Source organism: Yersinia sp. 1252 StPb PI, assembly GCF_048593885.1.
In the GTDB taxonomy this organism is placed as follows: domain Bacteria; phylum Pseudomonadota; class Gammaproteobacteria; order Enterobacterales; family Enterobacteriaceae; genus Yersinia; species Yersinia enterocolitica_E.
Genome location: NZ_JAZGQE010000022.1, coordinates 1 through 41865 on the forward strand (window position 1 = coordinate 1; position 41865 = coordinate 41865).

Sequence of the window (41865 nt, forward strand, 5' to 3'; positions counted from 1 at the left end):
AATCGATATATTCCTTATAATATCGCCTTGCAACAAGATTCGCCGATTAGTACCCACAAACCAAGAGATATAGCCTATTAATTCATGGCCGCGTTATTTTCAATCAAGAAGATTAATTATCGAGCCACTGGTGCAATTTTTATTTTTCCGTCAAGCATCGGAACACTGCGAGGATATTAAGATAAGTTCCAATCGGGAATTATTACCCACTGAGGGAAATCTATCATAATAATGAGAGAAAGAGAGTGATTGAGTAGACATTCTTTCGCACCAGAATAATTTTTCTGACACAGATTATCCCTCACAGCCCTTTACGCGTCCACCAACCTTGAAGGTAAAATACTTGAATATCTGGGTATACATATCGATGGACATATCACAGACCTTGTCACGATCAACATCAGGAGTAGCTTGTTTTTCAGACACCTGTAAATCATTTCATGCACGAATCCGCTCTGTCGCCAGTTCGGATTAATATACTGGTAATAAATAATGCTCCCAACCCCAATTAGAATAATACCCGTAGAATAGCATCCATATTATTACGTTTATTTCTGTTACGTAATGTCGTTGCGATATCTGACAAAACCACACCAATACCTGGATATCATAACCTCCATCTAATTCACCGCTAGATCCTTTATACGATAAATATTAAAGTAATGAAACTATACTACTTACACGTATATTAAAATTCACAATATGCAGTAGCTACTCTAGCGAACGTACTAATTTACAGTGAATACTTAACCATTAGGCTGGTAGGTCATCTCGTAAAAATAAGCGCTAAACGGCAACTCATACCAAACTTGAGTACTCTCCAAAAGCGAAGGGAGGATTTTTGGCTCGCAGCGTGAATAGTCTTCTGTAGGATATTGGCGCTGACAGTATCCCCGAGGGCTATCGATAAAATCCATCTTAGGAGTGCGTTTAAGCACTAAAACTTTCCCTTCACTGTTCCCCATTTGAGGTTCAATAAAAAAGAAGCTGAGCTGAGATATGAGCGCCGTAATGCTAATAGCCACCACGACTATCCACAGATAAATAGAACGCATACAGAATTCCTGCAATGAGTAAACACGATTACTCTATCAGCTAACCTATAATGAACGCCAAAAATAATAGCAGTGGTTGTCCATCGCAGGAGAAAAAGCACTTTTATATTCAAATATTGCAGCCACAGCTCACTGGATCCCTGGGTTTATCAATGTCCGTGATTTTCGTGTGCAGCGGTAACCCCTCATCACGCCAGCCGGTGACACCTCCTATCATCTCTTTAACCGCATAGCCAAGTTTGCTCAAATTAACGGCGGCGCGGTGAACACCATTGCAGTGGGGACCAGCACAGTAAATCACAAATAATGTCGCTGGCGGATAGAGTGAAAGCAAAGTGGCATCCATTAATCGATGAGGAATATTGATAGCTCCCGGTAGGTGTAGCGTGGCAAACGCCGCCTCACTACGCACATCCACCAACACAAAATCTACATTACCTTGCTGCTGGCTGGTATAGACATCTGAGCAATCAGTTTCAAATGCTAAACGCTGGGCAAAGTACTGTAATGCGCGTTCTGCACAAGCCGGTGGGATCTGACTGACTAAACTGCTCATATGATTTCTCCATTCAATATTATGAAGCATCACTTTATGAAATGGCATTAGCCGATTACAGTGGCAGAAATGACAATAAACCACTGAGATACGCCAATGAATATTTCAACTGCATTAATATCTGCCAACAGACCAACGGAGGAGCCGGGATTAGTGGTGACGCTGGCTTACGACGGATTGTGCCTATTTGAGTTTGGTATTGCGCAGGAAATATTTGGTTTAGCTCGCCCTGAATTTGATTTTCCCTGGTACCGGCACCAAGTGGTAGGTGTAGATCAACACATCACTACGGCCAATGGCAGCCTACATATTCAAGTTGATACCGATTTGTCCCTACTGGAACAGGCTAAAACCATTGTGATACCCGGTTGGCGCAGCCCTGACGCTCTCCCTCCAACAGCACTTACCGAGGCTTTGCAGCAAGCAGTCGCACGTGGTGCACGCATTATATCCATCTGTTCTGGCGTTTTTGTACTGGCGGCTGCGGGGTTATTACAGGGGAAAAGCGCCACAACTCACTGGCGCTATACCGATTATCTGGCACAACACTATCCTGACATTCATGTCGATGCCAATGTGTTGTATGTAGATGAGGGGCAAATTATCACCTCTGCGGGTAGCAGTGCCGGTATTGATGCCTGCTTACATCTGATTACCCGTGATTTTGGGGCTAAAATCGCCAATCAGGTAGCACAGCGGTTAGTCATGGCTCCCCAGCGACGGGGCGGGCAACAGCAATTTATTCCGCTGCCGCTTGCCAAAGAAACGCATCGGGATATGGCAAAAATGATGCAGCAAGTGCGCGGGCAACTGGCCCAAAATTGGAGTGTCAGCCAGATGGCCGCCGAATTGGCACTCAGTGACAGGACATTTTTACGGCATTTTTCTGCCGCCACGGGCCAATCACCCAAAATATGGTTACAGCACGAGAGAATGCACAAAGCGAAAGAATTACTAGAAAGGGATCAGATGAGTATTGCGAGGATTGCCGAATATTGCGGATTTCAGACCATTGAAGGTTTTAGAAATGCATTTCGCCAAAAAGTAGGGATCACCCCTGCGGTGTATCGGCGGCAGTTTAAATATAACTAAGGGGATATTCCAGAGTAATGAATCAATATCGACGATTGTAGACAACAAAAAACCCCGCCGTGGCGAGGTTTTTAGGTTGTTGGTTAATCTTATTTAAGAGATAAGAATAATATTATTGAGGATATTATTGTCTGCTCCGGCTTAGGCCATCATCGCTATCGCAACTTTCCAACAATACTTTTTACCAACAATGCGTTTACCAAAAAAAATCTGACCTGAGCCAGATTTAATTACAGCTAAACGTGATAGATAGCAGTGTAAATTACAGTGCTACTACGTTTACAGCTGAAGGGCCTTTCTGGCCTTGCTCGATGCTGAACTCTACGTTCTGGCCTTCATCAAGAGTTTTGTAATCAGTGCCCTGGATTGCAGAGAAATGTACGAATACATCTTTGCTACCGTCAGCAGGAGAAATAAAACCAAAACCTTTACCAGCGTCAAACCATTTTACTAAACCAGTCATTTTATTAGACATAGAGATATTTCCTTCATTATTTGTGCCAAAACGTGGCAATTGTGGTCTGCTGATCAAGAGTTACTTATGGGGGCACTAAAGAAGGAAATTCGTCGGAGAAGTGATGTCTAAAAAATATCGCTTTAACTAGGAACTGCTTTACTTAAATGGCTTACATAAATAGGTCTGTGCTACAAACCGATGAAGCTATTAACGCATGCTGAGATATTAATAGCAAGGCTTATTTATTTTGAGTATTAAATGAATGATAAAAACAAATCGTGCATAAATTATGATATACCCTAAATAATTCAAGTTGCAGGAAGGCGGCAACGAAATGACCCCACGGAGTTGAGATAACGCAATGACTTGGGTGACAAATCTGTCAGGAGCAGATTTGAACGCTGCTTGCAGCGGCCTCGCAGAGGCGAGGCCTATGGACGGGCCGAGTAGTGATGGCAGCCAACGCACATGCAGTTTGAAGTATGACGGATATAAAACCAACTGTCCTACATCGTCCGGTGGCATCCTGTGCCGGGATAGAAAGACAGATTCTAGCGGGTGAGGTTATGCTCAGACTTCGTTATAATGCCAATGAAAATCGGAAGCCGTCATAAAGGAAAAGCAATGACAATGCGTGAGCTTGAAGTACAGTTTCTTAATGCAATGAGTGAGTTGCAGTCAACTTTTGAGAAACAGCATCAGACATGGCAGGCAAGCTACAATGCATTGCAACATGAACTGGAGCAGTCAAAAGCACGGGAAACAGCATTGCGTGCTAAAAATGATATGTTGCTTAGAAAACTTAATACTGCCAATACCTTACCAGAACAACATTCATTAGTTAGGCAGATTAAAGTGTTAGGTGCACATCTTGATGCTCTGGCGAAAGATGCTGCCGCTTTCAATCATCATCTGAATAATCAGCAAAAAAATAGCGATAATTTCAGTGGCGATAACCCTTAAACACTTCGTTGACTTTATCTACTCAGGCGATTTAACAGCCAGATAATTTTACGTTGTCAATTACACCTTTTATGGCGCAAAGAAACATTCAATGACGTGGATAATTATTGCTGTTTTGATCGTGGTTTTTATTGTCGGCTACCGTGTGTTGACATCAGATACCCGTAAAGCGGTGGATACACTGGCCAATTTACTGAAGATAAAACCGATTTACATTGAATCCATGTTGCAAGAGATGGGGCAACGTCAGACACAAATGTTTATCCGCTCCACCAGCAATGGCTATGCCGAGGATGTGAGAAAGGCGGCTTATCTGGTCTTTATTTACCAAACCTTTATCAAAGACTCTTCCGATGAAAATGTGATGCAATGGCGCAATACGCTGATTCGCTCACATATATCCCCAATGCTAACGGCCGAACATACCGAAGCGGCTTTGTTCTATTTCGCAGAACTGGATTTAGATGCCTTTGAATTGGCGCAATTCCGCCGACAATATAATATGCAGTTTAATCAGGAAGCTGACGCCGTATTGCATTGATTCTGGCGCTACGGCGCGGTGACATTTATTGTGCCAAGGCGAGCTGGTTTTACGGGTACATACTGTTTAGATAGCGCAATAACATTTCTCTTGAGCTAAAACCGTGGGCAATACCGTAGCGGTCATCAGCTTCACCGGCCAGATAGAGCGGAAACTCCACATACTTATCACTGATACGAATAGTTGCCGTGGGTGTGGCAAACAACAAGCTTTTATCTTTATGCGCTGGGTGAATAACCAATGCTGTCCTGCCCATTCGGGCTTCACGGTTAACATAAACGTAATGCTCCGCTTTACGATAACCGTAAGCCTGATCAACCGTATAATCCCGATCAAAACCGGCATTCTCCAGGACCTTAGCCACTTCATCTGGCCGTAAATACATTTATTTCCCCTCTTTTTGACTACTATTGAGCGACCTTACCGTAATAAATAAGGGAAACCACGTATTTATTGGCTCAAAACGACTATTTCGGAATAGTCTACACACCATTTTCATCTCATCAGCGTTGTTTCTACTCGACTGGCACGTTAATAATCCGTTGCTGGCGTGGTAGCGTCGCACGCCAAAACCGCCACAAAAAGAGGCTGACTGAGTTACGGATAATAAAATCTTATTCAGCCCCCAGTGAGGGCTTGTTTTCACGCCATTGCGATGGGGTAGTGCCCTTAACTCGCATAAACTCGCGATTAAAATTTGATTTAGTCTGGAACCCCGCCTCTAGCATAATATCGATCACTGGCAACTCCGTACGCATCAATAGCATCGCGGCATGATCGACCCGCAACTGATTAACGTATTGCGAAACATTTTGCCCCGTTTGCTGATTAATGGCCTGCGACACTTTGCGCGGGGCAACGCCAACTTTGCGCGCCAACGTTGATAAGTTGAGTTGACTCTCCAGATACAGATTATTTTTCTTTAAGGTCAATAAGATGACAGAGAAAAGCGCCTCCAGCGATTCAGCTAATGGCTTATCATCCGTTACCGCCAACTCAGCCGGCAGCGCAGCAATCGGCTCTTCACGATGTGCGCTGGTCGCCAGGGTGTAGCACATTGTTAACGTAATCAAAAGGTTGCTGAAGCTGGCTATTAACCCAGCCTGATTTCCGGCAAAAAATGCATAGTCAGCACTGATAATGATATCGCCCACCCCCGACCCAATCAGCAAGATAGCCATCAGAAGCCATAACCGGTAGCTAAGCCAAATTTTTTCCACAGAGATCTGTTGCAAACGATCCTCACCAGGGCGCAAGTAAACCAGCACCGCAAGGCCATAAGACAAATAACTGATAATGACCATTGCATCGAGCCACTGTGGCGCGATCCAGAGACAAATTGCCGTACCGATAGGGCCTAAAGCATGTATCCCAGACGGCCAAATACCCGCCCTCCTCTCCCCGGTTGTACGAAGGAGTGCTAAATAGGTCAGCGGGGGGATAGTCATAGCGACGATAGGTTGTAAGCCATTAAACAGGGCAAGATGATAGCCATAGCGCAAGCCAATCAACCCGCTTTGTAATGCACAAACCAGCAATAGCAGCAGTAAGAATCCTCTCTGCTTACCGGATTTAATCAAATGATAAAACAAACCAATACATAAAATTGATAACAGAAAAGAGACGGGGATCAGTGGCATAACCCTTGCCTTAACAAGTGGATATCGTGAATAACGATTTTGTAGTGTAGACAGCCAGATAAGCGAAAACAAGCAGGTCCAGGGACTGGATCATGATCGAGGTCGCGGCTAAATGCCCTTCCCTCTAAGCTGACAAAGAACTCAATCAGTCAGGATATTAAATCATGAAAAATGCTGTGCTGTGCTTCTGTTTTTTGCTGTTTTTCCCGATGGTCAGTTATGGCTGGCAAACAGCGGTTACTCACATTTCATTCAATGACACTCAACGCCAGCGCCAACTTGATAGCTTAATTTATTATCCAACAGCGAAACAGGGAACAACGGCCCTACTGGGTGATAGTGCCGTCTTCAACGGTATCTCGGTTTTACCTGATGCCCCCCTTGCCACAGGCCAATTTCCATTGATTGTCCTCAGCCACGGCAGTGGTGGCAACAATACCAGTATGGCGTGGTTGGCAGATAAGCTGGTGCAGCAAGGTATGGTGGTAGTCGCAGCCAATCACCCAGGCAGTACCACTGGTAACTCTATACCGGCCAAATCAGCACAGCTATGGTTACAAACTGAAGATATCTCTTTTATTATTAGCACATTACTGTCTGATTCGCGCTGGAAGTCGGTACTGGATAATCAGCCTATTGGGGTAATTGGCCATTCGAAAGGGGGTTATAGTGCTATTGCGGCATTGGGTGCAACGCTTTCATTTCCACGTTTCATTGCCGGCTGCCAACAGCAGCCCGAACAAGCCAACTGCCAGTTTTATACCCGTGCGGAGGTAAAATTAAAGGCACTTCCAGTGCGGAAAATTGAAGGAAATTATGCTGATAAACGTTTACGTTTTGCGGTCGCTTTAGATCCCGGCATGGTGCCTTTTTATCAAAACAGTAGTCTGTTTCATTTAACAGCCCCACTGCTTCTGATTAATGCTCACTATTTTATCTCACCGAATATGGCACTAAATCTGGGCGGGAGTGAGTGGATAAAGCGGCTTAATCCGCCAAGTATAACCACAATAACCTTAGCCCACAGCGGACATTTCGATTTTCTGCCAACATGTAAACCGACAGCCCGCGCAGTTCTGGCTCAGGAAGGCGAAGACTTTATCTGTGCGACGTCAGTGACGGAAAGAGAAAAGTTACATCAGCAAACGGTTCAACAGATTGTTGAGTTCCTGCATCAACAACATATTTTGCACTGATATTTCAATATAATAATGGTGACGCACAAGCCATCCAAACTGTACGAGGCTAAATAAAGGTGTCGGTAAGAAACAGCACACAGGCAAGTGATACACCACATAGGGTCATCACACTGAAAATCAGCTCGAACAGATAACGATTGATCATGATGGTTAGCCTATAAAAAAAGACACCCGGCGTTAACCGGGTGTCTGGAATTGGCTAGACTGTGCGGTACGGAGTGCCCGCATTCCGGCATAATTATGCTGCTGGCGCTGTTGCTGATTTTTTAACCGCTTTATGGTGTTTTTTAGCGGCTTGGGCTTTCTGAGCTGGCTGAGCTGGCGCTTTTTTCACGTGTTTTTTAGCGGCCTGTGCTTTTTGAGCAGGTGCTTTTTTCACATGTTTTTTAGCAGACTGTGCTTTTTGTTCTGTGGTTTGTTTGGTTGCTTTATGTTTTTTATGGTGAGTTGCTTTAGCTGGTGCTGCATTTTCTGCGGCAGGCGCAGCAGTAGTGCTGGTTGCAGCTGGTGCTGCTGTAGCGGCCGCAGTAGTTTCAGCAGCGAAAGCAACAGAAGACAGACCCATGGTTGCAGCAACGATCAGCGCTAATACTTTTTTCATTTTAAAATCCTCAGAGTTTGTTTCGCTAAGCCCCCGGTGGGGCCGTTGAAAGAATCATAGAGGAATCAATTTTTCCTTTCCGTGAGTCATTGGTTTCGCTAAGTAACCAAATGTACAAAGTAATAGTGATTATTATTTACGCCATACATTATGAATCACGCTATTTAAAAGCAGCCCTGTTCGGGAGGCATGGTGGTTAATTATCCCCTCGCCTTCGGATTAGTCCTGAAGCGCATGTCACATCGACGTGATGGACTATGCTTAATGTTCATCAGGCAAAACGGAGAGTCAAATGTTCAAGAAATCAGAAAAAATTGAAAGAGATCTCAATCAGGACGTGACCCTTCTGGCAGATACTCTTGACGATGTATTGCGTTCATCAGGTGAGAAAACCAAAGAGGAACTGACCAAAGTGCGCCACAATGCCGAAGGTGTATTACGTGATGCGCGAGCGCGTTTCAACGGTTCGACCAGCCTAAAACAGCATGCCCGAGATGTTGCAGGTAACGCAGATGACTACATCCGCGACAAACCATGGCAAGGTGTCGGTATTGGTGCTGCGGTCGGTATCGTACTGGGTGTGCTGTTAGCACGCCGTTAAAAATAATCGGATAGCCGATAAACCGCCGGTATTTTATCCCCCTCATTGCTGTGTCTACTTATAGGGATGACGATATCTGGCAGTTTGGTTAATCGGTGGCCCCAGTGATAATAGATGCACTGCGGGCCAATTCTCTTACCCGGTAAATAGCGGTTATTAACCAGACGTAGGGTTATTAAGAGACATAGAAGTAATAACTTTGGCCAATAGGGCCACCAGCCGATCAGTTTCTGCCACAGAAGTGAGATTAGTAAATCCCATCAACAATCCATTTCCACCGGTTGCCTGGCTCGTTTCTGCCAACGCCCAATCTGATAGCGCCTGAACCGCTAACCCTTGCTGCCGCGCCCGTATTGCTACGGCATAATCAGCAAAACCCTTATCCAATCGCGCCAGTAATTGTATCCCTCCAGCTTGCTGTTCAACCTCAACAACGCCTGCCAACTGCCGCCTCAGACTTGTCGATAGCATCTCACGCCGTTCGGCATATAAATGACGCATACGTTTCAGATGGCGATAAAAATGCCCCTGATTGATAAACTCCGCCACACTGGCCTGTATCAGTGGTGGGCTGGTACAAATGCGTAACTGGCATCGCTGATTAAATAGTGCCACCCGTTGTGCTGGAACGACCAGATAAGCCAGCCTCAGTGCCGGAAACATCACTTTGCTGAAGGTACCGGCATAGAGCACCCGCCCCTGCCGGTCCAACGTTTTCAGCGGTGGCAGTGGCCGCCCTTGATACCGGAACTCACTGTCATAGTCATCTTCAATAATCCATGCATGCTGCTGATCGGCCCAATCCAACAGGGCAATACGTCGTGCCAGACTGAGCGCCACCCCTAACGGGCTTTGATGGGCTGGGGTGACGATGGCAAAACGTGCCTGGGGGCAGTCGTTAATTGCCGCACCGACATCCATTCCGTCCTGATCAACTGCGACCGGATGCGGAATAAGCCCAGCTTCGCGAATCAGTTGCCGTGTCACAGGATAGCCTGGATCCTCCAACCAGCCACGATCGCCCGGTTGCAGTAAGGTACTGATCACCAGATCCAGCAATGACTGATAGCCTGAGCAAATAAAAACTTGTTCAGGCTGGCAACTCACCCCGCGTGATAACTGTAAGTAATGTGCTATTGCTTCGCGCAATAACCCAAGCCCGGTAGCGGGGGGATGTCCAAGGGATGATGCGGTGAGATTATGTAACTGTTTGGCCATGATTCGCCCCCATTGCGCTCGGGGGAAAGCGTCCAGCGCCGGTAATCCTAGCTCGAAGGGCCGCGCCACCGGACTAACCGTTGAGACTTTATTCACCACAACAGGTTGCGCACTCTGAGTTAATGGCAGCAAAGGGGCATCACGTAACTGAGCTGAAACGTAAGTCCCACTCTGCCCACGACTTTGCAAATACCCCTCGGCAATTAATTGACCATAGGCATTTTCCACCGTACCTCGTGCCACCCCCACTTCACTGGCTAGCACCCGAATCGAGGGTAACCGCGAGTCAGGCAGCAATACCCCTTGCACGATGGCATCTTTAATACGCTGATAAAGCTGACGGTAGACCGGCTCGTTTTGTCGGCTATCCAGGCTCAGAAGATGTGAAAAAACCCTCATCATGACCCACTAAAATAAGTAATTTATGGCTCTATAGTATAGGTCATCACCGCGCTAGAGTAGCGCCATACTCTACGGTACCTCACAGGAACATATCATGGTTGCACAACGTCTTTATTTTTCCGAACTTTCACCTACAACCTATAAAGCACTGGTTAATGCGTCTCTCTCATTAGATAAGAGTTCGTTACCCAAAGCATTGATAGAAATGATTTTTATGCGGGTATCACAAATCAACGGCTGTGCATTCTGCTTGAATATGCACGGTAAATTCTTGCGTGAGAACGGTTTTGATAATGCCAAAATGGATGTGATAGCTGGCTGGCGTCTCAGTAATGCATTTACTGAAGCAGAAAGAGCAGCATTAGACTGGGCAGAAGCGGTGACTTACATCACCACCAGTGGCACACCTGATAATATCTTCGACGCCTTAAAAGTACATTTTACCGATGCTGAAATTTCCGATTTAACTTTTGCTATCAGTATCATGAATGCCTTTAACCGCTTAGCCGTCAGCCTGCGCCAGTAAATCATCTTGCCCGCAACAACTCCGCAATAGAAATATTTTTATCCTCCTTATTATTACTAAATCTACCGCCAGCCCCGTGCTGGCGGCCCTGTCGCTGAACAATGCATGAATTCTCAATAAATAACTACATGTAGTGTGGTTGAATTAAATAAACACTAGATATAGTATTTATTTTATCACCTACGGAAATGAAACCGCAGTTGATTATCAGAGGCAGGTCGTCGCGGCACCTTAACAACCTGACTAATCCGCCTTTCCTCATTACAAAAGGTAAATGCGAATCATGAGTATTATTATTTACAGTAAACCTGATTGTGTCCAGTGCAATGCCACTTACCGAGCATTCGACAAACAAGGAATAGCCTATCAGGTCATTGATTTAACAGCAGATTTACAAGCATTAAATCATGTGAAATCTCTTGGTTATCAACAGGTGCCAGTGATTGTTGCCGGCAATGAACATTGGTCCGGCTTCCGCCCTGACAAAATTAACGCACTGGTTCAGGCCGTCAGTGCCTGATGGGGGGACAAGATGAATCCGCTGGTCTATTTTTCCAGCTCGTCGGAGAACACTCACCGTTTTGTCGGGAAGCTGGAACTCCCGGCAATACGTATCCCTATTGCCGGTGCCCGGAAAACACCGCAGATCGAGCAGCCCTATATTTTGTTAGTACCCAGTTATGGTGGTGGCAGCCCGATAGGAGCAGTACCGATTCAGGTGATCCGTTTTCTAAATGATCCACACAACCGTTCATTGATTCGCGGCGTTATTGCTGCGGGTAACACTAATTTTGGCGACGCCTATTGTCTGGCAGGGAAAATCATCTCCCAAAAATGTCAGGTTCCTTATCTGTATCGTTTTGAACTACTGGGTACAGCAGAAGATGTGGCTAACGTGCGCAAGGGAGTAACTGAATTTTGGCAACGACAGAACTGAATATCACTGATCCATCCAGTAGCGAGCTTGACTATCACTCACTGAATGCGATGCTAAACCTCTATGATGCTGATGGACGTATCCAGTTTGACAAAGACCGGTTGGCGGCACGTCAATATTTCTTGCAACACGTCAATCAAAACACCGTGTTCTTCCACAATTTGCAAGAAAAACTCGATTATCTGGTCGAAGAAGGATATTACGAGAAAGAGGTGCTGGCTCAGTACGATTTCAGCTTTATCAAAAGCTTATTCCAGCAGGCCTATAGCAAAAAATTTCGTTTTCCCACTTTCCTTGGCGCCTTTAAATATTACACCAGCTATACCCTGAAAACCTTTGATGGCAAACGTTATCTGGAACGCTACGAAGACCGTGTTTGCATGGTGGCGCTAACACTGGCAGCAGGTGACCCGACACTGGCGCAAGAACTGGTAGAAGAGATAATCTCTGGTCGATTCCAACCGGCCACCCCGACATTCCTCAATTGTGGTAAAAAACAGCGTGGTGAGCTTGTCTCCTGCTTCTTGTTACGCATTGAAGATAATATGGAATCAATTGGCCGCTCTATTAACTCAGCGCTGCAATTGTCTAAACGTGGTGGCGGGGTCGCTTTCCTACTAAGTAATATTCGTGAAGTCGGTGCGCCAATCAAACGGATTGAAAACCAATCCTCCGGCGTCATCCCTATCATGAAAATGCTGGAAGATGCCTTTTCTTATGCTAACCAGTTGGGCGCACGGCAAGGTGCGGGGGCGGTATATCTCCATGCCCATCACCCCGATATTTTACGTTTTCTGGATACCAAACGCGAAAACGCCGATGAAAAAGTTCGTATAAAAACCCTCTCATTGGGTGTGGTTATCCCGGATATTACCTTTGAGCTGGCGAAGAATAACGAAGAAATGTACCTGTTCTCTCCTTACGATGTAGAACAGGTTTACGGTTTACCGATGTCAGAAATCAGCATCAGCGAAAAATACCGCGAGATGGTCAATGACAAGCGCATCCATAAAAGCAAAATCAAGGCACGCGAGTTCTTCCAGATTCTAGCCGAGATCCAGTTTGAATCCGGCTATCCCTACATGATGTTTGAGGACACGGTTAATCGCGCCAATCCGATTAAAGGTCGAATCAATATGAGTAACCTGTGCTCAGAAATTTTGCAGGTTAATTCACCAACCGAATACAACGACGATCTTAGCTATCGCCATATCGGTAAAGATATCTCTTGTAACCTTGGTTCGATGAATATCGCGCATACCATGGATTCACCAGACTTTGGCAAATCGATTGAAACCGCTATTCGTGGGCTGACTGCCGTCTCCGATATGAGCAATATCCGCTCAGTACCCTCTATCGAGAAAGGTAATCAAGAATCCCATGCCATTGGCCTGGGGCAGATGAATCTGCACGGTTATCTGGCCCGCGAGCATATTTTCTACGGCTCTGAAGAGGCGCTCGATTTTACTAATATCTACTTTTATAGCGTGGTATATCACGCCATCCGCGCCTCGAACCAACTGGCAATAGAACGAGGCCACCACTTTAAAGGCTTTGATCAGTCAGATTATGCCTCGGGCACTTATTTCACAAAATATGTCGAGCAGAGCTGGCTGCCTAAAACCGCCAAAGTACAGGCACTATTTGCTCAGGCCGCTATTGTACTGCCCGATCAGCAAGATTGGGCCGCGTTACGCCAGTCAGTGATGGAACACGGTATTTATAACCAGAACTTGCAGGCGGTGCCGCCTACCGGTTCTATTTCCTATATCAATCATTCGACATCGAGCATTCACCCGATTGTCTCACCGATTGAGATTCGCAAAGAAGGCAAGATTGGCCGAGTCTATTATCCCGCACCTTACATGACTAACGATAACCTTGAATATTATCAGGATGCTTACCAGATAGGGCCGGAGAAAATCATTGATACCTACGCTGAGGCAACACAGCATGTCGATCAAGGGCTATCACTGACCCTGTTCTTCCGTGATACCGCCAGTACCCGCGATATTAATAAAGCGCAAATTTATGCCTGGAAGAAAGGGATTAAGACCATTTATTACATCCGGCTGCGTCAGATGGCGCTCGAAGGCACTGAAGTCGAAGGTTGTGTTTCTTGCTCGCTGTAATTCGCGGCACTGAATGAATAAAAATGGTTGATAAGGAAAATGATATGAACGCAGTAAAACCGATAACACACGTCAGTGCCATTAACTGGAATAAGATTGAAGACGATAAAGACCTGGAAGTATGGAACCGCCTGACAGCTAATTTCTGGTTGCCGGAAAAAGTCCCACTATCAAATGACATTCCCTCTTGGGCAACGCTGACACCTAATGAACAACAGCTTACGATTCGGGTTTTTACCGGCCTGACACTGCTGGATACTATTCAGAATACATTGGGTGCGCCGGCTCTGATTAAAGATGCCATTACCCCCCATGAGGAAGCGGTATTCTCGAATATCAGCTTTATGGAAGCGGTCCATGCTCGCTCTTATAGCTCTATTTTTTCTACTCTTTGCATGACATCTGATGTGGACGATGCCTATCGCTGGAGTGAAGAGAATGGCCCACTACAAAATAAAGCCAATATTATCTTACAGCACTATCATAATGATGACCCACTGAAGAAAAAGATAGCCAGTGTATTTCTGGAATCATTTTTATTCTATTCCGGTTTCTATTTACCGATGTATTGGTCCAGCCGGGCAAAATTAACCAACACTGCCGATCTTATTCGATTAATCATCCGTGACGAGGCAGTACATGGTTATTATATCGGCTACAAATTTCAGAAAGGGTTGGAGAAAGTCGACAATAGTCGCCGCCAGGAAATAAAGAACTTTGCCTTCGATCTGCTGCAAGACTTATATGACAATGAGGTGCGCTACACCGAGGACCTGTATGATAAGGTTGGCTGGACCGAAGATGTCAAAAAGTTCCTTCATTATAATGCCAATAAAGCATTAATGAATTTAGGTTATGAAGCCTTATTCCCCGCCAGTCAAGCAGCAGTCAGTCCGGCCATTCTGGCGGCATTATCACCAAATGCAGACGAGAATCACGATTTCTTCTCCGGTTCTGGTTCCTCTTATGTGATTGGCAAGGCAGTCAACACCGAAGACGAAGATTGGGATTTTTAAGCGTTCCCTATCGGTGCCCCACCCTCACTTTTATGGCATAAAAATGAGGCGATCCACATCCACTGGCAGCCGCAGCAAGGCTGCCCTCTATTGGGTGATGATTTAATGCCTCAGTCACCTTGTAAACTCACCACCACATATCCGCTATATTTACCTACGCAATGAACAGAACCACAACTAAAAACTGAAATTATTACCTGACTACTAATTTAGGCGCAGGCCAGTATATCAGGGGGATTCAGCATGTCTCTTGTGACGATAAAAATGTCATATCAGCATGATGACGGATGCTCAAACCGAAGGCTGACCACAAGAAAAATCGAGGGAATATAATCAATAACAGTATACTCAATAGAATGAATATATATGGACAATATTCACGCTATTAACTGGCTAATTATAGCCCACTCAGCATATCAATATTAAGCAAGATGTGAACATCAAAAAACCACAATATTAACGTATATAAATTAACAGATTAAAAAGATATATACTGAGATAAGGACTATTGCAATTCAGATTATAAGAACATTGAGGGTTGTCTCAGATTCTCATTGTGTTAGGGTATATGGCGCTCTATTTTTTCATCAGGATAACATTGATCGAATAAACATAATTCAAAATTGACAGAGGAATACACCAGCTGCATGGCAATTAAACTCGAAGTAAAGAATCTATATAAAATATTTGGTGAGCATCCAGAACGGGCTTTTAAGCTGCTTGAATCAGGTAAGAATAAAGAGCAGATATTTGCCAAAACGGGTTTGTCCGTTGGCGTTAAAGATGCCAATCTGGCCATTGAAGAAGGCGAGATATTCGTCATCATGGGGTTATCCGGTTCTGGTAAATCCACCCTGGTACGCCTTCTCAATCGTCTGATAGAACCCACCCGTGGAGAAGTACTGATCGATGGCGAAGATATTGCCAAAATATCTGATAGTGCCCTGCGCACCGTACGCCGTAATAAGATCAGTATGGTCTTTCAGTCCTTTGCATTAATGCCCCATTTGAATGTTCTCGATAACACCGCATTCGGTATGGAGCTGGCTGGCGTCCCTTTGCAGGAACGTCACGACAAAGCGCTGGAAGCACTGCGTCAGGTGAGTCTGGAAAGCTACGCCCACTCCTACCCCGATGAACTTTCCGGCGGGATGCGTCAGCGCGTCGGTTTAGCCCGGGCGATGGCCAATAACCCTGACATCTTATTAATGGATGAGGCCTTTTCAGCGCTAGACCCCTTAATACGTACAGAAATGCAAGATGAGCTGGTCAAATTACAGGCCAAACATCAAAGGACCATTGTCTTTATCTCTCATGATTTGGATGAAGCCATGCGCATTGGTGATCGTATCGCCATTATGCAGGGCGGCGAAGTAGTACAGGTCGGCACCCCGGATGAAATACTGAATAATCCGGCTAATGACTATGTGCGCACCTTCTTCCGTGGCGTCGATATCAGCCACGTCTTTAGTGCCAAGGATATCGCGCGCCGTCGCCCGGTATCATTAATTCGTAAAACCCCGGGTTTCGGCCCTCGTTCAGCGTTAAAACTGCTTCAAGATGAAGACCGCGATTATGGCTATGTGCTGGAGCGCGGGCAGAAGTTTATTGGCGTGGTATCGATAGATTCACTGAAAAAAGCCTTGGCGGAGAGCCAGTCGCTGGATAGTGCCTTACTGGCCGATCCAGCGCCGGTTCCCGCAGATATGCCCCTCAGTGAGTTGATTTCACTGGTTGCCCAGGCCCCGTGTGCGGTCCCTGTGGTCGGTGAAGACAACAGTTATATCGGTATTATTTCCAAAGCCATGCTGTTGCAGGCTTTAGATAAGGAGACGCCAAATGAGTGATCCAATTCAAAGCAGTACCCCCGTAGACAGTAATCCTTGGGCGACGGATGCGGCAGCTTCAGCAGCACCGGCGGCAACAGATACCGCCCCTCAGACACTGTCAGCCGCTGTTGACCCGTGGGGAGCGAGCATGGCAGAGGGTAGCCATGCCGCCAGCAGTACCAGCCATGAGGTTGCTTCTCAGGCCGTTCAGAGCACTGCGACACAAAGTACCGATTGGTTGAATAGTACTCCGGCCGCTGCTCCCGAGCATTTCAGTCTGATGGATCCGTTTCATAACACTTGGGTGCCACTGGATTCCTGGGTCACCCACGGTATCGACTGGGTTGTGCTGAATTTTCGCCCCCTGTTCCAGGGTATTCGTGTGCCGGTTGATTTTATTCTCAGTGGCTTTCAGCACCTGCTACTGGGCATGCCAGCACCGATCGCCATTCTGGTTTTCGCGCTGATCGCCTGGCAGTTCTCCACCTTAGGAATGGGCGTAGCAACCCTGATATCACTGGTTGCTATTGGCGCTATCGGTGCGTGGTCACAAGCAATGGTGACACTGGCGCTGGTTCTGACTTCGCTGTTCTTCTGTATTCTTATCGGGCTACCGATGGGGATATGGCTGGCACGCAGTAATAATGCCGCACGTATAATTCGGCCGTTACTGGATGCCATGCAGACTACACCAGCATTCGTTTATCTGGTACCCATCGTCATGCTGTTCGGTATCGGTAACGTCCCCGGCGTGGTCGTGACCATCATCTTTGCGCTGCCACCCATTGTTCGTCTGACCATTTTGGGCATCAAACAGGTACCAGAAGATCTTATCGAAGCCGCTGAATCCTTTGGTGCCAATCCACGCCAATTACTGTTCAAAGTGCAGTTACCGCTGGCGATGCCAACCATCATGGCAGGCGTGAACCAAACCCTGATGCTGGCACTGTCGATGGTAGTCATCGCCTCGATGATTGCTGTAGGGGGCTTAGGTCAAATGGTACTGCGCGGTATTGGCCGCCTTGATATGGGGCTGGCCGCAGTCGGTGGTGTCGGTATTGTGATTCTGGCGATCATCCTTGACCGCCTGACCCAATCATTAGGCCGCGATCGCCGTACCAAAGGCATTGGCCTCTGGTATACAGCCGGCCCGATTGGGCTTATCACCAAACCCTTTAGAAATACTAAGTAATTTCAAATTATTACGCTCAAATTTAAGCGTAATTGTCGCAGGCAGTTTGGACATGGACAGCGCGCAATCACCGCAACGTACATACAGTACGTAAGGATGATGAGCACTGTCCTCGTTCAAAATGGCAAGTAAAATAGCTTAAAAAGGAACAACTATGCGTTCGACAGGAATCTGGGCCTTGGCCCTCACCACACTGATCAGCACTCAGTTATCCGCCGCAGAATTACCGGGCAAAGGCATCACTGTCCAGCCGCTGCAAAGTACCATTTCGGAAGAGACCTTCCAGACCTCTCTGGTCAATAAAGCCTTGGAAAAACTCGGTTACGATGTCCAACCGACCAAAGAGGTAGATTACAACGTCGCGTATTCAACTATCGGCGCAGGTGATGCCACCTATCTGGCGGTAAATTGGGAACCACTGCATAACGACCAATATAATGCTGCCGGTGGCGATGCCAAATTTTATCGTCAGGGTAACTATATTGAAGGATTGGCACAGGGTTATCTGATCGATAAAAAAACCGCTGATAAATACCACATTACCAATATTGAGCAGCTAAAAGATCCGAAAATCGCCAAATTGTTTGATGCTAATAACGATGGTAAAGCCGACCTAACCGGCTGTAACCCAGGTTGGGGCTGTGAAGCACCGATAAATCATCAGATCAAAGCTTATGGTCTGAGCGATACCGTTATCCATAATCAGGGTAACTATGCCGCGATGATTGCCGATACGATTACACGTTACAAAGAAGGCAAACCAATCCTGTATTACACCTGGACACCTTATTGGGTCAGTGATGTATTGGTGCCGGGCCGTGACGTAGTATGGTTGCAGGTTCCCTTCTCTTCCCTGCCAGATAAAACTATCGACACCAAGCTGTCTAACGGTGCGAACTACGGCTTCCCACCGAGTGTGATGCATATCGTGGCTAACAAAAAATGGGCTGAAGCTAACCCGGCCGCCGCTAAGCTGTTCTCTATCATGAAATTATCGATTAATGATGTGAATGCTCAGAACATGCGGATGCACGCGGGTGAATCGTCAGATGCCGATATTGAACGTCATGTGAATGGTTGGATTCAGGCCCATCAGGCCACCTTTGATGGTTGGGTAAAAACAGCGGCGCAAGCAGGTAATGCGAAAGCTACGCAGTAAATTCTAAATGGGTTTATTGATGTGTTACCCAAGGGGGGAGTTCTATTATTTTGCCCCCCAGCGGCTTCAAGTACCAAGGGTATAGATACAACGAAGCCCCGAGTTAGCAATAACTCAGGGCTTCTGAATGTTGGCGGTGCGGACGGGACTCGAACCCGCGACCCCCGGCGTGACAGGCCGGTATTCTAACCGACTGAACTACCGCACCACGCTGCTGTTCCGGTTAAGAACGAGACGGATATTACGTATGGAATGCAATCTCGTCAATACTTTTTCCAGCAAAATAAGCCGGTTGCGCAGTTTTTCATCTGGAAATCATTTTATTCTGCATTTGCACTATCTTCCGATTCAAGCGGCATCCGCCACAAACAACTGCCGCCCTTCTTCATCACCAAATCCAGACGCGATTCATGGGCTGACAACTCCTCTTCAGCCGCATAAATTACTTTCAACGCAGATGCTGGCCGGGTAATACGCTGGATATTTTCAGAAGAATCATTCTGCGACTGATCACCTTCCATAGAGAAAGACAGAGACGTCTGACCGCCGGTCATCGCCAGATACACTTCTGCCAGAATTTCGGCATCGAGTAATGCGCCGTGCAACGTTCGCTTGGTATTATCTATCAGATAGCGATCACATAACGCATCAAGGTTATTACGCTTGCCGGGGAACAGGCGGCGCGCCAATAACAGGCTATCGGTGATGGTACAGAAGGTTTCCGTTTTCGGAATATCTTGCTGCAACATACGGAACTCGTAATCCATAAAGCCGATATCAAACACCGCATTATGAATGACCAGTTCAGCACCACGGATAAACGCGAGAAACTCCGGTGTAATATCAGCAAATGTGGGTTTATCAGCCAGAAACTCATCACTGATACCATGGACACCGTAGGCCTCTGGGTCGACCAGACGGTCCGGTTTCACATACACATGGAAGTTTCTGCCGGTCAGACGGCGGTTGATCACTTCAACAGCACCGATCTCAATAATCCGATGGCCTTCATAATGAACGCCCAGCTTATTCATACCAGTGGTTTCAGTATCCAGAACAATCTGTCTGGTCGGGGTAACTTGCATATTGCCAGTGCTCATAGCGCTCGTTTATGTCAGACTTAACGTTTAAACAGATAGGAAGAGTCTACCAGAGATGACTAAACAGGTAGAAATTTTCACCGACGGATCTTGCCTTGGCAATCCTGGCCCCGGTGGTTATGGCGCAATTATGCGTTACAAACAACATGAAAAGACCTTTAGTGCTGGCTATCGTTTGACAACCAACAACCGTATGGAGTTGATGGCTGCTATCGTCGCCTTGGAGGCATTGACATCACCTTGCCACGTGACGCTCAGCACTGACAGCCAATACGTGCGTCAGGGCATCACACAGTGGATCCACAACTGGAAAAAGCGCGGGTGGAAAACCACAGACCGCAAACCGGTACGTAACGTAGATTTATGGCAACGGCTGGATCTGGCAATCCAAGGCCATACCGTACAATGGGAATGGGTTAAAGGCCATGCTGGCCATCCTGAAAATGAGCGCTGCGATGAACTGGCACGCCTTGCGGCCAATTCACCGACACAAGACGATATTGGTTATATCCCCAACTAACTCTTCTTACCTGACGTTGCCACGGTATTAGTGGCTTTCACACACCGAATCAAGGTTGGTCGCGATAACTTTTGGTTGCGCCAACCGCACGGCTAAACCAAGGCTTACGTGCACCAAACTTCATCGGATTAAATGTTAAAGGTATGGTGCGCTTACGGGCCACAATCAGGCTGACACACCCCAGCGCATGTAGATGGGTGCTGATAAAGCGCCCACCTTCTTTATGCCAGGGTAAAACGTGAAAGCACGACATATGCATAACTTCATAATTCAGCAAACTCAGCCAATCCAGCAAACGCATCTGAGTAAACATTCGGCTAATATAAGGCTGGCGCTGGCGTAATATTGGCACCAGCTTGCCGGCACCCAGCACACTCATCGGATTGAAGTTACTGATAATCAACCAGCCGTCATCAATAAGCACCCTATCTGCCTCACGCAAAATACGATGTGGATCAGTGGCATAGGCTAAAGAATGAGATAACAGACAGGCATCCACTGACTTTTCAGCAAAAGGTAACTGGTATGGGCTGGCCAGCACCTGCATATTAGTACCTTGTTCCCCCACATTAACCTGATGGGAGATAGCACATTTATCGCTGGCGATTTCCGCACTCAACTGGCCTATTTTCAACAGATGAAAACCAAATAGCTTCGGCCACCAAGGTTGTAATTGCTGTTCAAGCGCCGCACGGTAATACTCTCCCCAAGGTAACTCCGCCCAAGATGCGGGCGCATCGATCTGTTGGTGTGTTTGCGCTGGTTTCATGTTTCTACCCAATAGATTTCAAGGTGCAGGAAGGTGGCAAGTAAGTGAACCCCGATAAGCTAATCCCCGTAAGTGATGCGGATGAACGGGAGCCGCCAATACACCTGCGATTTGAAAGATGACGGGTATATTATCTTCTTTCACACTCAAGCGGTTGCCAACAAAAAAGAGGTATCCAATGAATCTTATCAGTATTCCGGCATTTCAAGACAATTACATTTGGTTATTGGCAAACCCACAAAAACACTGCGTTATTGTTGATCCGGGTGAATCAGCGCCGGTGCTGTCTGCACTGGCACAAGGCCAATACACTCCTCAGGCCATCCTGCTCACCCATCACCACAACGATCACGTCGGTGGTGTGGCACAATTACACCGCCATTTTCCTAATATTCCCGTCTATGGTCCGCAGGAAACAGCAAATAAAGGTGCGACAGTTATCGTAAATGGGGGTGATCACCTGACAATTGATGGTCAAAACTACACCATTATTGCCGTCCCTGGCCATACCCTTGGGCACATTGCATACTACAGCGAACCTTATCTTTTCTGCGGCGACACACTTTTTTCTGCCGGCTGCGGCAGACTATTTGAAGGCACACCAGAGCAAATGTATGCGTCAATTCAACGACTGGCGCAGCTTCCCGCTGAAACCTTAATTTGCAGCGCGCATGAATATACTCTCGCAAATCTTAAGTTTGCTCGTTTCATTTTGCCCGCAGATCAAGATATTGCTACATATCAACAACAAATCATGCAATTACGGGCAAAAAACCTACCTAGTTTGCCGGTAAAATTGCAATTAGAGCGTAAAATTAATGTTTTTTTACGTTGTGATGACATTGATTTACAAAGGAAAATAGGCGTTATCTCGCCACCAGACTCACTTGCTTCAGTTTTTTCCGAATTACGCGCCCAGAAAGACCGCTTCTGAGCTTTTAGTTGTGTTTTTTGTCGAAGCAAAGTATGATTGGTCGTCTTTTAAGCAACTGACATTGACACACACATGAAGACCAAAGCGATATTTCTCGCCTCAGTCTTGCTTGTTGGGTGCCAGACGTCCAAGCAGGACGTACAGGTTCCCGTACAGCATGCGCAGAGTTTGTCTTCAGCAGGTCAAGAGAGTGAAGCAGGAGAGTACACAAATAGCGTCCGAGAGGGCAGCGCGCGATGGCTTGATAGTGAAAGTGGCCTCGCGCAGCAAGATTTGTGGAACTTCATTAGCGACGAGCTGAAGATGAAGGTTCCGGAAAATTCCCGGATCCGTGAACAAAAGCAAAAATACTTAAGAAATAAGAGCTATCTCCACGATGTAACATTACGGGCAGAGCCGTACATGTACCTGATAGTCGAGCAGATTAAGAAACGTAAAATGCCGATGGAACTGGTACTGCTACCCATAGTGGAGAGCGCTTTTGACCCACACGCGACATCATCCGCCAACGCCGCAGGGCTATGGCAGATAGTGCCGAGTACAGGTCGAAACTATGGCTTGAAACAAAACCAATGGTATGACGGCCGCAGAGATGTGGTTGCTTCTACCAAAGCAGCGCTTGATATGATGGAGCGCCTGAACAAAATGTTTGACGGTGACTGGTTGTTAACAGTCGCTGCTTATAACAGTGGTGAAGGCAGAGTCATGCAAGCGGTGAAAGCTAATAAGGCAAAGGGTAAACCGACCAATTTTTGGGCATTGTCGCTTCCACGTGAAACGTCAATTTATGTTCCAAAAATGCTGGCCTTGGGTGATTTAATCAAGAACAGCAAAAAGTACGGTATAAACTTGCCAGAACCCGACAAAGACCGTGCATTAGCACGTGTTGATGTAGGTCAGCAGATACAGCTAACTCAGGCGGCTGAGATGGCGGGGATGTCACTTACTAAGTTGAAATCCTTTAATTCTGGGTATAAGCGCAATGTAACGGCACCTGATGGACATGGTCCTCGTTATATTATGTTGCCAAAGGCCCATGCTGAGCAGCTTAAAGATTCATTGGCAGATACTGATATTGCCGCCGTTCAACCAACCAAGTTGGCACAGAACAGCTCAAAATCAGCATCAGGTTCGCAGTATAAAGTTCGCTCCGGTGATACCTTATCTACGATTGCCAAGCGGTTGAATATCAAGACCAGCGATTTGCAGAGTTGGAACAACTTACGTGCCAAGAGCACCTTAAAAGTTGGGCAAACCCTGCAACTGGCAAGCAATACAACGACCAGCAACAGCATCACCTATCAGGTTCGTAAAGGTGATTCTTTTGCCAGTATTGCCAAGCGTCACGGTGTAAACACCGACGATGTGATGCGATGGAATTCGGTAGTCAGCAAGGCTAATAGTTTACAACCAGGCTTGAAATTGACGTTGTTCGTTAACGGCAAATCGACCCCGGATACGTAGAGTCAGAATCGCGATTAAAGCTGTTAAAAAGCACCCTTCGGGGTGCTTTTTTTATGGCTGAAATTCAACCAGCAGTGGATTGTGATCAGAGGCTCGAGTCACTAATACCGATGCATCTGCCAGAGTAAGACCCCGATAAAAGACAAAATCAAGCGGTCGGCCAAACGCACGGCTACGGTTATCAGCCCGGAATTCAACTTCAGCTAACCCCACCACTTGGGCAAAGCACTGTAAAGCATTAACCCGCTGTCGGCTCCAGGCATTAAAATCCCCCGCCAGAATCACCGGGCCACGATGCATCGCGATTTGTTCCCCAATGGGCTCGAGTTGTTTACTGTAAACATCAACACCAAGACTGAAATTCACCGCGTGAATATTCACCACCATCAATAAACGGCCGTCATGGATTGGGTAAACAGTAATTAAGGCCGATTTAGACAACCGCAGTAACGGCTCTCTCTCACGCAGGGGGCAACAGTAGACCGGATGGGTGGCTGCAAGCGTCATCACACCTGAAGGGTGCTGAGGCAGTGCAAAGGCAGGAACCTGATCGGCCGCCTGATAGTGAGACGTAGCAAACCGCACCAGCTCAGGTGTTGTTTGTGCTTCTTGCAGTAACATCAGTTGAGTATCACGCCCGAACTCTTTGAGCACCGAGAGCCATTGCGCCCGCTGCTGCTTAAAGATATTCCACACCATCACCCGCAAAAATTCAGATGTCGGCAATGGCGCGCCTGGCGGTAACCCCAGCCCCAGTTGCTTAGCAGAACCTGGGAAGATTTGTTCAACCGGTTGACCTGCAACATATCGCATGGCATATGTTCGTTTCGGCACTTTGATGGCCTATTCCTTATTCGAAATCACTCTGGCTCGAGAGGTAACAACAGCCGGTAGTTCACTGATTATACGCCCAGATGCTGCTGTCAGTAATTTCTTTTAGCCACGATATTATTCTGATGTTGGGATACACAAGCAGAGATTCAATCTATGTGATTCATAATGCACTAATAAGCCTGCTATTAACAAAGAAGCCCACAATCGCGGGCTTCAATAGATACTGGCAGGGATTTAGCTGACAGCAACTTGCCGTGGGTGCTTCTTATCCAGCTTGCCACTCAGTGTCACCAGTAATAGCGCACCAATAACAATCACGCCACCGATCCAAGGGGTCTGAGCCAACCCAACCCGGATAACTGTCTGCCCACCAATAATCGATCCTAACGCGATTCCGACATTAAACGCCGCGATATTCAGGCCCGAAGCAACGTCAACGGCATGTGGCGTATATTCTTGCGCTTTCTGCACTACATAAACTTGTAAACCGGGGACGTTACCAAAGGCAAAAATCCCCATGACCAGCAACGTAATTAATGCCGCAATACTGTGGTTGGCACTGAATTGGAAAACAAACAGTAAGACAGCAAGTGCGGTAAAAATAAAACTCAAAGCAGGTACTGCACCATGGCGGTCTGCGAGTTTACCGCCCCAGATATTGCCGATAGCGACCGATACCCCATACGCCAGTAAGATCCAACTCACTGCGGCAGGTGAGAATCCTGCCAGCTCTTGCATCACTGGCGCGAGGAAAGTAAACATGGTGAAGAAACCACCGTATCCCAAGGCGGTAATGGCATAAATCAGCAGTAAACGTGGGTGGGTGAGCACCTGTAGTTGCTGCTTTATACTGGCTGAAGCCTTATTGGGAATATTACTGGGAACCAAAATGGCGCTGGCAATAATGGCAATGACCCCAATCAGTGACACCGCAAGGAAAGTCTCCCGCCAGCCAAAATGCTGGCCGATAAATGTCCCGAGCGGAACCCCAGTCACCAGTGCCACCGTTAAACCACCAAACATAATAGCAATCGCCGACGCCGCTTTCTCCTTTGGCACCAAACTGGTAGCAATAGTCGAACCAATCGAGAAGAACACACCGTGGGCCAGACCGGTGAGTAAACGAGCAACAACCAGAGTCTCATAACCAGGTGATTGCCAGGCTAATAAGTTTCCCAGGGTGAACAAGACCATCAAGCCAATCAATAGCATTTTACGCGGTATGCGCCCGGTTAATGCGGTTAACACTGGAGCACCAATAGCAACGCCCAATGCATAGATTGAAACTAATAAACCGGCGGATGGCACAGAAACTGCCAGTTGTTCTGCGATGGTCGGAACCAGCCCGACAATCACAAATTCAGTGGTACCAATAGCGAATGCACTGATGGTCAGTGCCCATAATGCAAGCGGCATAATTACTCCAGAAATACGGGTCAATTTGATAGCGGCTATTATGTACCTATGGTTAAATGACAAAAATGCTCAAAATATCAAAATATTTTTGCTGGAGTGGCAACAATGAAAGCGCATTCAGATGAACTGATTACTTTTGTTACCGTAGTGGAATGTGGCAGTTTTAGCCGTGCGGCAGAGCAACTCGATCAAGCTAATTCAGTCGTCAGCCGGACAGTAAAAAAACTCGAAAGCAAGCTAGGGGTGACGCTGTTAAATCGCACAACCCGGCAAATCAGCCTGACACAAGAAGGCGAGCACTACTTTCGGCGAGTGCAAAATATTCTGCGGGAAATGGCCACTGCGGAAAACGAGATACTCGATAATCAGTTAAATCCCAAAGGATTGCTGCGTATCGATGCTTCTACTCCAGTGGTGTTGCACATTCTGGCTCCGCTGATGGCGGAGTTTCGTCAGCGTTATCCGTTGGTGACATTATCACTGGTTTCGTCAGAAACCTTTATTAACCTAATTGAAAGAAAGGTTGATATTGCTATTCGGGTCGGCACGTTACAGGACTCAACCTTACGTGCCAGAAAGCTGATGACCAGTTACCGCCATATTTTGGCCTCACCGGCCTACCTAAAGCAACATGGCACCCCACAAACGGTGGCTGATTTACAGCATCATTTATGTCTGGGGTTCAATGATTTACCGGTGTTAAATCGTTGGCCGCTCGCAGGTGCTGATGGGCAACTTTATGAAATAAATTCAGATTTAACGTCAAATAATGGGGAGACGCAACGCCGCCTTTGCCTTGAGGGAAATGGCATTGCTTGCTTATCGGATTTCATGATCAGAGGCGATCTACAACGCGGGGACTTAGTGCCGCTACTGGTAGAACAGACTCTACCCGTCGTTATGCCGATTAATGCGGTGTATTACAGTGATCAGGCCGTCAGTAACCGGCTGCGTTGTTTTATTGATTTTATCAATGAACGTCTGGCACAAATGTTCCCAGCAAAATAAAAAACCACCCAACATAGGGTGGTTCAGATAATGGTTTAAAGCGTGATCAATCCCATGCAGGTGCCAGGCCTTCAGGGCTGACTAACCTCTCACCACGATCCAACGACGCTATCAGTGCCATATCTTCGGCACTCAAGCGCAATTCCTGCGCTAACATGTTACTGGCCAGATTAGCGGCTTTGGTCGATGACGGGATCACGCTATAGCCCAGTTGCATCGCCCAGCTTAAAATCACCTGAGCGGGAGTGGCACCATGTTGCTCCGCAATCGTTTTAATCACGGGCTCTTCTAGCGCTTTACCATAAGCCAGCGTCATATAAGAAGTGATCGCTATGCCATTTTCTTTCGCAAATTCAACGACCTTACCGTTCTGTAATAAGGGTGACAGTTCGATTTGGTTGGTAGCAATTGCCTCGGCCCCCACCGCCGCAATGGCCTGTTTCATTAAATCGATGGTGAAGTTAGAAATACCAATCTGCCGGGTTAAGCCCAGCTCTTTGGCTTTCACTAATTCAGCCATAAATTCAGCGACGGGTACTTCATCGTTTGGCGAAGGCCAGTGAATCAATGTTAAATCCACATAGTCTGTTCTCAGCTTCTGCAAGCTCTCTTGCAGGCTAGGGATGAGCTTGCCCTGCGCTAAGTTAGCAATCCAAATCTTAGTGGTGATAAATAGCTCATCACGCTGGATGCCGCTTTGCGCAATAGCTTGGCCAACAGCTGCTTCATTTTCATATATTTGTGCGGTATCGATAACACGATAGCCCGCGGTTAATGCCTGACTCACTGAATCAATAACAACTTGATCTTGAAGACGAAAAGTTCCCAGGCCGAATGCAGGTACGCTCATAGTAATTCCTCATTTTGAATTTTTATCGTGCTTAGACATGTTTAAAATTGGCTGATTACCGGGGGCCATTTACCCGAGCCACCCGGTAAAAATCTGAACTGATTATGCCCAGAGTTTTATTGCCAAAAAATGCCATATTCAACACAATACTTTTGATAAAAAATCAACAATGAGGAAAGCAATGGCGGTTACGGCCAGCGACGGATCACCAATGAGGTGTTAATGCCGCCAAACGCGAAGTTATTTGTCTGGAAGAATTCGGTATCAATATAACGCCCCTCGCCCATCAGGTAATCCAGGTCACCACAGGCAGGATCAGGGTCAGTTAGATTAATGGTTGGTGCGAAACGCCCGGCCCGCATCATCTCCAGACTCATCCAGGCTTCAAGAGCACCGCAAGCCCCTAGGGTATGACCAAAATAACTTTTCAAAGAGGAAATGGGGGTCCGGTTACCAAAAACAGCCGCCGTAGCCTGGCTTTCTGCAATATCGCCACGTTCAGTCGCGGTACCATGAGCACTGATATAGCCAATATCAGCGGCAGCCAGGCCCGAGCTTAGTAACGCCTTTTCAATGCAGATTTGCATGGTCTCTTTTTGTGGTTGAGTAATATGGCTAGCATCGCAATTAGTATAAAAACCAATGATTTCACCGTAAATAGTGGCACCACGTGCTTTGGCGTGCTCCAGTTCTTCCAGAATCAACGTGCCAGCCCCTTCACCAATAACCAAGCCATCACGTTGGCGATCAAATGGCCTTGGTGATAATTTTGGTGAATCATTTAGCTGGCTAGTAGCAAACAAGGTATCAAATACCGCCGCCTCGGAAGGACACAGTTCCTCTGCACCACCAGCAACCATCACTTTCTGGTAGCCATGACGGATTGCTTCATAGGCATAACCAATTGCCTGACTACCTGACGTACAAGCACTTGAGGTAGGAATAACCCGCCCGCGCAACCCAAAAAACAGCCCAGTATTCACCGCCGCTGTATGCGGCATCATTTGCACATAGGTGGTGCCGGTAATATTGTTGGTGTGTTTTTCGGTTAACATTGTGGCAAATTCACTCACCGGCTTAGTGCTACCGGTAGAAGAGCCATAGGCAATCCCTGTATCCCCATTGGTAAGTACATCTTCCCCCATCAGACCCGCTTGCTCTAGCGCCAGCTCAGTGGCTCTGGTGGCCAATAAGGATACCCGCCCCATCGAGCGGATGCGTTTACGGGTGTAATGTGCGGGCACCACAAAATCATCAATCGGCGCACCTAAATGGGTATTCAACCCCTGATATTCTTCCCACTGCGGCAGGTATTGCACCGCATTTTGACCGGCATAAATACGTGCTGAAATATCCGCCCAGTTATTGCCAAAGGCAGTGACCCCACTCATGCCGGTAATCACAACTCTATTGATGGCAACCATCCTGCTGCTCATACCATTCCTCCATTAATTGAAATCACCTGACGCGTGACATAACCGGCGATATCTGACATCAGGTAACTGGCTAAACCAGCCACCTCTTCAGCCTCTCCCATCCGTTTAAGTGGGATCATCCGCATGGCTTCTTGCAGCGCGATAGGCTCCATATTGATCATGCCAGTATCAATCAACCCAGGTGCAATACAATTCACGGTAATTTTGCGTTTAGCCAACTCCAGCGCCAGAGCCTTACAAGCCCCGATAATCCCCGCTTTAGCCGCACTGTAATTCACCTGACCACGATTCCCCATCACACCGGAGACCGAAGAAAGCGCAATAATGCGCCCGCCGTTACGTAAACCGATCATCGGCATTACGCAGGGGTGCAACACATTATAGAAACTGTCCAGATTGGTATGAATGACGCCATCCCAATCCTCTTGCGTCAATGCTGGGAATGCACCATCACGCGTGATACCAGCATTGTTCACCACACCGTAGTAAGCACCATGAGTGGCTATATCCTGCTCGAGTACCTCTTTACACTGCGGCCTGTCGCTGATATCAAAACAGATCAAGCGCCCTTCACCACCCGCCTCAATAATCTGAGCCAGTGTCGCTTCACCGCCAGTAAGATCTTGGTGATAATGAACAACCACTAAAAAACCATCCGCAGCCAGACGGTGTGCGATGGCCCGCCCGATCCCTTTGCTGGCCCCGGTGACTAAAACAGAACGCTTCATGCGCCTTTCCCCAATGTGAGTTTTTTTATTTCTTCGGCATCTGGCTGATAAGTATTTAGCCGACCACGAGCAACCTGCTTTCCAGCCATGTTGATACTGCACTCGAAACTGCCAATTTTTTCATCTTGCAGGATTAACTGGACACAAACCTGAAGTTCGCTACCCGCAGGAAATGCCGGTAATTCACAGCTGATAGCTCGCCCACCAAGTAGCATCCCTATCGTGGGAGGTATCGCTTGCGCCAAGCCATGCCAGCCACGCCACACGCCGATAGTTTGTGCCATTAATTCGATAGCAAACCAGTTGGGGAGGCAGCCCTGAGCATCGAGGAACGGCGCAAGCACCCCATGCTTACTCAAGGTGACCCTGCATTCAGCCCCGTCCTCCCCTACCCAATGGACGTTATCCAGCATCACCATTGGTGATTGATGTGGGAGGTAATGTTCAGCGGAATACGCCATCAGCCGGCTCCTAATATCACACACGCATTGTTGCCACCAAAAGCGAATGAGTTCGACAAAATAACCGGGGTTTTAAGTACTTCCGGCTTGGTGACCAAATTAATCTCGGCCAAAGTAGTATCCCAAGAAGCATGAGAAAAATCTTGTACTGGTAAGGGTAGAGTCCGGCTCAATATCAGCCAACTGAGTGCCGCCTCTGTGGCCCCAGCGGCCCCCAGCGTATGCCCGGTAAGATGTTTAGTTGAACTACAAGGTGTCTGATGACCAAAAACCCTATTCACGACCTGCGCTTCTATCTGATCATTTAACCGCGTCGCCGTGCCATGCAGATTGATGTAGCCCACATCAGCGGGCTGCAACTCTGCCTGACGTAATGCCATCCTGATAGCCTGTTCCGCCCCATGCCCTTCAGGATGGGGGGCGGACATATGCCAGGCATCGGAGGACTCCCCAACCCCGAGTAACGCTACAGGTGAAGGTTCACGTGATAATAAAATCAACGCCGCTGCCTCACCCACGTTGATCCCTTGGCGCTCGGCGGCAAAAGGGGTACAACGCTCAGCTGAAAGTGACTCCAGGCTATGAAAACCATTGATGGGCATACGACATAAACTGTCAGCGCCACCGACTATCGCCGCATCGACTATTCCAGACTCGATCAAACGCTTACCGCTGATAATCGCCCGTACACTGGAAGAACAAGCCGTAGACACGGTATAACTCGGGCCATTCAGCCCCAAATAACGCGAGAGGAAGATGCCAGGATCGCCTAACTCCTGCTGTTGATAGTGATACCCTGGCGGAAACTGCCCGGCGACGTCACCAGAACCAGGCTGATATTCTCTAACCGCCCGTTCCCCCTCAAAAATACCTGAGGTGCTGGTTCCCATAATCACAGCAACCCGTGATACACCATAGCGAAGAATGCATGCGGAAACCTCAGGTTGAATCTGCGACAATGCCGCCAACAACAGGCGATTATTCCGGCTATTGTGCTGCGAAAGTGGCTCGGGCAAAGTAGGCAATTCAGTATTCACGGCCCCCAGCCAAATCGGGGAATCACCCAAGAGCCACCCTTGCTGGGGGGCCATGCCTGGGGCTAACCCGGCACTAAGGCTCGCACTCACTTCAGACAATGAGCTGCCTAACGCATTAACCATGCCAACAGCAGAGAAATAGACCATCGCTGTTACTCCTCCACATTTTGGATAGTAATACGGTAGTGAAAGACAAATTGCTCAATAGTGATAGGCTTACGGGTGTTACCTGATAGCTGGTAGCGAATCTCTGTCACTATTTGGTTTTTGTCATCATAGAGTCTGCGTGTATCCCCTTCATCCACCAGCCGCCAATTTTCGGGTAATAACGGACGCCATGATGTGATGGGCCAATAACTCAGCATAATATCGGCAAGAACCTGATTTGCTGGAGGTAATCCAACAATTTTCATGGTTTGCTCTAAATGAATACCTTGCAGGTCATAGGAAACCTTGAACAAGCGGATCCCAAGCGGCGACAGCCCCACCAAGGTTAAGCGCTGCCCATCAGCCTGAAGCAACACTAATAATGACTGCTGCTTCCCCTGCGCTGTTGCGGTCAGTAATTGCTGCTGATTGATAGGTTGTGCCAAAGTCGGTGGCGGCAAAGCGACCCGCACTCCGGGCTTAAGCCAGGCTTTAGGCTGTGTTTGGTCCGGCGAACTGGCACACCCTACAATCAATAAGGCTAAAACGAGTAACACCCCACAGCGTTTATAATTCACCCCGGCTCTCCTTTTGGCTTGGGCAGCGCCAGAGGCGCTAATAAGAAGGCTGTAAACACACCACTGCTCAGCACAATGCCAAAGCTACTGATGGCTTGGGTGTGGCTAAATACCAGCATGCCGAAAGTCAGTTGCGTGGTGAACACCGCCATAAAAATAGCAAACATTGACGTGCTAGGCGTCCCTCGGGGATTGGTAAAGAACAGGGTATAATTGATGCCAATCCCCAGAACCAATATTAATGCCAGCAACGAGAAGAGATTTAACGAGTGGCCGGTAAGAGAAAGTACCGCCAGCCCCATCCCCAATGAAAGTATCGTCGGTGCCACACAATAGAGGCCGCGACGCAGACCCAGGCGCCAGCAATAGACTACAGCTATAGCAACCACTGCAATGAGTAACAACCATGATAGATAGGCACGGTAAAGAGAAAACAGCGCATTGAACTCTGTTTTCCTGTCAACCCAAGTTACTCCTGGCACGGACTCCGCTAACTGTTGCAGTGCCGCCGGATTACTGACACCACTTACCGGCACCAACATCGCCGTGCGCCCATCAGGCAATGAGAGCCAAAGCAATCGCCAGCCCTCACTGACCACCGAGCCAAGCCATTGCTCCGGGGTCACCCATGTCTTCTGGTTGCCTTGTGCTGGCAAGTCTGGCAGAGAAACGCTAATACCCGCCTGTTGCAATTGGTGGATAATAGTTGGCGCGGTTTGCTCAAGTAATGCCAGATTTTGTTGCTGCCGCAATAATGATGGCAACGGCAACACACGATAACTTTCAATCCATCCAGCCTTTTTCGCCTGTGATAGCTGTGGTGAGAATTGCTCCAGACGTTGCAATGCCTGCTCAGCATTATCACCATACACAACGAACCATTTCTGGTCGCTGTGCTGGCCGGTAAGTGCCGCAATGCGCTGTTCCTGTTGCTGGAACTCACGCGGCATCGCCTGCAATTCACTGATATCGTCATTAATTTTTAATGTGGCTAACCCACTGATAGTCAAAATAGCAATCAGGGCCGGCAAGCCTAAACGTAACATTCGGTTGTTTTGCCAACTCTCTAGCCACAGATAAATAAGCTTTAGGCGCGGAACCGGGCGCACCGGCAACCGTTTAGCCAATATCGGATACCAACACATCACCGTGATACAGGCGGCGGTTAGCCCTGCGGCGGCAAAAACAGCCAATTGCTGCAACCCAGGGAAAGGCGCAATAAGCAGAATCAGATAGGCAATTACGGTGGTGAGTAGCGCCATTGACAGGGCTGGGAAAAGTTTTGCCAGGCTCTCCAATGGCGTCGTTTGACCACCGTGTGCCATGCGGTCTGTCAGGTAATAAAGCGTGTAATCCGCTGAAATACCAATGATACTGGCACTCAATACCAGCGTCATAACATGGACTTCGCCAAAAACCAGTAACGTGGCAACCGCCCCAGCCAATGCCCCAATAGTTATTGATAAAAGGCATAAGGCGAGTGGCAATAGCGATTTAAACATTATCAATATCAGCAGGAATACACCGGCGACGGAGATCAAACCAATGGTCGAGATATCACTTTCAGCCTGCTGACTCGCGTAATTACTGTAAAAAAGCGTGCCGCGTTCCAAGACTTCAGTACCGGGCCAACGCTGCTGAAGCTGCTGCTTTAATTCAGCCAATGACTCAACGGTGCTACGGGCACTGGCCATATCATAAGATGAAGCGCGTAATTCACCGTGAATCAAATACCATGGGCGGCCCTGGCTATCTTTCGCCACCAGCCAGCCCTTACTGATACCTAATGCCCCACTGTTTTGTTGTTGCGCTAACTGAGAGCCACGAACCAGCAGTAAAGGATCATACTGCAACTCTTTACCACTCACGCCAGCAAATGCCGAATACGCCTGCCCCAATATCCACTGAGCCTGCGCCGCTCCACCATGGCTTAATCGCAGACGGGTAGCCTCATCCAACAATACATTACGATGCTGAAAGAAAAAGGCGCCCCACTCCTGTAAACGTTGAGCAGTCATCTCACCACTGACCTGATGCAGCGCAGGCATTGTTTGTAACTGCTGCAACCACCAGTTCACCGGAGCCAATTGGTCTTCTGCTGGGCTAACCAGCCACACTAATTGGCGATCCAGACGCTGATTAAACCCTGCGGTTAATTCGACAGGTACGCCAGTCAACTCCTGCTTGGGCAATAGTGCCAAGACACTACTGTTAATCTGACTACGCGGGATCAGCCAGAGTAATGTTGCCAGTAACAGCAAACAGATAAGTAACCAGCCGATAGCCAGTTTTCGATGGCAATCAGTGCGCAAAAAGCTGCTGTTCGGCATGGCTCAGTATCTTAGGTTCAGTTAATTGGTTGAAAAACCGGATGTGGGTCCCATCTCCCTGCATATCTTCAATATCGATAGTTTCCAGAAAATATTGACCGTGCAACGTGATGCTTTTAAAGAGCTTATCCAATGGCGTGGTTTTCGGGGTGAGCACTAACACCCAACGATCCTGGCCACTATCAGTGAAAGCTAAGGTAAAATTCTGCTCCAAAATCGATGTGTCAGCATGAAATAGTGCCGTTAATAAGTGATTAAATTGGAACATTTGCGGATTGCTGTCAGCAGTAATAACCTGCGCAGGCTGGCCGGCCATGGTTTGCACCATGCGCTTATCGTCGAGTAGCAGTGTCAGAACGAAAGGTTGCTGCTGTGACCACCACAGCCCTTTATCCTGTGAAATCAGTAAATTACCACTTGATTTTAAAGGTTTATTCATTCCACTAATACTGCGCTGCTGTTCAAATTCGGCGCGCAACACCGGTTGTTCGCTGAATCGTTGTTGTAATGATGCCAACGTTACCGCATGAGCGCTGATAGTTAGACACAGTAAGAGAACGGTGAATATCGATTTCATGAGACGATACCCATTCTTTCCAGCAGTACCGGCGGTGAAACAAAGCTCATTTCTTTCGTGGATGCTTTAACGGCAACCTGAATGGTGTAGCCGGTTGTCATGCGCTTCCCGCTGGTCGCATCATAAATCTGGTAACCGATACGTAAGCGGTTCTCATATTCTTCAATAGAGGCACAAATATGAATACGCTGTTCAAATTCGAGCGGAGCAATGTATTTCACTCGCGTATCAACTATTGGCCACACATAGCCTGACGCCTGCATCGCGCGGTAGCCATAATCAATTTGATTCAGTAAAGCCTCACGAGCAATTTCAAAATAACGGAAATAATTGCCATGCCACACCACCCCCATAGGGTCAATATCATGAAACGGGATATTGTGAACTATCCGGGTAGTAAAACGCGGGTCATCGGGTAAATTCATGTCACTGATTTCCTTGGTTTGGCTTTTCATCGTTTAAATGCCAAAAATCATAAAAATTAAACCAATCGAGCGGCGCTAATAAACTGTAGTGCTCCAGGCGGGCGGCGTAACTATCCACTGCCTGTTGCAATGCCGACTGACGATTTGCTCGCGGTAATATCAATGGATCGGCGAAAGGTTCAAAATAAACATGTAATCGGGCAGCAGATGCGGGATCAATAACACCTGATGGTGCAGCCAACTTCCCTTGCCCGCCGAGTTTTAAACCAAACATCAAAAACACCGGGCAGCGCAATGCCGCAGCTAACGCAAACGGCCCAACCGGGAAAGGTGCTGGGTGGCCTAAGAAGGTGCTCCAAATGACTCTTGGTTGGTTATCTCGTTGATAAGGGCTAACGGAGGTTCTGTCACCAACAATCGCGACCCACTCCCCTTCATCCAGCTTCTGGCGCAATAAAATGGCGGTATCAGGTCCAATTGAGGTTACCTGGATAAGGTTAATCAGTGCGTGTGGGTTAATCTCCTGCATGACCTGATTAAAACGGGCGGCATGCTGGGTAAAGACCAATGCATTAACTTTTACACCAACAGATAGCTCAGCCAAAGCACGACAAGATTCAATATCACCTAAATGCGATGCCAGAATTAGCGCCCCCTGACGGCTGGCAATTTGTGCCTCACAGCGCTCACGCCCAACCAAAACCACATCTTTACCCATCACTAAATCCCCTTGCCAGCTCGCCAGTTTATCGAGCATCGACTCACCAAACCGCATGAAATGGCGGAAGCTGTTTAAGGATGCCGGTAAGGGGTGATTTTTCTGTTTGGCGAAAGCCGTAAGCTGTTGTAAATAATGGTTTGATGCCTGGCGCTGACGATGACCGGTAAGCCAAAAATAGCCAATAACAGGATATAACAACAGGTTAAAAGTTGTGCGCCCCAGAATTTTATAACTGCGTAACATCAAGCGCATCCCCCACAAACCATTGCGTTCTTTCGTCTGGGACCAATGGTGCTCGGGCTTTTGCATGTTACGCTTTAGCAACGCAGGAATACGCGGCAACATGCCAAAAAATAGCCGGGTATGCATCCACGAAATACGTAAGTTGTCATGCAGCGCATCAAAATGTGAAATACCTTCTGCGGGATAGGTGACCTGTGTTGGCAAGAACCGGCTCTCAGTTCCCTGCCAATATAATCTCACCATCACCTCAGTATCAAAATCCATTCGCACACCCAATGGGTGCCGGGCAGCCAAAGCCTGTGTTTCGGCAATCGGATAAACGCGAAAACCACACATACTGTCTTTCAGCGACAGAGATAAGGTTTCGATCCATACCCAGAAGTGGGTGATATAGCGGCCATAAAGCCGCGCCTTCGGTACTGACTCATCGTAAACCGGCCGCCCTGAAATCAAATGATGGGGGTATTTCTCCGCCTCGAGCAGCATTATTGGAATATCAGATAATTGGTGCTGACCATCAGCATCGACTTGTAGCGCATGGCTGTAACCCTGCTTTTGTGCCACGCTCAATCCATTCAGAACGGCATGCCCCTTCCCCCGATTTTCGGGTTGTGTTATTAGCACCACCCACGGGTATTTCGCCGCCAGGCGTGTTAGCTCATTGGCAGTATCAACATCACTGCCATCATCAATTATCAGACACGGCAATTGATACATAGCCAACTGAGATAAAACACCCGCCATAGTCTCACCATGATTGAAACAAGGGATAACCACGCACGGTGCGAAAGTGGTTACTGACATAGGGATATTTTTCCACTACTGGCAGTTATTTCGCCATGGACAAGGTACTTAAACATCAGTTTATGATTTGTTCGTTCCCAATTAAGTACGAGAGTGACTTCATCATCAGGCATCAGTGGCCGCTGGAATTTTACGACATCGATACTTCTCACGACCGGCAACTGACCCAGTAGCTGATTGGCGTAGTGCATAACCCAATTGATTTGTGCGACTCCGGGCAATATTGGACAGGTGGGGAAATGACCACTAAACCACAGTAAATCAGCAGGTAATAAGAGATCGATGCTGGCAAAGTGATCACCTGTTATTTGCTGACTGACGACGACGGGCAACATCATAAGAATAGCTCCTGTAAGCGGGCATAATCACGCTTCCCTTGTGGATTCAGCGGGATAACATCAATCACACGTAAACGACGAGGAACAGAGACCGGCTCAAGCCAGTGACGCAAAGTGTTGCGTAAGCGTTGAGTAAAAGCCCTCAATGACGCGGCTGCAAGTTGCTCTTTACCTGTGTCGGTCAATACCACAACAGCAGCTATGTTCACTCTTTCGTTTTGGCTTAAGACCAATACCGTCGCATCTGCAATTTCAGGAAGTGATATTAAGCGCTGTTCTATCTCGGTGAGTGAAACACGCTTCTCTTCTATTTTAACTATTCGATCTTTACGCCCCAGCAGATAAAAACGCTGCCGGTTATCAGATAGCTCAATAATATCGCTCATTGGTATACCTGTTGATTCAGGTATCAAGGCAGAGTAAACAGTGAAAGTATTGTCGCTGTTGATGTCCAAACTGACACCGGAGAAAAACTGCCATGCTTGTTCAGGTGCTGATTGGTGGCGATAAGCAATAACACCGGTTTCAGTGGCACCATAAATCTCTGTTGGCAATGTACCCAGTGTATTTAAGGTAGATTGCGCATCCTGATAACCGAGCGGCCCGCCAGCGGAAAATATCTGTCGACACAAAATCGGCGACAATTTTGTATCCATGCGCTTTAAAAATGCCGGACTGCTGATAAATATCGGTGAGCAAGATTCAGGTAGTGACTGAAGTTGTTCATGATAACCAATCAACTCAGCCTGAAAGGGAATACCCAGCGAGAGGGGTAAAAAGATACGAAAAGTCAGCCCGTATAAATGTTGATGAGACACCGACGCAACAATTAATGGGTTATTCTTTCTATCAAAACGCCCTCCCCATTGAACAGCCAGCCAATGGCTTTCGGTATCCAAACTCGCAACAGATTTAACGACTGCTTTGGGAGCCCCCGTAGAACCTGAGGTGAAGAGGATTAATGACGCAGCAGAAGGCCAATCAGGTAGTGGATGATAGGCAGCCTCACTAGAGGCATGGCTTGCGACTATAACGCTTGGACAGGCAAGATTCAGTAATTGATCCGTCAGCAGGCCATCAAACTCATGCAATTGCTCTTTGAGAACGGCCTCACGTGCATGGCCGAAAATTACCGGCGTTTTTTGGCAATACAGCGTAGCCAGCAGTGCAACAGTAAACCAATAGCTATTTTCAAAACATAATGCCCAGCGCTGGTTGGGTAAAAAATTAATTTTATTAAATAGATAGGTAACATCGCACCTGAATTGACTCAAGGTTATGATCTTTGCGCCACACATGGCGATAACCAGGCCATCATCCCGAGAATGATCCAACCAATTCGCCATGGGTAGATTTACTGCTGTTGAACCCTTTTCCTGATTATCCATTCCAGACCCATCAAAGAACCAATAAGTAAATAGCTCAAGCCACCGTTATATAAAGCCCATATATGCATATTGCCGTATAAACAGGTCGCCACAGCAATGGTGCCATTTACTGCAAAAAATCCGCACCATACCTGTGTCACCTTTCGGGTATAAGCCACCGCTCGGGAAGATAATTCAGGCTCGGACAGCCTTGCCAATCTTTCAATGATGGGTGGGGGGCGAAATAAAGAATAGGAAAACAGCATCAGTAAAATGATGTTTACCACGACAGGATAAAACAACAACCACTGCGCCTTGCCTAAACCCCAGCTTGCCAAAGACAGAATGATGCCAGCAAGCGCCAGCGCTTTACCTAACCAAAGTTGTTGCTTAATTTTGCTGCGCACGGTAACGAGGCGCAATGTAAACATTAATAACAATATTGGCGCTAATACCTGCATTCCCCAGCGCGACAAACCAAACCATACCGCCAGTGGGTAGGCTGTAAGTGCAATAACGGTGAGGATTTTGAGCAAAACAGTCAGGCGACCAATGAATAAATTACGCTGATTAGCTGTCACCTGATTTCACCATTTACGACTTGGTGTTTAATAAATTATCGACGGCATCGACAATATCTTGAACCGTTCGAACGGATTTGAACATTTCCGGCATTATTTTTTTACCCGTCACTTTCTGCAAATGTACAACCAGATCGACAGCATCAATACTGTCTAGCTCTAACTCTTCATAAAGCCGTGATTCTGGTTTGATGTCAGCTTCATCAATTTCAAAAAGCTTAACCAGAAGAGCTGTAATTTGCTGATAAATTTCTTGTTTTTCCATTATGACAATATCCTGTTAGTTACGCTGTTGAGAAATAAATTTCGCGAGCGTTTCTACCGAATAAAAGTGCTGACGCATATCTTCACTCTCAGCAGAGAGTACAACGCTATATCGGTTTTTGAGTGCTAATCCCAGTTCTAGCGCATCGATTGAATCTAAACCTAAACCGTCACCAAATAATGCAGCCTGTGAGTCAATATCATCCACCGACATACCTTCCAGATTTAGGGCATCAATAATTAGCTGTTTAATCTCACAACTTAGTAATTCCATTAACTCTTTCTCTTAGATTCAGGCATTAATGCGCAGGTTAAATGTTTAGTAAGTCGTCGTGCAGCAAGTGCTAACGATAAATCGCTATCTTGAATAAAGTCATTACTATTGATTTTATTTTGAACAATAATATTAAATTGAGGTTTTACCGGCGGTATATTATACCATTTTAGTTCTTTCGTCAGCATTGGTGGGTTGCAATCAATATATACTACGCGAATATCACACCCACTATGTAGCGCGATATTCGCCGCTCCTCGTTGCAAATTCAGGGCACAACCTGCGGTTGTTCTGGTCCCTTCAGGAAATATAAGGATACTTCCCCCTCGGCCTAAACGCGCTTTACAGTGTGCTAATAATTTATCCGATTCAGCATTAACTAAGTATCCTGCGGATTTAATCACACCGGAAACAAATATGTTATTTAACAATGCTTCTTTGACAATACAATCACATCTTGGCATGTGTGCTGCCAACAGCACATAATCTAATAAGCTAGGATGGTTAGCAACAATCAGACACCCCGAGTCCTCACAAAACAGCTCATTATTTTCTATTTGATAATCAAAAACACCCAGAAATTTAGCAATACGCAAAAACAGTTGAAAACTATAACGAATACTTTGCTGAGTGATCTGGTTACGCACTACTTCAGAGCGAACAATTAGGCGCAGAGAGGTAAACCATAGAATAGATAATAACAGCCCACCCAGGCCAAAAAGTGCAAAACAAAAACCGGTTGCAGCCACTCGCCATAACCGATTTAGCAAAGAAGAATGTTGAGGTGCAGTTTGTACTGCAAGAGAGCTGTCCATCACTGACTCCAGTGCCAATTATTATGCTGGCCTTGTATAACGAAAGAACCCTTTTTGCTCAACCAATTACGTAAAAAACTAAGACCCTGAGGCAATTCAGAATTATTAACATCAATCTTAGAAATACGTTCACACTGTAAATCATCGCCGGTGGTTAACACTAATGCCAAGGCATAGGGCAACCCTATTGGAGAAGTCTGAGAATGATAAAAATCAGGCATTACTCCATCGAAATCGACCAATAACACACGCTCAGCGCCGCAAGCCAGCATCCCCATAGCTTCGACTATACCTTGTTGAAAACTATCTATGCCTGCGGCAAGAGACGTCACTGGCATGGTATTGCTCGCCATGATAGTTAACCAACCGGAGGCAGTATTATGCACTGACATAGCAAAATCTGTTGGCGAAATATTCTGCTGCTGATGGAGGGATTGCAATATTTTATAAGTGCGCTCTAATTCCCCATGGCGACTGGTAAATATCGCCATATCAGCCGTGTCTTCCTCTAGTAACGAAAGCCCCGCTTCAACGGCTAGTCGGCTGCCTGTACTCATTCTTCTAGCGGACATCATAGGGATATGCGATGACTTGGGTAAATCCCCTTGCCATGTCGCCGGGAGTGCCTCCTCCTGTGCCCAGGCAAGCCAGTGCTCTTGCGACGCCATACCAGGAGCCAAAGCACGCCAGTTCAATACATTCAATGAATGAGCCACGATATCAGAACT

Annotated in this window: 45 protein-coding genes and 1 tRNA gene; 17 read left to right on the forward strand and 29 right to left on the reverse strand. The window is 47.1% G+C overall.

Annotation, left to right across the window (positions count from 1 at the left end):
* Positions 1-746 precede the first annotated feature (746 nt).
* Positions 747-1055 carry a DNA-directed RNA polymerase subunit beta gene (locus V2A85_RS05510; protein WP_420071020.1) on the reverse strand — a complete coding sequence of 103 codons (309 nt, stop codon included), beginning with the start codon at positions 1053-1055 and terminating at the stop codon, positions 747-749.
* 109 nt (positions 1056-1164) lie between these two features.
* Positions 1165-1611 carry a rhodanese-like domain-containing protein gene (locus V2A85_RS05515; protein ID WP_420071021.1) on the reverse strand — a complete coding sequence of 149 codons (447 nt, stop codon included), beginning with the start codon at positions 1609-1611 and terminating at the stop codon, positions 1165-1167.
* 96 nt (positions 1612-1707) lie between these two features.
* Between V2A85_RS05515 and ftrA the strand changes: the two genes are divergently transcribed.
* The gene (gene ftrA, locus V2A85_RS05520; RefSeq protein WP_372559722.1) at positions 1708-2703 is read left to right on the forward strand and encodes a transcriptional regulator FtrA; all 996 of its coding nucleotides are present in this window, start codon (positions 1708-1710) and stop codon (positions 2701-2703) included.
* Between the two features lie 262 nt (positions 2704-2965).
* On the opposite strand, the gene cspE is transcribed toward ftrA, so the two are convergent.
* Positions 2966-3178: a cold shock domain-containing protein gene (cspE, locus tag V2A85_RS05525; RefSeq protein WP_005275958.1), complete on the reverse strand. Its 213-nt coding sequence runs from the start codon at positions 3176-3178 to the stop codon at positions 2966-2968.
* 606 nt (positions 3179-3784) lie between these two features.
* On the opposite strand from cspE, the gene V2A85_RS05530 reads away from it, so the two are divergent.
* Positions 3785-4123 (forward strand): MbeD/MobD family mobilization/exclusion protein, encoded by a 339-nt coding sequence (locus V2A85_RS05530; RefSeq protein ID WP_372559723.1) that lies wholly within the window; start codon positions 3785-3787, stop codon positions 4121-4123.
* Positions 4124-4214: 91 nt separating this feature from the next.
* Positions 4215-4664, forward strand: coding sequence for a DUF1198 domain-containing protein (locus V2A85_RS05535; protein ID WP_083163035.1), 450 nt, complete (start codon positions 4215-4217; stop codon positions 4662-4664).
* A 49-nt stretch (positions 4665-4713) separates the two neighbouring features.
* On the opposite strand, the gene V2A85_RS05540 is transcribed toward V2A85_RS05535, so the two are convergent.
* Together V2A85_RS05540 and V2A85_RS05545 are read right to left on the reverse strand one after the other, a co-directional pair.
* Complete coding sequence (locus tag V2A85_RS05540; RefSeq protein WP_083163033.1) at positions 4714-5049, reverse strand: DUF2002 family protein; 336 nt, start codon at positions 5047-5049, stop codon at positions 4714-4716.
* Between the two features lie 229 nt (positions 5050-5278).
* Positions 5279-6304: a helix-turn-helix domain-containing protein gene (locus tag V2A85_RS05545; RefSeq protein ID WP_420071022.1), complete on the reverse strand. Its 1026-nt coding sequence runs from the start codon at positions 6302-6304 to the stop codon at positions 5279-5281.
* Between the two features lie 164 nt (positions 6305-6468).
* On the opposite strand from V2A85_RS05545, the gene V2A85_RS05550 reads away from it, so the two are divergent.
* Complete coding sequence (locus V2A85_RS05550; RefSeq protein ID WP_420071023.1) at positions 6469-7500, forward strand: alpha/beta hydrolase family protein; 1032 nt, start codon at positions 6469-6471, stop codon at positions 7498-7500.
* Between the two features lie 241 nt (positions 7501-7741).
* Here the strand turns inward: V2A85_RS05550 and asr are convergent, their stop codons facing one another.
* Positions 7742-8104, reverse strand: a complete 363-nt coding sequence (gene asr / locus V2A85_RS05555) for an acid resistance repetitive basic protein Asr (RefSeq protein WP_083163029.1) — start codon at positions 8102-8104, stop codon at positions 7742-7744.
* Positions 8105-8396: 292 nt separating this feature from the next.
* Between asr and V2A85_RS05560 the strand changes: the two genes are divergently transcribed.
* Entirely contained in the window at positions 8397-8705 is a 309-nt protein-coding gene (locus V2A85_RS05560; RefSeq protein WP_083163027.1) for a DUF883 family protein, read from the forward strand.
* A 156-nt stretch (positions 8706-8861) separates the two neighbouring features.
* Here the strand turns inward: V2A85_RS05560 and V2A85_RS05565 are convergent, their stop codons facing one another.
* Positions 8862-10325, reverse strand: coding sequence for a PLP-dependent aminotransferase family protein (locus tag V2A85_RS05565; protein WP_420071024.1), 1464 nt, complete (start codon positions 10323-10325; stop codon positions 8862-8864).
* Between the two features lie 94 nt (positions 10326-10419).
* On the opposite strand from V2A85_RS05565, the gene V2A85_RS05570 reads away from it, so the two are divergent.
* The 8 genes from V2A85_RS05570 to proX all read left to right on the forward strand — a co-directional run bounded on the left by V2A85_RS05570 (position 10420) and on the right by proX (position 19116).
* On the forward strand, positions 10420-10851 hold the full coding sequence (locus V2A85_RS05570; RefSeq protein ID WP_420071025.1) for a carboxymuconolactone decarboxylase family protein: 432 nt from the start codon (positions 10420-10422) through the stop codon (positions 10849-10851).
* A gap of 283 nt (positions 10852-11134) precedes the next feature.
* Positions 11135-11371, forward strand: a complete 237-nt coding sequence (nrdH, locus tag V2A85_RS05575; protein ID WP_372559729.1) for a glutaredoxin-like protein NrdH — start codon at positions 11135-11137, stop codon at positions 11369-11371.
* A gap of 12 nt (positions 11372-11383) precedes the next feature.
* Positions 11384-11788 (forward strand): class Ib ribonucleoside-diphosphate reductase assembly flavoprotein NrdI, encoded by a 405-nt coding sequence (gene nrdI / locus V2A85_RS05580; RefSeq protein WP_372559730.1) that lies wholly within the window; start codon positions 11384-11386, stop codon positions 11786-11788.
* Positions 11770-13920 (forward strand): class 1b ribonucleoside-diphosphate reductase subunit alpha, encoded by a 2151-nt coding sequence (gene nrdE, locus V2A85_RS05585; RefSeq protein ID WP_372559731.1) that lies wholly within the window; start codon positions 11770-11772, stop codon positions 13918-13920. Before nrdI ends, nrdE begins: the two co-directional genes overlap by 19 nt.
* A 44-nt stretch (positions 13921-13964) precedes the next feature.
* Positions 13965-14936 carry a class 1b ribonucleoside-diphosphate reductase subunit beta gene (gene nrdF / locus V2A85_RS05590; protein WP_372559732.1) on the forward strand — a complete coding sequence of 324 codons (972 nt, stop codon included), beginning with the start codon at positions 13965-13967 and terminating at the stop codon, positions 14934-14936.
* 647 nt (positions 14937-15583) lie between these two features.
* The gene (proV, locus tag V2A85_RS05595; RefSeq protein WP_083163015.1) at positions 15584-16783 is read left to right on the forward strand and encodes a glycine betaine/L-proline ABC transporter ATP-binding protein ProV; all 1200 of its coding nucleotides are present in this window, start codon (positions 15584-15586) and stop codon (positions 16781-16783) included.
* Positions 16776-17957, forward strand: coding sequence for a glycine betaine/L-proline ABC transporter permease ProW (gene proW / locus V2A85_RS05600; protein WP_420071026.1), 1182 nt, complete (start codon positions 16776-16778; stop codon positions 17955-17957). The genes proV and proW overlap by 8 nt, the downstream gene beginning before the upstream one ends.
* Before the next feature lie 154 nt (positions 17958-18111).
* Positions 18112-19116 carry a glycine betaine/L-proline ABC transporter substrate-binding protein ProX gene (gene proX, locus V2A85_RS05605; RefSeq protein ID WP_083163011.1) on the forward strand — a complete coding sequence of 335 codons (1005 nt, stop codon included), beginning with the start codon at positions 18112-18114 and terminating at the stop codon, positions 19114-19116.
* A 131-nt stretch (positions 19117-19247) separates the two neighbouring features.
* Here proX and V2A85_RS05610 read toward each other — a convergent pair.
* Positions 19248-19324 (reverse strand) — tRNA-Asp (locus V2A85_RS05610).
* Positions 19325-19436: 112 nt separating this feature from the next.
* Positions 19437-20201 carry a DNA polymerase III subunit epsilon gene (gene dnaQ, locus V2A85_RS05615; RefSeq protein ID WP_420071033.1) on the reverse strand — a complete coding sequence of 255 codons (765 nt, stop codon included), beginning with the start codon at positions 20199-20201 and terminating at the stop codon, positions 19437-19439.
* Positions 20202-20271: 70 nt separating this feature from the next.
* On the opposite strand from dnaQ, the gene rnhA reads away from it, so the two are divergent.
* Entirely contained in the window at positions 20272-20736 is a 465-nt protein-coding gene (gene rnhA, locus V2A85_RS05620) for a ribonuclease HI (RefSeq protein ID WP_050074222.1), read from the forward strand.
* A gap of 49 nt (positions 20737-20785) precedes the next feature.
* Here rnhA and V2A85_RS05625 read toward each other — a convergent pair whose 3' ends face one another.
* Positions 20786-21505: a class I SAM-dependent methyltransferase gene (locus tag V2A85_RS05625; protein ID WP_083163007.1), complete on the reverse strand. Its 720-nt coding sequence runs from the start codon at positions 21503-21505 to the stop codon at positions 20786-20788.
* Positions 21506-21683: 178 nt separating this feature from the next.
* Between V2A85_RS05625 and gloB the strand changes: the two genes are divergently transcribed.
* Positions 21684-22439: a hydroxyacylglutathione hydrolase gene (gene gloB, locus V2A85_RS05630; RefSeq protein WP_372559734.1), complete on the forward strand. Its 756-nt coding sequence runs from the start codon at positions 21684-21686 to the stop codon at positions 22437-22439.
* A 72-nt stretch (positions 22440-22511) separates the two neighbouring features.
* Complete coding sequence (mltD, locus tag V2A85_RS05635; protein ID WP_083163003.1) at positions 22512-23903, forward strand: murein transglycosylase D; 1392 nt, start codon at positions 22512-22514, stop codon at positions 23901-23903.
* 51 nt (positions 23904-23954) lie between these two features.
* Here mltD and V2A85_RS05640 read toward each other — a convergent pair whose 3' ends face one another.
* Together V2A85_RS05640 and V2A85_RS05645 are read right to left on the reverse strand one after the other, a co-directional pair.
* Positions 23955-24737, reverse strand: coding sequence for an endonuclease/exonuclease/phosphatase family protein (locus tag V2A85_RS05640; protein WP_083163001.1), 783 nt, complete (start codon positions 24735-24737; stop codon positions 23955-23957).
* 234 nt (positions 24738-24971) lie between these two features.
* Positions 24972-26153, reverse strand: coding sequence for an MFS transporter (locus V2A85_RS05645; RefSeq protein WP_420071027.1), 1182 nt, complete (start codon positions 26151-26153; stop codon positions 24972-24974).
* A gap of 105 nt (positions 26154-26258) precedes the next feature.
* On the opposite strand from V2A85_RS05645, the gene yafC reads away from it, so the two are divergent.
* Positions 26259-27161, forward strand: coding sequence for a DNA-binding transcriptional regulator YafC (gene yafC, locus V2A85_RS05650; protein WP_420071028.1), 903 nt, complete (start codon positions 26259-26261; stop codon positions 27159-27161).
* 46 nt (positions 27162-27207) lie between these two features.
* Here the strand turns inward: yafC and dkgB are convergent, their stop codons facing one another.
* From dkgB to V2A85_RS05735, 17 genes are all read right to left on the reverse strand, one after another.
* Positions 27208-28011 (reverse strand): 2,5-didehydrogluconate reductase DkgB, encoded by an 804-nt coding sequence (gene dkgB / locus V2A85_RS05655; protein ID WP_372559737.1) that lies wholly within the window; start codon positions 28009-28011, stop codon positions 27208-27210.
* A 188-nt stretch (positions 28012-28199) separates the two neighbouring features.
* A complete protein-coding gene (locus V2A85_RS05660) occupies positions 28200-29435 on the reverse strand; it encodes a beta-ketoacyl-ACP synthase (protein WP_372559943.1) in 1236 nt (411 codons plus the stop codon).
* 8 nt (positions 29436-29443) lie between these two features.
* Positions 29444-30175, reverse strand: coding sequence for a 3-ketoacyl-ACP reductase FabG2 (locus tag V2A85_RS05665; protein ID WP_420071029.1), 732 nt, complete (start codon positions 30173-30175; stop codon positions 29444-29446).
* On the reverse strand, positions 30172-30636 hold the full coding sequence (locus tag V2A85_RS05670) for a 3-hydroxy-fatty acyl-ACP dehydratase (RefSeq protein WP_372559739.1): 465 nt from the start codon (positions 30634-30636) through the stop codon (positions 30172-30174). Before V2A85_RS05670 ends, V2A85_RS05665 begins: the two co-directional genes overlap by 4 nt.
* The gene (locus V2A85_RS05675; RefSeq protein ID WP_372559740.1) at positions 30636-31820 is read right to left on the reverse strand and encodes a beta-ketoacyl-[acyl-carrier-protein] synthase family protein; all 1185 of its coding nucleotides are present in this window, start codon (positions 31818-31820) and stop codon (positions 30636-30638) included. Before V2A85_RS05675 ends, V2A85_RS05670 begins: the two co-directional genes overlap by 1 nt.
* A gap of 5 nt (positions 31821-31825) precedes the next feature.
* The gene (locus V2A85_RS05680; RefSeq protein WP_372559741.1) at positions 31826-32398 is read right to left on the reverse strand and encodes a DUF3261 domain-containing protein; all 573 of its coding nucleotides are present in this window, start codon (positions 32396-32398) and stop codon (positions 31826-31828) included.
* Complete coding sequence (locus V2A85_RS05685) at positions 32395-34728, reverse strand: MMPL family transporter (protein ID WP_420071030.1); 2334 nt, start codon at positions 34726-34728, stop codon at positions 32395-32397. The genes V2A85_RS05680 and V2A85_RS05685 overlap by 4 nt, the downstream gene beginning before the upstream one ends.
* Positions 34700-35305 carry a LolA family protein gene (locus V2A85_RS05690; protein WP_420071031.1) on the reverse strand — a complete coding sequence of 202 codons (606 nt, stop codon included), beginning with the start codon at positions 35303-35305 and terminating at the stop codon, positions 34700-34702. The genes V2A85_RS05685 and V2A85_RS05690 overlap by 29 nt, the downstream gene beginning before the upstream one ends.
* A complete protein-coding gene (locus tag V2A85_RS05695) occupies positions 35302-35730 on the reverse strand; it encodes an acyl-CoA thioesterase (protein ID WP_372559744.1) in 429 nt (142 codons plus the stop codon). Before V2A85_RS05695 ends, V2A85_RS05690 begins: the two co-directional genes overlap by 4 nt.
* A gap of 1 nt (position 35731) precedes the next feature.
* The gene (locus V2A85_RS05700) at positions 35732-37498 is read right to left on the reverse strand and encodes a glycosyltransferase family 2 protein (protein WP_372559745.1); all 1767 of its coding nucleotides are present in this window, start codon (positions 37496-37498) and stop codon (positions 35732-35734) included.
* Positions 37489-37836 carry a hydroxymyristoyl-ACP dehydratase gene (locus V2A85_RS05705; RefSeq protein ID WP_372559746.1) on the reverse strand — a complete coding sequence of 116 codons (348 nt, stop codon included), beginning with the start codon at positions 37834-37836 and terminating at the stop codon, positions 37489-37491. Before V2A85_RS05705 ends, V2A85_RS05700 begins: the two co-directional genes overlap by 10 nt.
* Positions 37833-39182 (reverse strand): AMP-binding protein, encoded by a 1350-nt coding sequence (locus tag V2A85_RS05710; protein WP_420071034.1) that lies wholly within the window; start codon positions 39180-39182, stop codon positions 37833-37835. Before V2A85_RS05710 ends, V2A85_RS05705 begins: the two co-directional genes overlap by 4 nt.
* Positions 39183-39190: 8 nt before the next feature.
* Positions 39191-39784, reverse strand: coding sequence for a hypothetical protein (locus V2A85_RS05715; protein WP_420071032.1), 594 nt, complete (start codon positions 39782-39784; stop codon positions 39191-39193).
* Between the two features lie 13 nt (positions 39785-39797).
* Positions 39798-40049 (reverse strand): acyl carrier protein, encoded by a 252-nt coding sequence (locus tag V2A85_RS05720; protein ID WP_083162978.1) that lies wholly within the window; start codon positions 40047-40049, stop codon positions 39798-39800.
* A 15-nt stretch (positions 40050-40064) separates the two neighbouring features.
* Positions 40065-40322, reverse strand: a complete 258-nt coding sequence (locus V2A85_RS05725) for a phosphopantetheine-binding protein (protein ID WP_083162977.1) — start codon at positions 40320-40322, stop codon at positions 40065-40067.
* Positions 40322-41137, reverse strand: a complete 816-nt coding sequence (locus V2A85_RS05730) for a lysophospholipid acyltransferase family protein (protein ID WP_193784791.1) — start codon at positions 41135-41137, stop codon at positions 40322-40324. The genes V2A85_RS05725 and V2A85_RS05730 overlap by 1 nt, the downstream gene beginning before the upstream one ends.
* The gene (locus tag V2A85_RS05735; RefSeq protein WP_372559748.1) at positions 41137-41853 is read right to left on the reverse strand and encodes a beta-ketoacyl synthase chain length factor; all 717 of its coding nucleotides are present in this window, start codon (positions 41851-41853) and stop codon (positions 41137-41139) included. The genes V2A85_RS05730 and V2A85_RS05735 overlap by 1 nt, the downstream gene beginning before the upstream one ends.
* Between the last annotated feature and the right edge of the window lie 12 nt (positions 41854-41865).

Bases quoted from the DNA above. Each gene is read 5' to 3' on its own strand.
- V2A85_RS05510 (WP_420071020.1), bottom strand. From the start codon at position 1,055: ATGCGTTCTATTTATCTGTGGATAGTCGTGGTGGCTATTAGCATTACG.
- V2A85_RS05515 (WP_420071021.1), bottom strand. From the start codon at position 1,611: ATGAGCAGTTTAGTCAGTCAGATCCCACCGGCTTGTGCAGAACGCGCA.
- ftrA (WP_372559722.1), top strand. From the start codon at position 1,708: ATGAATATTTCAACTGCATTAATATCTGCCAACAGACCAACGGAGGAG.
- cspE (WP_005275958.1), bottom strand. From the start codon at position 3,178: ATGTCTAATAAAATGACTGGTTTAGTAAAATGGTTTGACGCTGGTAAA.
- V2A85_RS05530 (WP_372559723.1), top strand. From the start codon at position 3,785: ATGACAATGCGTGAGCTTGAAGTACAGTTTCTTAATGCAATGAGTGAG.
- V2A85_RS05535 (WP_083163035.1), top strand. From the start codon at position 4,215: ATGACGTGGATAATTATTGCTGTTTTGATCGTGGTTTTTATTGTCGGC.
- V2A85_RS05540 (WP_083163033.1), bottom strand. From the start codon at position 5,049: ATGTATTTACGGCCAGATGAAGTGGCTAAGGTCCTGGAGAATGCCGGT.
- V2A85_RS05545 (WP_420071022.1), bottom strand. From the start codon at position 6,304: ATGCCACTGATCCCCGTCTCTTTTCTGTTATCAATTTTATGTATTGGT.
- V2A85_RS05550 (WP_420071023.1), top strand. From the start codon at position 6,469: ATGAAAAATGCTGTGCTGTGCTTCTGTTTTTTGCTGTTTTTCCCGATG.
- asr (WP_083163029.1), bottom strand. From the start codon at position 8,104: ATGAAAAAAGTATTAGCGCTGATCGTTGCTGCAACCATGGGTCTGTCT.
- V2A85_RS05560 (WP_083163027.1), top strand. From the start codon at position 8,397: ATGTTCAAGAAATCAGAAAAAATTGAAAGAGATCTCAATCAGGACGTG.
- V2A85_RS05565 (WP_420071024.1), bottom strand. From the start codon at position 10,325: ATGATGAGGGTTTTTTCACATCTTCTGAGCCTGGATAGCCGACAAAAC.
- V2A85_RS05570 (WP_420071025.1), top strand. From the start codon at position 10,420: ATGGTTGCACAACGTCTTTATTTTTCCGAACTTTCACCTACAACCTAT.
- nrdH (WP_372559729.1), top strand. From the start codon at position 11,135: ATGAGTATTATTATTTACAGTAAACCTGATTGTGTCCAGTGCAATGCC.
- nrdI (WP_372559730.1), top strand. From the start codon at position 11,384: ATGAATCCGCTGGTCTATTTTTCCAGCTCGTCGGAGAACACTCACCGT.
- nrdF (WP_372559732.1), top strand. From the start codon at position 13,965: ATGAACGCAGTAAAACCGATAACACACGTCAGTGCCATTAACTGGAAT.
- proV (WP_083163015.1), top strand. From the start codon at position 15,584: ATGGCAATTAAACTCGAAGTAAAGAATCTATATAAAATATTTGGTGAG.
- proW (WP_420071026.1), top strand. From the start codon at position 16,776: ATGAGTGATCCAATTCAAAGCAGTACCCCCGTAGACAGTAATCCTTGG.
- proX (WP_083163011.1), top strand. From the start codon at position 18,112: ATGCGTTCGACAGGAATCTGGGCCTTGGCCCTCACCACACTGATCAGC.
- dnaQ (WP_420071033.1), bottom strand. From the start codon at position 20,201: ATGCAAGTTACCCCGACCAGACAGATTGTTCTGGATACTGAAACCACT.
- rnhA (WP_050074222.1), top strand. From the start codon at position 20,272: ATGACTAAACAGGTAGAAATTTTCACCGACGGATCTTGCCTTGGCAAT.
- V2A85_RS05625 (WP_083163007.1), bottom strand. From the start codon at position 21,505: ATGAAACCAGCGCAAACACACCAACAGATCGATGCGCCCGCATCTTGG.
- gloB (WP_372559734.1), top strand. From the start codon at position 21,684: ATGAATCTTATCAGTATTCCGGCATTTCAAGACAATTACATTTGGTTA.
- mltD (WP_083163003.1), top strand. From the start codon at position 22,512: ATGAAGACCAAAGCGATATTTCTCGCCTCAGTCTTGCTTGTTGGGTGC.
- V2A85_RS05645 (WP_420071027.1), bottom strand. From the start codon at position 26,153: ATGCCGCTTGCATTATGGGCACTGACCATCAGTGCATTCGCTATTGGT.
- yafC (WP_420071028.1), top strand. From the start codon at position 26,259: ATGAAAGCGCATTCAGATGAACTGATTACTTTTGTTACCGTAGTGGAA.
- dkgB (WP_372559737.1), bottom strand. From the start codon at position 28,011: ATGAGCGTACCTGCATTCGGCCTGGGAACTTTTCGTCTTCAAGATCAA.
- V2A85_RS05660 (WP_372559943.1), bottom strand. From the start codon at position 29,435: ATGGTTGCCATCAATAGAGTTGTGATTACCGGCATGAGTGGGGTCACT.
- V2A85_RS05665 (WP_420071029.1), bottom strand. From the start codon at position 30,175: ATGAAGCGTTCTGTTTTAGTCACCGGGGCCAGCAAAGGGATCGGGCGG.
- V2A85_RS05670 (WP_372559739.1), bottom strand. From the start codon at position 30,636: ATGGCGTATTCCGCTGAACATTACCTCCCACATCAATCACCAATGGTG.
- V2A85_RS05675 (WP_372559740.1), bottom strand. From the start codon at position 31,820: ATGGTCTATTTCTCTGCTGTTGGCATGGTTAATGCGTTAGGCAGCTCA.
- V2A85_RS05685 (WP_420071030.1), bottom strand. From the start codon at position 34,728: ATGCCGAACAGCAGCTTTTTGCGCACTGATTGCCATCGAAAACTGGCT.
- V2A85_RS05690 (WP_420071031.1), bottom strand. From the start codon at position 35,305: ATGAAATCGATATTCACCGTTCTCTTACTGTGTCTAACTATCAGCGCT.
- V2A85_RS05695 (WP_372559744.1), bottom strand. From the start codon at position 35,730: ATGAATTTACCCGATGACCCGCGTTTTACTACCCGGATAGTTCACAAT.
- V2A85_RS05700 (WP_372559745.1), bottom strand. From the start codon at position 37,498: ATGTCAGTAACCACTTTCGCACCGTGCGTGGTTATCCCTTGTTTCAAT.
- V2A85_RS05705 (WP_372559746.1), bottom strand. From the start codon at position 37,836: ATGATGTTGCCCGTCGTCGTCAGTCAGCAAATAACAGGTGATCACTTT.
- V2A85_RS05710 (WP_420071034.1), bottom strand. From the start codon at position 39,182: ATGGCGAATTGGTTGGATCATTCTCGGGATGATGGCCTGGTTATCGCC.
- V2A85_RS05720 (WP_083162978.1), bottom strand. From the start codon at position 40,049: ATGGAAAAACAAGAAATTTATCAGCAAATTACAGCTCTTCTGGTTAAG.
- V2A85_RS05725 (WP_083162977.1), bottom strand. From the start codon at position 40,322: ATGGAATTACTAAGTTGTGAGATTAAACAGCTAATTATTGATGCCCTA.
- V2A85_RS05730 (WP_193784791.1), bottom strand. From the start codon at position 41,137: ATGGACAGCTCTCTTGCAGTACAAACTGCACCTCAACATTCTTCTTTG.